The organism is Bifidobacterium tibiigranuli, from assembly GCF_009371885.1.
GTDB classification, from domain to species: Bacteria; Actinomycetota; Actinomycetes; order Actinomycetales; family Bifidobacteriaceae; genus Bifidobacterium; species Bifidobacterium tibiigranuli.
This window is the reverse complement of sequence record NZ_QLZA01000008.1, coordinates 57,672-115,342: the sequence shown is the minus strand read 5'-3', so window position 1 is coordinate 115,342 and position 57,671 is coordinate 57,672. Positions and strand designations below refer to the sequence as shown.

The following is a 57,671-nucleotide window of genomic DNA, read 5'->3' as shown; positions in this document are numbered from 1 at the left end:
CGGCCCCCGGTGATGCGGCGTACTCGTCAATCAGGCCGTCAAAGGCGCGGCGGATCGCCTGCCATAGCGGCTCGTCGTCGCCCTGCGCCGCGAGCGCGTCGGCGATGCGTTGCCCGAAACGCTCGATGTGACCGAGCATGAGCTCGTCCTTGCTGTGAAAGTATCGGAAGAAAGTGCTGCGGGAGATCCCTGCCGCGGCACACACGTCATCGATCGTGGTCGCCTCGTAGCCGTCGGATATGAACAGGCCCAACGCCGCGTCCGCGATGTGCGCGCGCACCGCGTTGCGTGCGACGGTGCGTACGCCGGGAGAGATTTGGTGTTCCATACATCTGAGAGTACACTGGCGGACATGGAACTGAGTGCCACTTTTGAAACATCGGTATCGAATCGCTCGGCGCGCCGCACGGGCGCCCCGGCCGTCAGAATGCTGCGGCGATGACGGGCGGGGCGGCGGACAGCCGGACGATCGTCATCACCGGCGCGAGCGACGGGATCGGCGCCTGCGCGGCGAGGACGTTGGCCGCCCGCGGTCACCACGTGGTGGTGGTCGGCCGATCGGCAGCCAAAACCGAGGACGTCGCTCGCGAGTTCGGCGCGCCGTGGTACTTGGTCGACTTCGCGCACTTGGATTCCGTGCGGGAGCTGGCCGAACGGCTGCGCACTGATGTTGGACGCATCGACGTGCTGGTGAACAACGCAGGTGGCGTGTTCGGGCCGGATCGCATTGAGACACAAGACGGCCACGAGATCACGTTCCAAGTGGACTACCTCGCCCCCTTCCTTCTGACCAATCTGCTGCTGGACCGACTGGTCGAAGCGCGCGGCGGCGTCATCAGCACCTCCAGCGTCGCCAACCGGCTGCTCGGCCACGTCGATATCGATGACCTCGACGCGCGTGCGGGCACCTTCAACGCGCGCCGGGCGTACGGGACAGCGAAGCTCGAGCAGATCCTGTTCACCAAGGAACTCGACCGACGCTACCGCGCTCAGCACCTGTCGTCGGCAGCCTTCCACCCGGGAGTGATCGCCAGCAGCTTCGCGTCATCGCGCGGCTCCGCACTCGGATGGATCTACCAGAACCCTCTCAGCCGTCGGTTCCTCGGCTCGCCAGACTCCGGGGCCGACACGCTCGTATGGCTCGTCGAGAACCTGCCTGGCCGCGGATGCCCATCTGGGGGCTACTTCGCCCGGCGAAAGCCCGTCCGCCCCGCCCGGCAGGCTGAGGACCGCGAGCTGGCGATCCGCCTGTGGGACCGCTCCGCAGAGGTGCTCCAGCTGTCGCCAATACCCATTGAAGAGAACGATTAAGAGAGGATCCCCGAATGAAACTCGTCGTCATCGGCGCCAACGGCGCCACGGGCATGCGCATCGTCAACCGTGCCCTCGCGCAAGGGCATGAGGTCACCGCGGTGGTACGGCGCGAGGATGCCGAAAGTCCGGCCGGTGCGGCGCGCGTAGTCGCCGACCCGCTCGACTTCGCCGCGCTCGCCGCCTGCGCAGCGGGGCACGACGCGATCCTCGGAGCCCTCGGGGTGCGCAGCCTCGGCAGGACATCGCTCATGCAGCGCAGCGTGGCCGCGCTGATTGACGCAGCGGGGCACGGCGCCCCTTCGCGTGTGCTGGTCGTCTCCGCATTCGGCGTCGGCGACACCGCCCAGGCGGCGTCGCCGTTCGCGCGGCTGCTGTATCGTACGGTGATGCGCAACATCTTCGACGACAAGGCGAAGGCCGAACGGATGCTGGAGGACAGCCCGCTGGAGTGGACTGTGGCGTCGCCAGGAACGCTCAGCAACAAGCCGCTTCGCCCCTATGAGGCGACCGAGTCGGCGAAGCTCGGCACGCTTCCGGGGCTACCGAGCTCCACTCGCGAGAGCGTCGCAGACTTCATGGTTCGGACCGTGGCGGATCCCACCTGGACCCGGAAGGTCGCCGTCCTTCGCGACCTCTGACGCCGGTCGTCGAGGTAGTCGTCCACAGCCATGCCGCAACGGCAGGGGCGGCGATACGCGCGACGGAGAACGTAACGACTGTGAAGGCCGCAATACCGGTGAACTGCGGGGTGGTGGTGGATAGCGGCCCGGCATAACCGCCTCGATGGGTCCGCATGCATGACGACGTTGGCTAGGGGTGCCGCGGACGGCGGCGTTGGCCCGCAGAATGGCTATCGTCACGGGGGGGCACGAGCCATGATAAAAGTCGCAGACGCGACGACGATCAGGCTGCTCGTGAAGACGGCATCGCTGGATCCGGCGATGCCGAGTTGCAAAGGGCAAAAACCCTCAACTGGGCGGCCGAAGCCGGGGAAAAGGGCCAAGCTCAAACCGGACCAAGGATGGTTCCTTTGGTCGAAAGTTTGAACTTGGCCCAAGCGGGGTGGACGACGGGTTTCGAACCCGCGACCTCCTGAACCACAATCAGGTGCTCTACCGACTGAGCTACGTCCACCATGTGTGACGACTTCGCACGCAAAATCGCACAACAGATGGATACTATACCTGATTCCCGCGACTCTCGCATATGGCGAGTCGTAGAGCTCTACATGCCCGTTGGCGGCAATTGGCTGCACGAAGGCATTGCCATTGTCATCAGCGGCCGCATTCTCGACGTCGTCGTCCATGGCTCCACTCGACTCAAGTTTCACTTCTTCGATATCACCTCCTGCCTGTGTCCGTCTCGACACGCCGAAAAGCTGTGCAGTCATGTTCGTTTCTTCTCCAATCGCACATTCAAACCGTTTCGATGCGCGATGTTGGACGTTTCGCATACCCCTTCAAGAACACTACTGAACATTATGGTTTTGCCATGGTGAATATACGATGAACGCTGGCTTTCTGAGGCGTCACGCACTATACTAAGGGGTGAAGGCCGGAGTTGTGACCGATCGATTAGCCGATGGGTCGCAATGAAGCGCACAGCCCGAGGAATGCCGAAGGCATCTACGCAACGCCTTCAACAGATAACTGAAGAACATGACGACGACGGCGATGAGGCTGTACGGTTTGAGGATCGGGCCGCGTATGTGTTTGCTGGTGATTGAATGATGATGTTCGATTACATGCGGCATTGGGATGATGCCGCAGGCTGATGCAGGTGAATGGGTGAAGTAATGAATACACAGGTCGCGCAACGTGGCTCGGCGACAGGCACAGGGATGCTGAGTTGTTCCCTTAGGGTGGCCCCGGATGACATAGGTCTCCGGGGCCACTCCTTATGCCCTGTGAGGTCGTCGTCGCTGACGATGCCGAGGACCTCGTAGTTGAGTGTCATATCGGCGATGCCGTCGCCTATACCATTGCTGGTCACCGAGGCGGCGTCATCAACGGAATCGTCATCCGACCAATCGAACAATTCTGAAACTCTGCAACCGTTTAACGTTTGGAATCGGCCAGCCGCAACGGGTGCGGACTGCTGAGCCAAGTTCTCGATCCTGTCTGCACGCGGTAATGCCATGATCTGCTCGCCTACAAGCATCAGCGGCAAGCCTCGAAGCATCACGCGCCGGATGAGATGGCACGCATGGCTGTGGAAGATCATCTCTACGAGGATACTGCAGGCGAGTACGCGAGTGCTTTAGCTCAAATGCGCAAGGGGCGATAGGCGTGTTCAGCGCATTGCAAAGCTCGCAGTTTCACAATTCAGTTGGCGTGAAGATGTCTTCGATGCGCAGCCCGAAGGTGGCGGCGATCTGGAAGGCGAGGGGGAGCGAGGGGTCGAACCGCCCCTTTTCGATGGAGATGATCGTCTGACGGCTCACCCCCAGCATATCTGCGAGCTTTTCCTGTGACAAGCCTTGCTTATGTCGAAGCTCGGGCAGCCGGTTTCTCATTGGTTGCCCTGATGTTTGCGGATTAGATAGCTGACAGCGAAGGTTGCGGCTGCCACGACGAAGACCGCGATCAGCGTCCATGAGACCAGGGGCGGCAGCCAAAGTGCAGTGATGGCCGTTCCCAGGCCGCTCCCCATGATAATTGCGTGAAAGGCGTCGTTTGCCGACTGCGAATACCAAGTGCTTTCGATGCTGTTCTCCGTGTTCGGCGTTGCGCCCGGTATGGTCGTCCGGTCCACGCACAGCGCCCATGCGAGCAGAATGGCGGACGGGGCCAGACATAATCCAATGGCGATGCCTACGAGCCAATCATTGACAGGCCCTTGCGCAGGGCCGGAAATCATCCGGATGGCAGTGCCGATGGCAATCGCGACTGGCAGGCCGATCGGGATCGCCATGCGTATGGCGGGTATGCCGCCAGGTTTCGTGCGGCCGTATTTGTATTGCTTCTCGGCAGGTTTCTCACTCATCGTTGCTCCTCCTCGTGCGGGGTGACCTTAGCGGGGTACCTTAATGACAAGTTCATTTTACGTCAAGTGAGCTTTACTGTCAAATTGGTATCGCTCGAAGACCGCTTCGATATCGTGTGGGGCATGAGCCGGCAGCAACCTTCGTGAATTCATGTGCGGCATGGCTTTCGGGCGATATAACGATTCCGTGGAACTGCTAGGTTCGCGGTTGTGATACCCTACGCGAATCACCGGTTTTGACAGTGCCTTTACGCTCAGGGTTTAGCTTGGCTGAAGATGCAGCTGTTGGGCCTGTTGTTGACCGTGCTTCCGGAGGAGGAAAAGATGTCAGCGTCAATGTTTACAGGTGTCAGCGCGTTCCCGCTTACGCCGTTCAGGAACGACCAAGTGGATGAGAAGGCGTTTGCCGGTTTGGTCAGGCGACTGGCTGTCTCCGGGGTGGATTCCATCACCGCGCTTGGTTCGACTGGCTCGTACCCGTATATGACGACTCAGGAGCGCGCTCGTGTCGCGCGGCTGGCGGTGCAGAACGCCGGCTCGGTTGCGGTGTTCGTCGGCATAGGCGCGCTGCGCACCTCGCAGGTTCTCGCCCTTGCGCGTGGCGCCGAGGAGGCGGGGGCGTCGGGGCTGCTGCTCTCCGCCATGACGTACCAGTCGCTCACACCCGATGAAGTGTTCGAGCTGTTCCGAACAGTCACTGAGAGCACCGAGCTGCCGGTGATTGTCTATGACAATCCGGGAACCACGCATTTCCATTTCACCACAGAGCTGTATGCCCGCATCGCCGAGCTTCCGGGCATCGCGTCGATCAAGATTCCGGGCGTGCCTGCTGATCCGGACGAGGCGCGGCGGCATGTCGCTAGCATCCGGGCCGTGATTCCCGAGCGTGTGACGATCGGGGTGTCCGGCGACGCCTTCGGTGCCGCGGGGCTGATTGCGGGCTGCGATGCGTGGTATACGGTCATCGGGGGAACGATTCCGGGCCCGGCGCTCGGCATCGCTCGCGCGGTGCGGGAGGGTCGTGTCGAGGATGCGCGGGCGGAGTCCGAGCAGCTCACTCCGCTCTGGAAGCTGTTCGCCGATCTTGGCGGCAGCGCGCGCGTCACGGCTGCTATCGCCGAATATCTTGGGCTTGTTGGGCCTAGCTGCCTGCCGCTGCCGCTTCGCGGGATGTCCGCCGAAAATCGCGCGCGGGTGGCAGCTATGGTGGAGGCGCTGGGTTTGCAGCCGGGGCCGGAAGCGTGAGCTCCGAAGACTGTGCGCCAATGCCTGTTATTGCAGGAAAACTACAGTTACCGGGCATCGTCGCTACAGTTTTTTAGTTGGCGGCTGGCATGGCGTCATAGGTGACCCATTCGGTACGCTCGGCGACCTTGTTGTAGAGCGACTGAGCTTGGTGATTGTCTTCGGAGGTGATCCAGCGCACTGCGGAGCAGCCGTCCGCGGCGGCCATCTCCTGCAGTCGCCCAATCAGTGTGCGGCCCACTCCTTTGCCGCGTACTGCGGGGTCGGTGAACAGGTCATCGAGCCAGATGCCCACAGTTCCACTCGAGGGGCGCAGGAACTTGCGGTGGTTGGCGATGCCGACGATGGTGTCATCAAGTTCGGCAACGAGGCTTCCGCATTCCTGCTCGGGGTCAAATATCCAACCCCACACGCGAGAGATGACCTCCTCCGACGCGGGGTGCTTATAGAACGCGCGATAGGCGCGGAACAGCTCCCGCCAGCGCTCCTCGTCCTCGATGGCTACAGGGCGGACTGTGATATCAGCGTTGGTTCCCATATTTTTCTCCTCGGTTGATGGGCTGCGATGAGTTTAGCGTTTCTCATGGCGATGGTGAGGTGTCGGCGATTGCGTAGCTTGATGCCGAGCTTACGTCTTTTTATGTGCTGTCGTGTAAAGACGGTGATGGTAAATCCATGAACCGACGGCACTGTGCGCCTCTGTGTACCTTTATGTATCTCTGCGCGTCATGCGATGCCCGTCCGTTTGCTCGCGGACAACGGTCGGCGAGGCGACGAATGGAGGACGGCGGATGCATATGCAGTCTTGGGATGCATATGGTTCTGCATTTGGTCGTTGCACGATCGGCTATGGCATAAGTGCTAGTTATTTCATTATACGAAACCGATATGTCCATCATGCGGCCGCCGTCATGCCTACGCAATATGCGCTGAATAGCATGACCGCCTATGACTGTTTCCTCTTCCGGCGCCACTGATTATCGTGCACCAACGAGTCCGTCGCCAGATAACCAGTGGCTTCGGAACCTGATAGTATGCTCAGTCGGCTCGTTCACCACCATCGTCGGTATGACGCTGATTCTGCCGATTCTGCCGCTCTATGTCCATCATCTTGGCGTGCGCAGCCAGTCGCAGGTCACGCTGTGGTCGGGCATCGCGTATGCCGCCACGTTTCTTACGGCCGCGCTCACCGCGCCGTTGTGGGGGTATCTGGGCGATCGGTACGGGCGCAAGTCGATGCTCGTGCGTGCCAGTCTTGGCATGGCTGTCGCCATGTCGCTGATAGGGTTCGCCCAGAATGTCACCCAGCTCGTGCTGCTCAGGCTTCTCGTCGGGTTGCTTGGCGGGTATTCTTCCGGCTCCACGATCCTGGTTGCCGACCAAACGCCGAAGCGCCACTCGGCCGGGGCGCTCGGCGTTTTATCATCGGCCATCATGGCAGGCAACATCGCAGGTCCGCTTATCGGCGGCGGCATCGCTGAGGTATTCGGCGTCAAGACGGCGTTCCTAGGCGCTGGCGCATTGATTTCCCTGGCGTTTCTCGGCACTGTTCTGTTCCTCAGGGAGGAGCCGAGGAAACATAACGAACTCACTGCCGTCAGTGTTGCGTCGAAGCATAGTAGCGGGTGGAACAATGTGCCGAACAAGCCGATCATCGCCTGCCTGCTGGGACTATCGATGCTGCTTATGTTCGCCACCACCTCGGTCGAACCAATCATCACCGTGCATATTCAGGAACTCACGGGTGGCGTGTCGCGAATCGCCCTGCTTTCGTCCGTCACCTTCTCGTTGACGGCGTTGGGTACCGTGCTATCTAGTGCGCCGCTGGGCCGGCTTGCCGACCGAGTAGGGCATCTGCGCATCCTGTGCGCCAGTCTCGCCGCGGCGACCGCGCTGTTGGCTTTGCAGGCTGTGGCACCGCAGCTATGGATGTTTGCGGCGTTGCGCTTCCTGATGGGCATGGCGCTCGGAGGCATTACCCCGACGGTGGTTGCCACTATTCGCCAGTTGGTGCCCAAAACTTCAGTCGGCCTCGTGCTCGGCTCCAACGTGTCGGCGCAGTATGTCGGTCAGGTCACCGGCCCGGTTCTCGCCGGTATGATCGCTGGATTGCTCGGCACGCAGTCGGTGTTTGTACTGAGCGCTGCCGTCACGGCGGCGGGACTGTGCTCGGCCCTGCTGATTAGCCATCGTTTGGGGGCGTGAAATGTCTTCGACGCGCGGCCCCCGGTGGCAGCGATTTGGAAGGAAACCGGTTCCTCATCGGCGCTCCCGATGCCAGCGGATGAGCTAGCTGCTGGTAAAAGGAATGTCCGTAGACACGAATGCCGCGTCACGTCTCCACAGCCTTATTTGTGGAGTAGTGTCTCAACTATGAGTGCAGCAAATGGAGCGCCTGCCATGCCGCAGAGCGTGCTCGCCGTGCGTAGACTGGTTGTGGCCTACGGGGATCGACTGGCTGTGGACGGCGTGAGCTTCGATGTGCAACCGAGCGAGATTTTCGGATTGCTCGGCCCGAACGGAGCTGGCAAGACCAGCACGTTGAGCGCGGTCGAGGGTCTGCTGCGGCCGCGAAGTGGAAGCGTGACAGTGGGCGGTGTGGACGTCCAGCGAGATTCTGGCCGCGCGAAAGCCCTGATTGGTGCCCAGTTGCAGGCATCCAGCTTCCAGCCCGAACTTACGATTGAGGAGATTGTCCGCCTCTACGCGGGATTGTATGGCGTGCCTCTGAGCAGGCGGGATGTTCTCGGTCGTATTCGCTACATCGGTCTCGGCGATCAGGCGGGAAAGCGTTTCAAATCGCTTTCCGGAGGCCAGCAGCAGCGGCTATCACTGCTCATCGCCGTGATTCATCGTCCCATCCTGTTGCTGCTGGACGAGCCGACGGCCGGACTCGATCCGCAGTCGCGCCGCCAGCTCTGGGATCGCATCGAGCAGCTCCGGGCGGATGGTAGCAGCATCGTGCTCACCACCCACTCGATGGAAGAGGCGCAGTCCGTGTGCAGTCGCGTCGCAATCATCGACCGGGGGAGGCTTCTTGCACTCGATACCCCGGCCGGGCTGATCCGGCAGCATCGCGACGACCCACGCGTGCGCCAGGCCGCCTATGGCGAGATTACTCTGGAAGATGTGTTCATCGGACTGACGGGGAGCGCGATTCGTGACTAGAACGACAGGCGCTCACCGCGAGCGCACAGCGCGGCAGTTCCGCGGTCTCATGTTCAGCTCGTTGCTGCGCGCCGATTTCACCGTGCTGCTGCGCAGTGGGCAGACGCTTATCCTCAACGTTGCGGTACCGATTCTGTACCTCGTCATCACCAATCTCCACTCGGCCAGCCGAAGAGGCGGATCGATCTACGGCAGTCCCGAGTTCGCCATCGGTCTTGCCCTGACTGTCGGGCTCATGTTCTCCGCCTTGATGGGCTACAGCGTCGCCATCGCGCGCGACCGCGACATGGGAGTGTTCCAGCGTCTTCGCGTCACCCCGGCACCGACGTGGGCAATCATGGCAAGCCGTTTCGTCGTGCAGCTTGCAGTCGGTTTCGCCATGGCCGTCATCGTTGTGGTGGTCGGCGGCATTCTTCACAGCGTGGTGTACGACCCGGTGGAGTATCTGCTCTTCGCGCTGGTTTCGGTGCTTGGCGGTGCTATGTTCTTGGCCATTGGCCAAGCCATCGTCGGCTTGGTCAGCTCCTTTGCGGTGGTGAATGCGATCAGCCGAGGCATTTGCATCGCGCTGCTGCTGCTCGGGCTTCTCGGCTCCAGCGGCATCCTTGGCGACGCCGTCCGAAGCGTTGCCGACTGGACGCCCGTCGGTGCGCTCATCAATCTTTCCGTCGGTGCGCTCAACCCCTCGGCGTGGGATTGGACTGCCACCAGCGGACTCATCGCTACTCTCGGCTACGCCATCGTCGGTGTGTCCATCGGCATCCGCTGGTTCCGCTGGGAATCGCACTGACGGCGAGCGGGTTGACGGCAGATAGAGGGGACACTGAAGCAGAGCGACAGCGGACAGAATAAAGCTGGCGGCATCACGCCTCGGCAGTTCGGGCAGATCGTTGACGCCAGCCTTATGAAACGTGCCGTCTGACGAGAATCACTCGTCAGACGATACGATCTAGGAGATGATGACCTAGGGGACGATGACGATGCGTTCGGTGCTGCTGGTATCGGCCCATGCCTGCTCGACATCGCGCAGCGGGACGCGGCGCGTGGCGGTTGTGAAGGCACCCGCATGAATTTCCTGCGCGAGGGCTTCGATTTCCTGACGATAGGCGCGAAGCGGTACGGAACCCTGGCCTGAGCCGATGATGCGGAGATTTGCCGCGCGTAGGGCGGCGGCGGGAATGGGGGATTCCAGTCCGGCTGCCGAGCCGATCTGAATCCAGGTCAGCGCTTGCTCGTCGCGTGCGCGATTGGGGATGATGGCGTAGAGCGCCTTGCTCGTCGGCTCGCCCCAGAGAAAGTCGATGACGATGTCGATTTCGCTGCCCGCCTGAGCAAGATTCCTAGCAACAGTGTCAGAGGTCTCGTTGAGATCGATGATTCGCGATGCGCCGTGCTTGCGAAGATCCTGCATGCGGTCGCCGCCTCGTCCAACCGCGACGATTTCACTGGCGCCGAGCCGATTTGCCACCTCGACGGCTGCATGTCCGGCGCTTCCGGTGGCTCCGAGCACCAGAACGGACTGCCCGTGTTCGAATGTGACACGCTGCTTCAGCGCGACCCATGACGCCATCGCCGGGTTCATCGCCGCCGCGAGCTGTATCGGGTCAGCGCCTTCGGGCAGCGGAACGGCGCGGCGCAGGTCGATTGCAGTGCGTTCGGCCATGGCACCGTGGTTAGTGTCCGGCATCAGAAAATATGCAAGCGTTCCGTCGGGAAGGCGTCCGACGCCGTCGATGCCGGGGACGAGCGGCAGATCGTTGGTGCTGGTGTAGTGCGAGCCTGCCGCCTGGGAGCGCACGCGCGGCGAAAGCGCTGAAGCGAGTACGTCGACAACCACCTCGTCAGCCCCTGATGCGACTGGCTCGGGAGCGTCGGCGTAGCGAGGACTCTCTCCGAATCCGCTGACCACGGCTGCTTTCATGACTGCCTCCCGACGGTTGTTTCGTAGTGACTGATTGCTTATTTAGTTGGTATCATAAACTATATTACGTTGTCTCACCAACTAAATCAAGTAGAATGGCCCGTATGACGAGAAGAACGATAGACGGGGCGAATACCGCCAATGACGAGCGGCTGCAAGATGCGCTGGTGCAGACCTCTTACGCCGTCGTGAATATCGTGTCCAAAGTCGCGGCGCAGCATGAGCTGTCGTTGACGTTGCTGCGAGTTCTCGGCATTCTTCGCGATCGCACGCCCGCCATGTCTGAGCTGGCCGAGTATCTTGGGATTGACCGCTCGAGTGCCACTGGCCTCGTGGATCGTGCGGTTGCCCGCGGCTTCGTGCGCAAAATCAGCGATGAACAGGATCGGCGTTCCATTCGGGTTGCGCCTACCGATCAAGGACAGATCCTTGCCAAGTCCTGCAGCGAAGAGGTCAGGCTGGAATTGGAGCCTCGTATCGCGAGGCTTTCGCCGGCTCGGCAGGATCAGCTGGCAAGGCTTTTGGAGGCTTTGGACGGTGTTCCCGCCAGCGAATAGGCGCACTGAATGCGTCGTTTTCCGGTGGATACATCCTGAATTGACGGATATGCGGAGATAAGTTCGGCGATGTCGAGCCTCACAGGCCGAGCTATTGATCAATCAATGATGAGGCGTCACTGAATGGCAAGGTTGAGGGCCTTGTCGATGCGCTCGTTGACGGAGTCGAAGCGCTGATTGACAACGTCGAAACGATGATTGATGGCGATGAACTCGTTGCTGAATTTGGCGTCCATAGCCCGAATCTCGCTGCTGTTCTCGTCGATGCGTTTGCTGAGGTTGGCCTCTACGCTGTCGATACGCTTATTGAGGCTGTCTTCGACCCCGTCGATGCGTTGCCCCAGGCTGCTTTCGACGTTGTCGATGCGCCTGCCGAGACTTCGGCTGGTAGTCAGGACTAGTCTGGCCAAGGCTGCGCCGATGGCGAGGATTGCCGCAAGGGTGGGGATGCTGTTGATGAGCGTGTTCATGGCCGGGTTCCTTTCGTATGCCTTCCAGCATAGGTGATTGCTGCTACCTACGCTATCGGCCGGGTTCGCGACCATGCAAGCGAAACAGGGCTATGTGGTCGAACGCTCGGACTTATCCACATCGTCGGCGTGTCGTGGATAGCGCAGTGTGAATAACGCAGTGCGGATAGCACAGTGTGAATAACTCGAATGACTGAAGCCGCTCTTGTACGAGATGCCAGACGTGGCCCATAAATTACATATATAGGTGTAGGTGGTGGGTGCGATGCTCCGGATGGAATGCGCACTACGCCAGCCTCGAATTGCGTAGTGCGCATGAACTGAACATTGCCGTCGGCTGCTGATTTCGATCAAGCCCGCCAGCGGCAACGAAAAGGCGGTATCTTGATAGTGCAGCCGATGTTTGAATCGTGCGCATAACACAAATCGCATAACGAGTAGTGCGTTGTCCTCCCATGTGATATGATATCCCCTTGTGTGTGCCAATGGCACGTCTTATGTGATAGGCGTGGGCATTGGGATATCCTTCACACCTGACTGATCGCGCGCAGCAATGCGTCTGGCGAGAAGGTGGAGGGCCATCGGGCCGGTGGACTGTGGCTATCTTTCGCGACTATTCGTTCGTCGCCCAGGATGAGGCTGCAGTGCGGCGGTTTCACAGGGTAGAAGATATCAACGAATCGGAGAACTGAAGTTGCCTACTATTGAACAACTTGTCCGTAAAGGACGCCAGGCAAAGCCGAAGAAGTCAAAGACTTTGGCAATGAAGGGGAGCCCGCTGCGCCGCGGCGTGTGCACCCGTGTCTATACGACCACGCCGAAGAAGCCGAACTCGGCTCTGCGTAAGGTCGCCCGTGTGCGTCTGAGCACCGGCATCGAAGTCACCGCCTACATCCCGGGCGAGGGCCACAACCTGCAGGAGCACTCCATCGTGCTCGTGCGCGGCGGCCGTGTCAAGGATCTGCCTGGTGTGCGTTACCACATCGTGCGCGGCGCCCTTGATACCCAGGGTGTGAAAGATCGCAAGCAGGGACGTTCCCTGTACGGTGCAAAGAAGGCGAAGTAAGAGATATGTCACGTAAAGGACCCGCTAAGAAGCATCAGCTGCTGCCAGATCCAATCTACGGCTCGACCGTGGTGGCTCAGCTCATCAATAAGATTCTGCTCGATGGCAAGAAGGCCATCGCCGAGGACATCGTCTACACCGCCCTCGAGCAGGTCAAGGACAAGACCGACCAGGAGCCGGTTGCCGTCTTGAAGCGCGCGCTGGACAACATCCGCCCGAGCCTTGAGGTGCGCTCCCGCCGAGTCGGCGGCGCGACCTACCAGGTCCCCGTCGAGGTCAAGCCCGTGCGCGCGAACGCCCTGTCGCTGCGCTGGCTGACCGAGTTCTCGCGCAAGCGTCGCGAGAAGACCATGGCCGAGCGTCTCGCCAACGAGATCCTCGACGCCTCCAACGGCCTGGGCGCTTCGGTGAAGCGTCGCGAGGACACCCACAAGATGGCGGAAGCCAACAAGGCCTTCGCCCACTACCGCTGGTAATCCGTCCAAGAGCGAAAGCGTAAGGAAACACACATGGCACTAGATGTGCTCAACGACCTCAACGAGGTCCGCAACATCGGCATCATGGCTCATATCGATGCCGGTAAGACCACGACGACCGAGCGTATTCTGTTCTACACGGGCAAGAACTACAAGATCGGCGAGACCCACGACGGCGCTTCGACCATGGACTTCATGGCGCAGGAGCAGGAGCGCGGTATCACCATCCAGTCCGCCGCGACCACCTGCTTCTGGAATCGCCAGTCGCACGATCCCGAGCAGAAGTTCCAGATCAACATCATCGACACCCCCGGCCACGTCGACTTCACCGCCGAGGTGGAGCGTTCGCTTCGCGTGCTCGATGGTGCCGTCGCCGTCTTCGATGGCAAGGAAGGCGTGGAGCCGCAGTCCGAGACTGTGTGGCGCCAGGCCGATAAGTATGGCGTGCCGCGCATCTGCTTCATCAACAAGATGGACAAGCTCGGCGCCGACTTCTACTACTCCGTCGACACCATCAAGACCAAGCTCGGTGCCACCCCGCTTGTCGTCCAGCTGCCGATTGGCGCTGAGAACGACTTCATGGGCGTCGTCGATCTGATTCGCATGAAGGCCTACGTCTGGAACGACGTCTCCGGCGATCTGGGCGCGCACTACGACACCACCGACATCCCCGCCGATCTGCAGGCCAAGGCCGAGCAGTACCGCTCGGAGCTGCTCGACGCTGTCGCGGAGTCCGACGAGGAACTGCTTGAGAAGTACCTTGAGGAAGGCGATCTGTCCGAGGCTGAAATCCGTTCCGGCATCCGCAAGCTCACCGTCTCCCGCGAGGCATACCCGGTGCTGTGCGGCTCCGCGTTCAAGGACAAGGGCGTGCAGCCGATGCTGGACGCCGTCGTCGACTACCTGCCCAGCCCCGAGGACGTGCCGTCCATCGTCGGCTTCGACCCGAACGACGAGTCCATCGAGATCGACCGCAAGCCTGTTATCGAGGATCCCTTCTCGGCGCTGGTCTTCAAGATCTCGACGCACCCGTTCTACGGCAAGCTCGTGTTCGTGCGCGTCTACTCCGGCAAGGTCACGCCCGGCGACTCCATCTACGACTCCACCAAGGGCAAGAAGGAGCGCGTCGGCAAGATCTTCCAGATGCACGCCGACAAGGAGAACCCGGTCGATTCGGCCGAGGCTGGCAACATCTACACCTTCGTGGGACTCAAGAACGTCACCACCGGCGACACGCTGTGCGATGAGAAGAACCAGATCTCCCTCGAATCGATGACCTTCCCCGATCCTGTGATCGAGGTGGCCGTCGAGCCCAAGACGAAGGCCGATCAGGAGAAGATGGGCCTGGCGCTGGCCAAGCTCGCCGAAGAGGATCCGACCTTCCAGGTCAAGACCGACGAGGAGTCGAGCCAGACCCTCATCTCCGGCATGGGCGAGCTGCAGCTCGACATCATCGTCGACCGTATGCGCCGCGAGTTCAAGGTCGACTGCAACGTCGGCAAGCCGCAGGTCGCCTACCGCGAGACGATCCGCAAGGCCGTCATGAATCAGGAATACACCCACAAGAAGCAGACCGGTGGTTCCGGCCAGTTCGCAAAGGTCCTGATGAACTTCGAGCCGCTGGACACCGAGTCCGGCGAGACCTACGAGTTCGAGAACAAGGTCACCGGCGGCCACATCACCAAGGAATTCATTCCTTCCATCGATGCGGGCGTGCGCGAGGCCATGGAATCCGGCATTCTCGCCGGCTTCCCGGTGGTGGGCGTCAAGGCGAGCGTCACCGACGGCCAGATCCACGACGTCGACTCCTCGGAGATGGCGTTCAAGATCGCCGGATCCATGGCGTTCAAGACCGCGGCCCCCAAGGCCAAGCCCGTCATCCTCGAGCCGATCATGGCCGTCGAGGTCCGTACTCCCGAGGAGTACATGGGCGAGGTCATGGGCGACCTGAACTCCCGCCGTGGCTCCATCCAGTCGATGAACGATGCCACCGGCGTCAAGGTCATCGACGCGAAGGTGCCGCTGAGCGAGATGTTCGGCTACATTGGCGACCTGCGTTCCAAGACGCAGGGCCGCGCGATGTTCACCATGCAGATGGACTCGTATGCGGAGGTCCCCAAGGCGGTCTCCGAGGAGATCATCAAGGCCCAGCGCGGCGAGTGACACGCGAGGCTGCAAACAGTGCATCTGTCCCCAGTCGGCACTATGATTTTGTAGCGCTGACTGGGTTCGGGCACCGTTTGTGGCAAACGACCCAGAAACCCAGTAAACTGTAGCGGGTGCCTGGTGCCCAGGGCACAGGCAAACTACGAGACGTCCAGGAGGACAAAACATAATGGCAAAGCAAAAGTTCGAGCGCACCAAGCCGCATGTCAACATTGGCACCATCGGCCACGTGGACCACGGCAAGACGACCCTGACTGCGGCTATCTCCAAGGTGCTGCACGAAGAGTACCCCGATGTCAACCCGGAGTATGATTTCGCTCAGATCGACGCCGCTCCTGAAGAGCAGCAGCGCGGCATCACCATCAACATCGCCCACATCGAGTACCAGACCGAGAAGCGCCACTATGCGCATGTCGACTGCCCCGGCCACGCCGACTTCGTGAAGAACATGATCACCGGCGCCGCTCAGATGGATGGCGCGATCCTCGTGGTCGCCGCCACCGACGGCCCGATGGCCCAGACTCGCGAGCACGTTCTGCTCGCCCGCCAGGTTGGCGTTCCGAAGATCCTCGTCGCCCTGAACAAGTGCGATATGGTCGACGATGAAGAGCTCGTCGAGCTCGTCGAAGAAGAAGTCCGCGATCTGCTCGAGGAGAACGGCTTCGACCGCGACTGCCCGGTCATCAAGACCTCGGCCTACGGCGCGCTGCACGACGACGCTCCGGACCACGAGAAGTGGGTCCAGAGCGTCAAGGACCTCATGGACGCTGTCGATGACTACATCCCGACCCCGGTCCACGACCTCGACAAGCCCTTCCTGATGCCGATCGAAGATGTCTTCACCATCTCCGGCCGCGGCACCGTGGTGACCGGCCGTGTCGAGCGTGGCAAGCTGCCGATCAACACCAACGTCGAGATCGTCGGCATCCGCGACACCCAGACCACCACCGTCACCTCCATCGAGACCTTCCACAAGCAGATGGATGAGGCTCAGGCTGGCGACAACACCGGTCTGCTGCTGCGCGGCATCAACCGCGAGCAGGTCGAGCGCGGCCAGGTCGTGGCTGCCCCGAAGTCCGTGACTCCGCACACCAATTTCGAGGGCGAAGTCTACGTGCTGACCAAGGATGAGGGCGGCCGTCATTCGCCGTTCTTCTCCAACTACCGTCCGCAGTTCTACTTCCGCACCACCGACGTCACCGGCGTCATCACGCTGCCGGAAGGCGTCGAGATGGTCCAGCCCGGCGACCACGCCACCTTCACCGTTGAGCTCATCCAGCCCATCGCTATGGAGGAAGGCCTGACCTTCGCTGTGCGCGAAGGCGGCCGCACCGTCGGCTCGGGCCGTGTCACCAAGATCCTCAAGTGAGTGATCCGCTGACGCAGCTGCGCTGATTGCGCTGAAGTAAACGCAAAGAATCCCCAAGGGCTTAAGGCTCTTGGGGATTCTTGCATTGGGGAACCAGACATATTAGGCATTGCTCAACCAATAGGCGCGGGCGACGGTGCCTGCGTCACAACTCCCGCATGATTACGAGGGCTATGCGGGCGGAGGCGTTAGCGGACAACGCTGTGCGCTGTCCGCAGCCGACGCCGAGGGCCTACTAAGGGCCCGAGGAAGCAACGGGGTTCACCCTTAGCCAATCGTTAAGTCACGAACTGTCACAACTCCCGCACTAGGGTCAGATTAGTGCGGGGGTTGTGACATGTATATGTATATGCACATTCACCGTTCTTGGCGTCTCATACATAAGAGCCCGTAGTACGCACTGATCGTCATTACAACGAGCCCGGCGGTAAGGCTCGCGAGGATAATCAGCGTGACCTGCACATTCCATAGCTTGAGTGACGTGCCGATTATTGCATACATGGCCGTGCCAGCGAGTGAGCGCATCATAGAGACGATGGACAATACTCGTGCTCTCGTGGCACTGACCAGATAATCCTGAGTGATGCTTTCCACGAGGATGAATAGCATCTCCGGAACAAAAGGGCGAGCGGACTCGCAGCGAGCAGCGCAGTCGGCTTTGCTGCAGCTATTGGCAACATGATGAACGACAATGCCTGCGCCGCGCATAGCCAGATCAGCACGGTTGTCCGATTGAATCGCTTGGTGAGCAGGCTGGTCAGCAGATACGCCGCAGCGTTGGCAAGCTTGGATAATGCGGCAAACAGCCCTATCGCAGGCAACGAGATGCCGGTTGTGGCGAAAATGATCTGCGAGGAATTCTGATAACTCATTGCAGTCATATCAAGGGCGGCACTCGCGGCAAGGAAACCGACGAATGCCCAGATCGGTGCATATGTCGTCCAGTGAGTGCTGCGTATTCGCCAATAGTTGTAGCTTGTATGGTGAACAGTATCGGTATCGGTGTCGGGATGCAACGCAGGGGCCGGTACTCGGCAGTCACTATCCGGTTTGACTTTCGGCTCGTGCACGGCAACAAGCATGACCAGCTCAACGACGTAGACGCCGCTCATCAGCAAGTACAGCATCGTCCACGAGTGCGCTGCCAAGAGTCCTCCCAGTAACGCTGAGACGCCCATCATGATTTGCTGCCCGGCCATCGTCTTGGAGCTGTACGACAGATAGCGTTTGCTGCCATGCCCGGTTTCCACCAGCTCGTACAGCAGCGAGGTATCGGATCCGGACAGGAAGGTGTAAGCGAATGCGCACAGCAGCATCATCGATATATAACCGATGAAACCGTGCGCCAGCAGCATGCCAACGTTGTATGCGGCAAGCAGCGCGGTACCGGTGAGCATTGACGCTTTGCGCCCGAAACGATCAGACACCCATCCTGTGGGGATTTCGAACAATACCGTTCCCAGCTGGAATATGGCTTCGCATAATGCGACCTGCTGCACGTTCAAACCGTGCTGCCCCATATACACCAGGAACACGGCCCGGTCGAGCACAAAGCCGGTCGAGGCCAGGTAGAGGCAATACAGCCGCAGATTGTGATCGGGTGCGGCAGCCCGTTGCAAGAATTGCATAGTGTTTCCTTAACGATTGCAAATATTGGGATTGAATCGAAAGGGAGCAGTTGATTGCGTTTGCCATCTGTTGCCGGACGCCGTGCAACATCGCACATCACCGTGAAATAGGCACACTGCTCCCTAGAAACGCTGGGTGTTGCCTACAAAAAGTGTGGGGACGGTCAGGCGGACCACGCGCGTGGCCAATACTTCCTGAACCTGATTCCCTGTGAAAACGGGTACAGGCTATCATGCTGCGCGGCCGCACGCCACAATCGCCATGAGAAGGCGCAGAAGATGTGCCAGCCCACCTGTATAGGCGCTGTGGCATAATAGCGGAGGCAAATTTTGACTCTGCCCATGAGATTGAAAATAGGTGACTTTACGTGGCACAAACAACCAATGACATTAAGAACGGTTCGGTTCTGAATCTGGACGGCCAGCTGTGGGCCGTCACCAAGTTCCAGCACGTCAAGCCCGGCAAGGGTCCGGCCTTCGTGCGCACCACCATCAAGAACGTGCTTTCGGGCAAGATCGTCGACAAGACCTTCAACGCCGGCATGAAGATGGAATTCGAGACGGTCGACAACCGCACGCTGCAGTATTCCTATGAAGACGGCGACAGCTTCGTGTTCATGGATATGACGACCTACGATCAGGTCAACATCCCTCAGACGCTCGTTGGCGATCAGGCCAAGTACATGCTCGAGGGCACGGACTGCATCGTGAGCTTCCATGACGGCACGCCGCTGAGCGTCGAGCTGCCGGCATCGGTCATTCTCACCATCACGCACACCGAGCCTGGCGTGCAGGGCAACCGCTCGAGCGCAGGCACGAAGCCGGCGACTGTGGAGACTGGCGCCGAGATTCAGGTGCCGCTGTTCGTGGGCGAGGGCGAGAGGGTGAAAGTCGATACGCGCGACGGTTCCTATCTGGGCCGCGAGAACTAAGGCGGCACCGGTTTATGGCACGTTCCACTGCTCGCAAGAGAGCGCTGAACACGCTGTACGAGGCTGACGAGAAGGGACAGGATTTCCTGTCCCTTCTTGCTGAGCGCATTGCACAGCCCGGGGCACAGACTCCGCTGCCTGATTACGCCATCGAGATCGTGCGCGGCGTGGCCGATAACCGCGTCACCATCGATCGGGCGCTTGACGAACATTCCACCGGCTGGAAGATTCGCCGCATGGCCGTGGTCGATCGCAACATTCTGCGCATCGCCGCCTGGGAGATCCTGCGCAACGACGAGGTTCCCGACAAGGTGGCCATCGACGAGGCGCTGAGTCTGGCCCGCACATTGAGCGATGACGACTCCCTGTCCTTCATCCATGGACTGCTCAGCGCGCTGCGCGCCGACAAGGAGCAGTATCCCGTCCGCAATGAGGACGATGAGGCAGAAGCAGCCGATGCATCCGAAGGCGACGAATCGTCCGAGACGGCCGTTTCGGCTGAGGCAACTGGCTCGGACGCTGCAACTGGCTCGTCTGACGCAGCCGAGTCTACTGAGCCGGCACCGTCCAATCCAGCGGACAGCCAGCCCGATCAGCAAGCCAGTGATCATCAGAACACAGATCGGCAAGCTAGCGAGCAGGAAACCGCGGCACAGGAAACCTCAACGCAATCGCAGGATGCTATATCTTCCTCTCAGATGGATTCCGGTGTGAGCAACACGACAGAATAAGGCAACCGACAGCGGCGAACGGCCGGGCCGCGAGTCCCAACCGGCCACTAATCTTGAGTTCCGATACGAATTCGAGGGAAAAGGGGTTTTGGTGAACCAGAACGATTCCGTGGCCAGCAGCTTTACGCCATCCGATGCCGTGCTCGTGCTTGAGGATGGGCAAGTGTATGTCGGCGATCCGTATGGCGCGGTCGGCTCGACCTGCGCCGAGATCGTCTTCTCGACCAGCATGACCGGATACCAGGAGACGCTCACCGATCCCAGCTACGACCGGCAGATCGTCGTGCAGACCTTCCCACACATCGGCGACACTGGTGTGAACAATGAGGACCCCGAATCCTCGCGCATCTGGGTCGCCGGCTACGTCGTACGTGAGCCGAGCCCCAATGTGAGCAATTGGAGGGCATCGAGCAGTCTTGACGACGATCTTGCCGCCCAGGGCATCGTCGGCATCTGCCGCATCGACACCAGGAAGCTGGTGCGTCATCTTCGCTCCGCAGGCGTGATGCGGGCCGGCATCTTCTCCGGTGACACGCTCAAGGATCCAGCGACCGGCGCACTGCGCAGCATCGACTCGCTGCTCGCGCAGGTCAGGCAGGCCCCGCGGATGAAAGGCCTGAGCCTGTACGACGAGGTCAGCACCGAAGAGCGCTATACCATCGAGCCTGCTGGGGAATTCGAAGGCAAGGAGCCGCTTTTCACCGTCGCTGCGGTGGATCTGGGCATCAAGGGCATGACTCCGCACCGCTTGGCCGAGCGCGGCTGTCGCGTGCAGGTCGTGCCTTCGACCGTCACCTTCGAACAGATCGAGGCGCTGCATCCCGACGGCGTATTCTTCTCCAATGGCCCGGGAGACCCTGAGCAGTCCGACCCGGTGGTCGAGCTGCTGCGCAAAGTCCTGAAAGCCGGATACCCCTTCTTCGGCATCTGCTTCGGCAACCAGCTGTTTGGCCGTGCACTCGGCTTCGGCACCTACAAGCTCAAATTCGGGCATCGCGGCTCGAACCGGCCGGTCAAGGATATGACCACCGGCAAGGTCGAAATCACCACGCAGAACCACGGCTTCGCCGTCGACGCGCCAATCGGCGAAACAGTGCCCTCACCGTACGGAAACGGCGAGTTCGGCCGGGTGTTCGTCTCGCATATCGATCTCAACGATGACGTGGTCGAAGGCCTGCAATGCCTCGACATCCCAGCATTCTCCGTGCAATACCATCCGGAGGCGGCGGCGGGTCCGCATGACGCCGCCTACCTCTTCGACCGTTTCGTGGACCTCATGGCCTCCGCCAAGAAAGGTGAACTCCTCAATGCCTAAGCGCACCGACATCTCATCCGTTATGGTCATCGGCTCCGGCCCGATTGTCATCGGGCAGGCCGCCGAATTCGACTACTCAGGAACTCAGGCATGCCGCGTCCTGCGTGAGGAGGGCATCAGGGTCATTCTGGTCAACTCCAACCCAGCGACCATCATGACCGACCCCGAAATGGCGGACGCCACCTACATCGAGCCGATCGCCACGCCGATTCTCGAGCGTATCATCGCCAAGGAGCGCCCGGACGCGCTGCTGCCGACCCTCGGCGGCCAGACCGCGCTGAATGCGGCCATAGCCTTAGGCGAGGCTGGCGTCCTCAAGAAGTACAACGTCGAACTGATCGGCGCCTCGCTTGAGGCGATCAACCGCGGCGAGGATCGCGAGCAGTTCAAGAAGGTCGTGGACAAGGCTGGTGGCGAATCCGCCCGCTCGGATGTCGCTCACACCCTCGAAGAGGTGGATCGCATCGTCGATGAGCTCGGCTATCCGGTGGTCGTGCGCCCCAGCTTCACCATGGGCGGACTCGGCTCCGGCATCGCGCACAATATCGAGGAGCTGCACCGCATCGCGGGAGCCGGCATCCACTATTCGCCGACCAACGAAGTGCTCGTTGAAGAGGGCATCGAAGGCTGGAAGGAATACGAACTCGAGCTCATGCGCGACAAGAACGACAACGTCGTGGTCGTGTGCCCGATCGAGAACGTCGATCCGGTCGGCGTGCACACCGGCGACTCCATCACCGTCGCGCCCGTGTTCACCCTGACCGACCGCGAGTACCAGCGCATGCGCGATATCGGCATCGCCATCATCCGCGGCGTCGGCGTGGAGACCGGCGGCTGCAACATCCAGTTCGCTGTGAACCCGGAGAACGGCCGCATCATCGTCATCGAGATGAACCCGCGCGTCTCACGCTCGTCGGCGCTGGCTTCGAAGGCCACTGGCTTCCCGATCGCCAAGATCGCAGCCAAGCTGGCGCTGGGCTACACGCTCGACGAGATCCGCAACGACATCACCCAGTCGACCCCGGCCAGCTTCGAGCCGACCATCGACTATGTAGTCACCAAGGTGCCGCGCTTCGCCTTCGAGAAGTTCCCGGGCGCCGATCCGCTGCTCACCACGTCGATGAAATCCGTCGGCGAGGCCATGGCGCTCGGCGGCAATTTCCAGGAGTCTCTGGGCAAGGCGCTGCGCTCCATCGACAAGCGTCACCTCGGCTTCAGCTGGGACGGCGAACGTCCGAGCGCCGAGGAAGTCGCGGATCTGCTTGAGCAGATGTCCACGCCGACCGAGAACCGCTACTTGCAGGTGCAGCGCGCCCTGTGGGGCGGGGCCAGCGAACAGCAGATCTTCGACGCGACTAAGATAGACCCGTGGTTCGTGAAGCAGCTGGCGCTCATCAAACAGACCGCCATGCAGGTGCGCGAGGCCGAGACGCTTGACGCCAGGCTGCTCAAGAAGGCCAAGCTGGCGGGTCTGTCCGACCTGCAGATCGCGCACTTGAGGAACCTTGGCGACGAGGGCGAAAACACGATTCGCGAGCTGCGTTGGAACTACGGTCTGCGACCGGTCTACAAGACCGTCGACACCTGCGCCGCCGAATTCGACGCGCTCACGCCGTACTACTACTCCTGCTACGCCGACGAAAGCGAGCTGCGCGAGCGCAAGCGCGAAGCCGTGATCATCCTGGGCTCCGGCCCGAACCGCATCGGCCAGGGCATCGAGTTCGACTACACCTGCGTGCACGCGGTGCAGGAGCTCGGCAAGAACTACGACACCATCATGGTCAACTGCAATCCGGAGACCGTCTCGACCGATTACGACATGTCGGACCGGCTGTACTTCGAGCCGCTGACCTTCGAAGACGTGATGGAGATCTACGCGGCCGAGAAGAAGATGGGCCCGGTCAAGGGCGTCATCGTTCAGCTCGGCGGGCAGACTCCGCTTTCGCTGGCCGCGCGTCTCAAGGCCGCAGACGTGCCGATTCTGGGCACCTCGCCCGAAAGCATCGACTTGGCGGAGAACCGCGAGCTCTTTGGCGAGGTCCTGCGCCGTGAGCACTTGAACGCGCCGCGCTACGGCACTGCGCTGAGCGTGGACGAGGCGCGTGACGCCGCCCATGAGATTGGCTACCCGGTGCTCGTGCGGCCCAGCTATGTGCTTGGCGGGCGCGGCATGGAAATCGTGTATGACGACACGCAGCTCGAAAAATACGTCAACCGTGCACTTGACGAGGCTCGGGCCGACACGGTGGTGTCCGGCCGGCTGCCATCGCCGCTGCTCATCGACAAGTTCCTGCAGGACGCCATCGAAATCGACGTCGACGCGCTCTTTGACGGCGATGAGCTGTACATCGGCGGCATCATGGAGCATGTCGAGGAGGCCGGCGTGCATTCCGGCGACGCGGCCTGCACGCTGCCGCCGAGCACGCTGTCCGACGACCAGATGCGCCGTCTGCGCGAGGCCACGCTCTCGATCGCGCAAGGCTGCGGCGTGCGCGGGCTGATCAACGTGCAGTACGCCTTCATGGCGAACACGCTGTACGTGATCGAGGCCAATCCTCGCGCCTCGCGCACCGTGCCCTTCGCATCCAAGGCGACCGGCGTGGCGCTTGCCAAGGCCGCTGCGCGCATCGTCGTGGGGGAGAGCATCGCCCAGCAGCGCGCCAACGGGCTGCTGCTGCCCAAGGACGACGGCGGCATCATCCGCCCCGGCCAGCAGGTGGCGGTCAAGGAATCCGTGCTGCCCTTCAAGCGCTTCCGCACTCCGGTGGGCAAAACCGTCGATGTGCTGCTCGGACCGGAGATGCGCTCGACCGGCGAGGTCATGGGCTTCGACCGCGACTTCCCGCATGCCTTCGCCAAAAGCCAGCTTGCAGCCTATGCGGGCGGCCTGCCGACCTCGGGCAACGTATTCCTGTCGGTCAACGACACCGACAAGCGCCAGCTGCCGCTGATGGCCGTGCGCCTGATCGAGTTCGGCTTCACCATCTGGGCCACCGAAGGCACCGCTTCGGTGCTGCGCCGCTATGGCATCGAGTCGAAGATCGTCGACAAGATCTCGACCCGCGTGGACACGGCCGCTGATGCTCCTGCTCCCATCGAGCACGCCGAAGGCAGCGTGGGCAAGAATGTCGTGGACCTCATCGAGGATGGCACCATCGATATGATTCTCAACACCCCGAACTCGCGCGGCTCGCGCTCCGACGGCTATTCGATTCGTGCGGCCGCCATCGCCGCCGACCTGCCGCAGTTCACGACCATGACCGAGTTCTCGGCCGTGCTCATGGCGATTGAGGCAGTGAAAAAGGACGATTACCAGATCATGAGCATCCAGGAGCATGCACGCCAGCTCTTCGCCATGGAAAGGCAGTGATATCCAATGACCGAACGCCCCAGCCAGCCGGAGATGCTTGCGAAACGCTCTGATTTCGGAGTGCGACTGAGCAATTCGATGGCGAAGTACGGACCATTGTGCATCGGCATCGACCCGCACCGCAAGATTCTTACCAACTGGGGCTACAACGTGGACGCCGATGGTGCCGAGATGTTCTCGATGCGCATGCTGCAGGCGTCGCGTGGTCGGGCCGCGGCGGTCAAATTCCAGACCTCGATGTTCGAGCGCTACGGTTCCAAGGGCTTCGCAGCGCTCGAACGCGTGCTGTACGCGGCACGTCAGATGGGTATCATCACCATCGTCGACTGCCTGCGGGGCGGGCTGCCGACGACGATCTCGGCGCTGTCGGACGTGTATTTCAAGAAGGATTCGCCCATGTTGGCGGATGCTATCACCTTGCTGCCCTATTACGGGGCGCGTTCGATCAGCCCGCTGGTCGAAGAGGCGCTCAGCAACGGCCGCGGCGTGTTCGTGGCATCGCTCACTTCGAATCAGGAGGGAGCGAGCCTGCAGACCGCCATCCGGCAGCGTGGCGAATACGAAGGCAAAACGGTAGCTTACGGCATTGCGAGCTGCGCCCAGAAGTTCAATGAGGGCTGCACCGGCATGGGGTCTGTCGGTCTGATTGTCGGCGCGACCATCGGACAGTGGATGAAGGAAAGCGGCGTGGACCCGGCCAGCTTCTCCGGCCCTATTCTCTCGCCTGGGTACGGATGGCAGGGTGCCGAGGCCAAGGACCTTAAAACCGTATTCAAAGGGACCAAAGGCAATGTGCTGGTGACCGTGTCGCGGTTCATCGCCTCACACGGCCCCGACATCTCCCAGCTATCGATGGCCACCGAATCCATCTCCTTGGATATACGACAGGCGCTGTTGGAGGCGACTGAGGAGGGGCAGGACGATGACGACCAGGACTGACGGCACCGACAACACTGACGGCACTGATACGAAGGATTACACTCAGTCCCGAACTCATCATGCTGACCACACAGGCCGGCTCATCGTCCTGACCGGTCCCACCGCCGTGGGCAAGGGCACGGTGGAGACTGAGCTGCGGGCCCATCATCCCGAAGTGTGGGTGTCCGTTTCCGCCACCACGCGCGCGCCGAGACCTGGCGAAGTCGACGGACGCACCTACTGGTTCATGAACGAAGCGGAATTCCTCGCCAAGGAAGCGCAAGGCTGGTTCCTGGAAACGGCGGTTGTGCACAATATGGCGCATTACGGCACGCCGCTTCAGCCCGTGCTTGACCACATAGCATCCAATACGCCCACGATTCTGGAAATCGATCTGCAAGGTGCCCGGCGCGTCAAAGACAGGGCCGCCGACATGGGGCTTGACGTCGTGTACGTGTTCATAGCGCCGCCGAGCTATGACGAATTGGTGCGGCGTCTGGTCGGCCGGGGCACTGAAAACGAAGAGCAGCGGCGCAAGCGTCTTGAGACCGCGAAACTCGAATTGGCTTCGGAAAGCGAATTCGACGTGACCATCGTCAACAACACCGTCGAACAGTGCGCCGAAGACCTCTGGGCCATCATCGCCAAGGAATACGGGCTGGAACAGTAGCTGGCTACAGTCGGCTTCGTCGGCTGGTTTGGCTGGCTGATGCCGGCTGGGTACGCGCAATGCCCCTTTCGTGACGGTTAACCCGAGTCAGCGTCACGAAAGGGGCAGAGCTTCGATGCGGAGTGCTGTACACGAAGAAGGCGGGTTGCTTCACGAATGCATTCGTGAAGCAACCCGCCTTCTTCGTTGCGCCCCAGTCGCATGGGGGGCAGAGCCAGACTGCTATCAGGCGAGACCGGAGAGCTTGTTGATCAGCTCGGGATCTCTGGTCGCGCCCTTGTCAGCGGAGCGGGCGAAGGCCGCGTAGGCCTTGAGCGCGAGGGAAACCTTGCGGTCGCGATGCGCCACATAGCCCTCGCCGGCCTCAAGCTCGGCACGGCGCTGGGCAAGCTGCTCGTCGCCCAGCTCGACGTCGATGCGTCGATTGGGGATATCGATCTTGATGATGTCGTCGTTCTTGACCAGGGCGATAGGGCCCTTGCTTGCGGCTTCCGGAGCCACATGGCCGATAGCCAGGCCTGAGGAGCCGCCGGAGTAGCGGCCATCAGTGATCAGCGCGACGTCCTTGCCGATGCCCTTGCCCTTGACGAAGGACGTCGGGTAGAGCATCTCCTGCATACCCGGGCCGCCTTTGGGGCCTTCGTAACGAATGATAAGCGCCTGACCGGGCTTGAGCGTGTCGTTGAGGATGACCTCCACGGCCTCCTCCTGCGATTCGACGACGAGCGCCGGTCCGCGGAAGTTCCAGATCTCCTTGGGCACGCCGGCGGTTTTGACCACGCAGCCGTCGGGCGCGAGGTTGCCGCGTAGCACGGCGAGGCCGCCTTCGGTCACGGCCGGGTGCTCGATGTCGTGGATGGCACCATTGACGCGGTCGGTATCCAGCTCGTCGAACAGCGTCTCATGCGTCCACGGTTCAGGGGAGACGATATGTCCGGGCGCGGCGCGGAAGAGCTTCTTGGCTTCGTCGGTGCAGGTCGGGCGCATGATGTCCCAGGCGTTGAGCTTGTCTTCCAGCGAGGGGAAATCAATCGAATGCACATCGCGGTGCAGCTTGCCGCCGCGATCCAGCTCGCCCAAGATGCCGCTGATGCCGCCGGCGCGGTGCACGTCGGAGATCTCCCAGGGGCCGGAAGGGCTGGCCTTGCAGATGCACTGCACGGTATGGCTGATGCGTTCGATGTCTTCCAGCGTGAAATCGACGTCGGCGCTCTGGGCTGCGGCGAGGATGTGCAGCACGGTGTTGGTGGAGCCGCCCATGGCCACATCCATCGTCATCGCGTTCTCGAAGGCGTGCTTGGTGGCGATGTTGCGCGGCAGCACCGAGGTGTCGTCCTCGTGGTAGTAGCGGTCGCTCAGTTGCACGATCATCTTGCCGGCCTGCTCGAAGAGCTGCTTGCGGTAGACGTGCGAGGCCAGCACGGTGCCGTTGCCGGGCAGTCCGAGGCCAAGCGCCTCGACCAGGCAGTTCATCGAATTGGCCGTGAACATGCCAGCGCACGAGCCGCAGGTCGGGCACACGCTCGTCTCATAGGAGAGCAGATCGGCGTCGGAGACGTTGTCATCGGCCGAGGCGTACATGACGTCGATCAGGTCGGTGCTTTTCTTCGTGCCGTCGGCGAGCGTCGTAGTGCCGGCCTCCATCGGGCCGCCGGAGACGAAGATCGTGGGGATGTTGAGCCGCATTGCGGCCAGCAGCATGCCGGGAGTGATCTTGTCGCAGTTGGAGATGCACACCAGAGCGTCGGCGCAGTGGGCGTTGACCGAGTATTCGACCGCATCGGCGATCAGGTCGCGGCTCGGCAGCGAGTAGAGCATGCCGGTGTGGCCCATCGCGATGCCGTCATCCACGGCAATCGTGTTGAATTCGCGCGGGATGCCGCCGGCGGCCTTGACCGCCTCGGACACCAGCCGGCCGACTTTGTTGAGGTGGACGTGCCCCGGCACGAATTCGGAGAACGAGTTGGCGATGGCCACGACGGGCTTGCCGAAATCCTTGCCGTCCACGCCGGCCGCCCGATAGAGTGCCCGGGCCCCGGCGAACATCCGGCCCTTCATGAGTTTTTCAGATCGCATTTGCATACGTCCCATTCAAATGTCAACGCACGACACCTGCGTGTTCGTGGCCGCATTGTGAAACGGTTGCGCGCTCAAAGCCTGGTAGCGCTCACAATCCTACGGCTTGCCTGCCATATCGATAACATCAACAAGTCAACAGGCAAGCCGACTAACCGAGGATTGTCTGCTATCGCCGATCGACATGCAGCGCGTGCGCGATGAGCTGATCGACGACATCGGCGAAGGTCAGCCCTGCGGCCTTCATCATCCGCGGGTAGCGGCTGTAGGAGGTCAGCCCCGGCAGCGTGTTGACCTCGTTGAGCACGGCCTTGTCGTCCTCGGTCAGGAACATGTCCACGCGGGCGATGCCGGTGCAGCCGAGCGCGCGGTACACCTTGACCGCGGCATCCTTGATGATCTGCTGCTGATATTGCGGGATGTCGGCGGGGGAGATGAACTGCGAGTTCTGCGAGCCGGTTTCGGGCGAGTTCTCCAAGTGAATCCTCAGGAATCCGGTGGATAGCGCGACATGGTCGACCTCGCCAAGCGTCAGCCCTGACTCGTTTTCCAGAACCGAGCAGCCGATCTCCTTGCCGATGATGGCCTGCTCGATGAGCACCTTGCTGTCGTACTGCCGTGCGAGCGCCAGCGCGTCCTGCAGCTCATCAGGGCCGCTCACCTTGCTGACGCCGAAGGAGGAGCCGGAGCGGGCGGGCTTGACGAAGACCGGATAGTCCAACGCCTGCGGGTCCGGGCTGTCGCCGTCCCTGACGATATGGAAGCCGGGCGTCGCGATTCCCGCATCGGTGGCGACCAGATATGCCAGGGACTTGTCCATGCAGATGACCGAGCTTTCGACGTCGCAGCCGACATAGGGGATGCCGGACAGCTCCAGCAGACCCTGTATCGTGCCGTCCTCGCCCATGGTTCCATGGAGCGCGGGAAGTACTACGTCAAGCCGGATGACACTGGCCTCGTTGCCGTGCCACGCCACCAGTCCGTGCACATCTCTGTCGGGCGAAAGCGAAGCCGGCACGAAGTCATGCTCCCAATCCGTATCCGGCCCCTTGCACAGCTTCCACGCTCCCTCGCGGCTGATGCCGATCCAGTACGGCTCGTAGCGCTGCGGGTCGAGGCTCTTGGCCACCTCGCATGCCGACTTGACCGAAACATCGTGCTCTTCGCCGATGCCGCCGAACAGGATGCCCACTTTGGTTGCACTCATTCGCGCTCTCTCCTTCACTTGGTGGCTTGCGTCCACCATTATGCGCCTATTCCTCAACGTCTCGTCGCGTCGAAGCATGCCATCTGGATGTCGATAAAAGAGTGTAGTCGAAACTATCCAGAATTCCCTACGATTATCCGACGAGGTATCGGCAAGTGGCGGTTTGTGCGCGGCGAAGAGTTACCTATCGGTTCGGAAGTGAGCCGATTGCGCGATGCAACGCTGCTTGCAAAGCGCGATTTTTAGTATTATAGTTTATATAGAACAGATAGAATGGAATTGCTTGAAAGACACGCGGAACGGAGAGCTGGATGATTGTCGAAATCGATCAAAGCGACGAAACGCCGATCTACGAGCAGCTGCGCCGCCAGCTCATCGCCGCGATAGCCGATGGCGAGCTGCTGCCCGGCGATCAGCTTCCCAGCGTGCGCTCGCTGGCCTCGGATCTCGGCATCAATCTGCACACCGTCAACAAGGCGTACGCGATTCTGCGCGATGAGGGCTATCTGCTCATGCGGCGAGGAGCCGGGGCCATCGTCTCGGACCGCAGCGTTTCCACGGCCAGGCAACGCGCCGATGCCCAGAATCAGCGGATGCGCGAGGAGCTGTACCGCATCGCGCTGGCGTACAAGGCACGCGGGGGCAGCCGCAAGCGGTTCGCGGCGCTCGCGGATGAGCAGGCCGCCAAAGTCTTCGATCAGCCCACAAGCCGATCGGACTTCTCAGATACATCGAATACATCGAAGTGAAAGGTGTTGCCATGAATAACGCTGCTGTTGTTTCTGCCGCATTCACGAGTCTGCTCGTTGTGCTGCCGCTGCTTGAACTGGTGAGCTTGGCAATTGTGCCGTGGATAACCGACCAGCGTGAATGCTTCGGCGTCAGTGTGCCGCCTGCCGCACATGGCGACCAGCGTGTGCGGCGCTACAAGACGCTGTTCTCGCTGATGGTAACGGCTTTCGGCATGGTTTGCGTGGCCGTCTCGCTGTTGCTGGCGCTGGCATATGGGCGTGCGGCCGGGTTCTGGGCGCTTATCGCATCCGTTGCCGCGCTGCCGATAGTCGGCTTTGCCCTTCAACAGGCATTCCGGCGCAAAATCATGGCGATCAAAGCGTCTAGTCGTTGGATTGTCGTCGACGAGCGCCGCGCCGCGCTGCTGGCCGAGCAGGATACTCCCAAGCCGATCTCGTTGGCGTGGAATCTGCTCCATCTTGTGCCGGTCGGGATTACGATTGCCGTAGGCTATGCCAGCTATGCCGCCATGCCAGCGCGGATTGCCATACATGAAAACGCAGCCGGAGCGATCGATGGCTGGGCTGGCAAAAGCCACGGCCTGTTGTGGCTGGCCCCGGGCGTGCAAATCTTGTTGGCAGTAGTGTTCGTCGTGGTGCATGCGGTGATTGTGGCTTCGAAGCGGCCCATAGACCCTGATAAGCCTGCGGAAACGGCTTATGCCTACGGCCTGTTCACACGGGTGTGGAGCATGTACCTCGTGTCGTGCGGCATGATATTGATTTCGGTTCTGGGACTGACGCTGCAGGCGGCGGTCATTGGCGCTGTAAGACTTGATGCCGTGGGTGCCGTCGCGTTGGTAGCTGCCGTTGCAGCAGTGGCGGGCGCAGTCGTGCTTGCCGTGTTCTACGGGCAGAACGGCTCCAAGGTGTTCGGCCGGGACACGTCCTCGCAGTCAGGCTCGTCGGACGACGACCGCTTCTGGAAGCTCGGCGTGTTCTATGTCAATCGCAATGATCACGCAGCCATCGTGCCCAAGCGCTTCGGCGTGGGCTGGACGCTCAATTTCGGACGCCCGGTCATATGGCTTGCCATCCTTGTGTTCGTATTGGTCGTCATTATGGTGCCAGTGCTGGCAATGCGGCAATAAGAGGCTGCCGCAGTCCTGATGGTGCTAGGAAGTTGTAGTGAAATCGGCATGGTGCGATATACTGAATGCTTTGATAGCCGCGCGCATGAATGCGGTGCGGCATCGTGTGACGACGATTGGAAGAGAACAACATGGCATTTGGCACTGAGCCCACCCCGGATGGACTGGCGAACCCGACAATCGACAATCTGATGGAGCACGCTGATTCCAAGTATGCGCTGTCGATTTTCGCTGCCAAGCGGGCACGGCAGATCAACTCCTACTTCACGCAGCTTAACGAAGGCCTGCTGCAGAATGTCGGGCCGCTCGTGGAATACAAGAACCAGGAGAAGCCGCTGTCTATCGCCTTCCGCGAAATCAACGAGGGCCTGCTTGAGGAGACCCTTGGCGAGGACGATCTGAGCGAAGGCAACTGATTTACTGACGCTTTTCCTGCAGTTTCGCGCGGTATAGCCAGCCCCCGCCACACGGTGATTCGGTGTGATTCGGCCTCAGCGAACACGGCAGCATAACGTATCCGCCCCGATTCGCGATGTGCACGCAAGACGTGACACGTCGTGGGTCGGGGCGTACTATATGCGGCATAACAAGGAGCCGGGGCACAGTATGCGGCCGTCCATGCGACCCGGCGACGACAAGGCGGAGCTCCGGTCACAAGGAGCAGGGGGAGTATATGGAACAGCGTCTGATTTCGGCGGAATCCGTCACCGAGGGCCATCCGGACAAGATATGCGATCAGATTTCCGATGCCATCCTTGACGACATGCTGCGTCAGGACCCGCATTCGCATGTGGCCGTGGAAACCTCGGCCACGACGGGCCAGTTCTTCGTCTTTGGCGAGGTGACCAGCGACGGGTACAGCGATATTCAGAGCATCGTGCGTTCCGTCGTGAAGAACATCGGCTATACGAGCTCCGACATCGGGCTAGATGCGGATTCCTGCGGCGTGCTGGTCTCGCTGACCGGGCAGAGTGCCGAAATCAACCAGGGCGTGGCCCGCTTGGGGCGCGACGAGGAGTCGGCCGCCTCGCGTGAGGAGCGCTACGCCGCGCAGGGCGCCGGCGACCAGGGCGTGATGTTCGGCTACGCCAGCGACGAGACGCCAGTGCTGATGCCGCTGCCGATCTATCTGGCGCATCGCCTGGCGTATCGCCTGACCGAGGTGCGCAAGCAGAGCATCATCAGCCATCTGCGTCCGGATGGCAAGACGCAGGTGACCATCGAATACGACGAGCAGGACCATCCTGTTCGCCTCGACACCGTGCTCATCTCCACGCAGCATGACCCTGAGGTCGACCATGACTGGCTGCTGGGCCAGCTCGCTAAGCATGTCATCGAGCCGGTGCTCGATGAGGTCCTTGGCAGCAACCTCAAGCATGACGACTACCGCGTGCTGGTCAACCCCACCGGCTCGTTCGTGCTGGGCGGTCCGGCTGCGGACGCAGGCCTGACCGGGCGCAAGATCATCGTGGACACTTACGGCGGCGCGGCCCACCACGGCGGCGGCGCGTTCTCGGGCAAGGACCCGAGCAAGGTCGATCGTTCGGCAGCCTATGCCGCCCGCTGGGTGGCCAAGAACATCGTCGCGGCCGGACTGGCGCACAAGGTCGAAGTGCAGGTCGCGTATGCCATCGGCGTGGCCGACCCGGTCAGCGTCAACGTAGAGACCTACGGCACCGAAACGGCGGGCATGAGCCGCGAGCAGATTCAGGCTGCAGTGCGCAAAGTTTTTGATCTGCGTCCGGCGGCCATCATCGACGAGCTCGACCTGCTGCGGCCCGTGTACCTTAAAACCGCCGCCTACGGCCACTTCGGCCGCACCGATCCCGACTTCACGTGGGAGCGTACGGACAAGGTAGAGGCGCTCAAGGCCGCGCTGCGGTGACCGAACGATTCGGCCCGCGCTTTTCGCATTCGAGGAAAGGCGCGGGCCGAATCGTTGCGCCTTGGGTATAAGTGAAATCTTTACCGTGTGCGAAATCGTCACACAGTGCGCGAATAGGAGAACTAGGCTAGAGCAGGAATATTCCTGTGGATGGAGGCGTGTATATGGCGGGTATGACCGTTGCGGACATGATCGGGCTGTTTGCGGACGATACGGGGCAGGTGAATGTCACGGCGTTCGATGGCTCGTCGTTCGGGCCGGAGGATGCACCGCTGCATCTGGTCGTCAAGAATTCGAGAGCCGTCTACTATATGGTCGAGCACCCCAATGATCTGGGGCTTGCCCGTGCCTACTTGCAGGGCGACATCGATTCTCCGGAGATTCTTCCCGGCGACCCTTACACGGTTTTCAGGCAGCTGACCGAGCTGGAAGACAGCTTCCACCGCCCCGATCCGATCGGCTTGGCCAAGATGCTCTCCACCGTCGCCAAGCACGGCATCAGGCATCCGGAACGCCCGGCCATCGAGGGGCCAAGCAAATTCAAGCGCATCACCGAAGGTCTGGTACCGCATACCAAGGCCGGCGACGCCGCCACGGTGAGCTACCACTACGACCAGTCGAATGAGTTCTACCGGCTCTTCCTCGGCCTCTCGATGACGTACACCTGCGCGGTGTTCAACACGCCAGAGGATTCTCTGGAAGAGGCCGAGGAGCGCAAGCTCAATCTGGTGCTCGACAAGCTTGGCGTCAAGTCCGGCGAGCGGCTGCTCGACATCGGCTGCGGCTGGGGCTCCATGGAGGTGCTGGCGGCCAAGCGTGGCATCCATGTGCTCGGCGTCACCTTGTCGCAGGAGCAGGTCGATTGGGCGCAGGACTGGATCAAGCGCGAGGGGCTTGAGGATCTGGCCGAAGTGCGGCTGATGGACTACCGCGATGTGCCGGAGGGTGACTTCGACGCGATCTGTTCGCTGGGCATGATGGAGCACGTCGGCTTCAAGCACTATCCCTCCTATTTCAAGGAGATTTTGGACAAGCTCAAGCCCAACGGCACGCTGCTCAACCATCAGATCACGCGCACGCGGTCCAGCGATGGCAAGACCGCCGGGCAGTTCATCGACCGCTACATCTTCCCCGACGGCGAGCTGGCCTCGCCCGGCGAGATCGAAATGGTGATTCAGGATACGGGCTTCGAGGTGGTGAACCAGGAGAATCTGCGTCAGCATTATGCGCTGACCCTGCACCAGTGGAACAAGAATCTGCAGGACCACTGGGACGAGGCCGTGGCGATGGTCGGCGAGCCGAAGGCACGGCTGTGGGGCCTGTATATCGCAGGCAGCGCGCTGAACTTCGAGCTGAACAACATTCAGATTCATCAGTTCCTGTGCGTCAAGCCGAACATGGAGGGCACGGATTCCTACCCGCTGCGCCCGTGGTGGTATGACGGGTCCAGCCGCCGATAGACCGGGGACTCCTACCTCTGCAATAGCATGGGCCGCTGCAGGTTGAACTGCGGCGGCCCAGTCATATGTAGTCATATACTTGGGCTGATAGCGCGGCGTGCACTGCCGAGAGCCGTGCTGGCCGAGATATGGACCCAGAAATTTGAGACTGCGCCGGGAGCGTACGCTATAACCATGACCGAAACGCATGCCGAACAGCTCGCGCTTGACGGGCTGGCGCCCCGCAAGCGGCGCAAGCGAGCTGCGGTACACGAGCAGGCGCACGAACTGCCGGTGGCGCAGGTGGTGCTCGACGTTCAGGCCACGCATCTGGGGCAAACCTTCGACTATCTCATCGATGAACGATTTTCGGCGCAGGCGCTGCCGGGTGTGATGGTCCGTGTGCGCTTCGGTGGCCAGCGGGTCAACGGCGTCATCTGGAACCGGGTCGCAGCCTCGCATGCCCCGGCCTCCGCCCTGCGCTACATCGAACGCGTGCTCAGCGCCGAGCCGCTGGTGGGACCGTCGATGCGCGAGGATATCACCATGATCGCCGATGCCTATGGCGGGACGCGGGCCAACATTCTGCGCTTGGCGGTTCCCGCGCGCGTCGCCCGGGTCGACAAGGAGCGGGAGGGCATCGTATCCGTGCAATCAGCGGGCGGCGGCCAAAGCATGCTTCGCGCGGCCACTCGGTCGGCGCTTGATCGCGAATTCGACCAGGTGCTGCGCGACTACGATTCGGCGACCCGCCTGCGCGATGCTATCGAAGGCGGCGGATTCGCCTCGTTCGTGCTCGATATGCTTCCCGGTGCGCAACGGTGGGCTGGCGACTTGGCGCTTTTGGCCGTGGATGCGCTGGCATCCGGCAAATCAGCGGTGCTGGTGCTGCCGGGCATGCGCGAGACCCGGGACGTCGCCGGGCAGCTGAGCCGCTTGGGCCTGCGGGCCTTCGACGCCGGCCAGCCGGTGCATGGCTCATATCATGGCGACTTCATCGTGCTGAGCGCCGCCCTGCCGCCGGTCGAGCGGTATCGCGCATACTGTGCTGCGGCAAGTGGCGCGATTCGCTGCGTGATTGGCACGCGCGCGGCCATGTACGCGCCGGTGGAGGGGCCGGGGCTGTTCGCCATCGTCGAGGACGCCGCCTATCAGAACGCCGACGGCATGATGCCCTATGCGAACGCGCGCGGCGTGCTGCGGCTGCGTGCGAAGGCGCATCGCGGGGTATTCGTGGCGATGGCGAACGCTCGCAGCCCGATCAGCCAGTGGGAGGTCTTGTCAGACGGCAAAACAGGTCACAGCACGCCGGTCAGCGGCGCAAGCCGGGAGATCAAGCCGCTGCGTTCCGTCGTCAAAGAGCAGGCTCCTTGGATTCGCTGGCTCAATCGCGAGGAATTGACGCGTTTGGCTGATGCGACGGTGGGGGCGCGCGTCCCGCATTTCGCCGTGCGCACGCTTGGCGAGGCTTTGGAGCGTGGGCCGGTGCTGCTTTCGATACCCCACGATGGCGTCGCCGAGGCACTTAGCTGTGCGCAATGCCATCGCCAGGCTCGCTGCCCGCGTTGCACAGGGCCGTTGATGCGCGGCAAGGACGGTACGGCGCGCTGCCGATGGTGCGGGGCCGCCGCAGCGAACTGGCATTGCCCCCGTTGCTCGGGTGAGCGCATGCGTGCGGTGCGCGTGGGTGCCGCAGGAACGGCCGCGCAGCTGCAGGGCCTGTTTCGCGGCGTGTCGATGGTGCTGTCCAGCCCCAGCCAGGGCATCTTCGAATCGGTGCCGTGCCGCCCGATGCTGGTGATCGCCACGCCCGGCGCAGAGCCGCGTGTGCGGCCTGATGATGACTTGGCACCGCAATCAGCCATATCTCCGCAGCCGGCTGCTGCTGCGCAATCGGCAACGCGGTCTCCTGTCGTTGCGAGGTCTCCGGCGAGTCGTAACGGCGATAATGACGAGAACGAACATGCCAGTGTGCTCGGCAATGACAGTGTTCCCGACAATGACAGTGCTCCTGGCAATGACTATGCCGCGGTTGCGATTCTTGACGCCTGGACGAGTCTGTACGCGCCGGGCGTCGACGCGCGTGTGGATGCGTTGAATGCGTGGATGCGGGCGGTGTCCCTGTGTGCGCCGCGTTCTCGAGGCGGTCAGGCGCTGCTGATCGGGGAGAGCGACCCGGTGCTGGCCCGTTCGCTGGTGCTGTGGGATTCCTCGCTGCTGGCCGCGCGTGAGCTCGAAGAGCGCGAGGAGACCGGCCTGCCGCCTGTTGTGGCCTGCGCCTGCGTATGGGGCAGGCGTGACGCAGTGATGGGTCTGCTGCGCCATGTGGGCGCGCTGGATGGCGACCTTGCCACGCTTGAGATGGCTGGCGAGATGATGCCTGCGGTCTTGGGTCCAGTGCCGATCGCCGTGCCACGCACGATGGATGCGCGCGAGCTTGAGGCGACACGCGACCGGGTCAAGGCGGTGATTCGGGCAGCTCCCGAGCGCCGGGCGATGCTTGCGCTGCGACTGCGCGACGAAGTCGCCCGGCATGTGGCCGCGCGCGAGCCGGGGGAGCTGCGCTTCCAGGTCGACCCCAAGGACCTGCTGTAGCAACTTAGGAGACTAACTGGCACGGAAAAGACGCTGACCAGTCGTCAGCGTCGCTTTCGGTCCAGTAGTCCAGTAGTCGAGGCGGGCCAGCCCACGAGGTCTGCACGGCATGGAAGCATGGAACCGCGACGGTTGGCAGGGGCACGATAAGGCTTTGGTCCCGACGCGAGCTGGACCACGGAGGAGCGTCAGAAGCGTTCGAGAAGTCATAAGGAGGATGCTGGTGCAAGGCTATCCAGGAGAACCTGATATGCGCTACGACCTGCTGCAGGCCGAAGGCAATGCGGCGCAGGCGCAAGGGCGGCCGGTGACGGATGTGATCTTCGACTTCGGCAATGTGCTGCTGAACTGGGATCCGGGCGCGGCGCTGGTTCCGCGCTATGATCGGGACACCATCGCGCGTTTTCTCGACAACGAGATTTCCGGCTTCTATGACGTCGACGACATGGTCGACGAAGGCGGCTCAGTGGACGATGCTCTGGCGATGGTGCGCGAGCAGCACGGCGAGCAATGGGCTGAAGTCATTCGATACTATTACGACCACACGCAGGATTCGCTGGCGGGGCCGATTCCCGGCGCGCGCATGCTGATTCGCGATCTCAAGGACGCGGGCATAGGCGTGTGGGGACTGTCCAACTGGCAGAAGGAGAGCTTCCCGCAGGCCGAGCAGCAGTTCGCCGCGCTGCGCGAGCTCGATGGCAAGGTCATATCCGGACTCGTTTCGATGCGCAAGCCGCAGCGCCGCATCTACGAACTTGCGCTGAGCACTTTCGGCATCGATGCCTGCACCAGCGTATTCGTGGATGACAAGGCCATGAACATCGTCGGCGCGAACGAAGCCGGCATCCGCGGCATCCGCTTCTCCGACCCCTACCGGCTGCGGGCTGTGCTGATCGATCTGGGACTTGATATTCCGGCGATTGCCTCGGTGCAGTAGGCCCGCCACCGTAGTCTGTCGAGACTGACCGATGTGGCGGATGGTCGCCTGTGGCGCCACAGGCGATTCGGCCCAATTCAACGCATATTACGTTATTTTAGTTTTTAATGGAATGGAAGAAACACATGATACGAGTGTTGTTTGCCGGTACTCCTGACGTCGCTGTGCCCTCGCTGCGCATGCTGGCGGGAGACACCGAGCATTTTGAAGTGGTCGCCGTGCTCACCAGGCCGGATGCACCGCGCGGCCGCGGACGCCGGCTTGAACCCAGTCCGGTCAAGCAGGCGGCGCTGGAACTGGGGCTTCCCGTGCTCGAATGCGACCCCAATGAGCCGGCCTTCGTCGACGAGCTGCTGGCGACCGGTGCCGAAGCGGCGGCTGTCGTCGCCTATGGCCGTATTCTCAAGGAAACCGTGCTCGAAGCGCTGCCGATGGGTTGGTACAACCTGCATTTCTCCCTGCTGCCGCAATGGCGCGGGGCGGCTCCGGTCCAGCGCGCGATCTGGGCTGGCGACACGCTGACCGGGGCCACCGTGTTCCGCATCACGCGCGGCATGGATTCCGGCCCGATTCTGGCGCAGTCCACCACCGAGATTGGCCCGCATGAGACCGCAGGGGATTTGCTATCCCGTTTGGCCGACGATGGTTCGCATCTGCTGGCTGCAGCGCTGCAAGCCATTGCGGACGGTCAGATTCAGCCGGTGGAGCAGCCGGTGGGGGCCTATGAGATCGCCGAGAAGATTCGGGTTGAGGACGCGCATATCCGCTTCGATGTGCCGGCTTTCGCCGTGGACCGTCAGATACGCGCCTGCACGCCTAACCCCGGAGCCTGGTGCTTTGTGGATGTGGAAGGGGCGCACAGTGTTGTAGATGACGGTGTTGCAGGTGACGGTGTTGACGATAACAGCGCCATCACCATGCATGTCTTGCAGGCCCGTGTCGCCGACACGTCCAACACCGCAGATGACGCCAATGCAGCCAATGCGCAGGCACATGATGCAGCACCAGCAGATCTGGCCCCGGGCGCTCTCGTCGCGACGAAAAAGCACGTCTGGGTTGGCACGGCAAGCGGTCCCATCGAATTACTGCAGGTCAAGGCGCAGGGCAAGAAAGCCATGACTGCCGCCGATTGGGCGCGCGGCGCGCGTCTGACGCCCCAGGCCCGCTGCCGCTAAAAGATAAACATACGCATAAACGTACGGCATTTCAGGCAGACGGCATGCAAGGCATGCGCCGTGCCGTGCATGCCGCGCCTCGCTAGTCGCGCAGCAGACCGAGCACCAGGCGCAGATCGCGTGTGTCGATGGCGGCGTCGGCGGCTTCGCGCACGGCCGGCTTGGCGCAGAAGGCCACGCCCAAGGCTGCGCGCTGAATCATGGGGATGTCGTTCGCGCCGTCGCCCACAGCCACGGTCTGGGCCGCAGCTATGCCGTCTTCCTGCGCCCAGGTGCGCAACGCCTGCTCCTTGGTCGTGCGGCACACGATATCGCCCACGACCTCGCCGGTGAGCCGGCCTTCGCTTGCAGCAAGCCGGTTGGCGATCCAATGATCGAGCTGCGCCTCCTGCGCCAGCCGGTCCACGGTTTCGTGGAATCCGCCGGATACCACGCCCACCTTCCAGCCGTGCTGGTGCAGGGTCTCGATGAGCGCAAGCGCACCGGTGGTGAAATGCAGCGTCGCATACACCGTGTCGAACACCGCGACATCCATGCCCTTGAGCAGCGCGACTCTGGCGCGCAGGGCTTGGCAGAAGTCAAGCTCGCCCGCCATCGTCCGGGCGGTGATGTCGGCGATGCGCTCGCCGACGCCGGCCTCCCGGCCCAACTGGTCGATGACCTCCTCGTCGATCAGCGTGGAATCCACATCCATCACCAGCAGTCCCGGCCGGGACAGGGTCGGAGTATCGAGCGTTGCATTAAGGGCCTTCGAATTTTGTTCGTGCATGCCCTCGATTCTCTAGAGTCGCTGGGACAATGGCGGACATACTGGCAATGGCTTGGCATGTACACGCGCAGACGCGCACTCATCGAGACTGACTGCCATGCATATTGAGTCTGACTGCGCTACGTTGTTCATTGTGGCCATAATCGTGCTTCTGACACGATGCATGCGTAATCTATTGTATTGGCGAGCAACCGAAATGGGGAGAGCACGAAGTGATGGAGAACGACACAGCCAGCGCGGCCGAGGACATGGTCGCGCAAGCCAACGGCATGGCCTCGGCTCAGGACAGCGCAGACGCGGCGCAGAGTCCCGAGGAGCTCGCGGCATACAACGACCGGCTCATGGCCAAGAACCATGCGCTCGCGGTGGCGCTGCAGCGCGCGGGCAGGGAGCTGAACAAGGCGAAATCGCAGCTGGCCCAGCTTGTCCAGCCGCCTATGACCTTCGCCGTCATGGTGCGCCTGGACTCCTCGCACACCGACGAGCAGGGCGTGCGCCACGCCACCGCCGAGGTCATCTCGGGCGCGCGGCGCATGATCGTCCCGGTGGCGGCGAACGTCAATGCCACGCGGCTCGCTGCAGGTTGCATGGTGCTGCTCAACGAGAATATGGTGCTGGTCGATCAGCGCGACGTCGACGGCCTGGGCATGGTCCGGCGCATCGCGCAGATACTTGACGGCGGACGTCTGGTCGTGGCGGACACGTCCGGCAACGTGTCCGTCGTACGGCGCGGCTCGGCGTTGAGCCAGATTGCACTGTCCGTCGGCGACCGGGTGAGCGTCGACCCCTCCGGGCGGCTCGCCCTCGACGCGCTGCCCAGCGAGGATGCCACCGAATTAGTGCTCGAAGAGACGCCGAACGTGACTTTCGACGACATCGGCGGCCTCGACACGCAGATCGAACGCATCCGCGACGCCGTGCAGCTGCCCTTCCTGCACCGCGCCCTGTTCGAGCGCTACGATCTCAACCCGCCCAAGGGCGTGCTGCTCTACGGCCCGCCCGGCAACGGCAAGACGCTTATCGCCAAGGCCGTGGCGCACGCGCTGGCCGAAGGCAGCGGCACCGGCTCGGGCGTGTTCCTCTCGGTCAAAGGGCCGGAGCTGCTGAACAAATTCGTCGGCGAGTCCGAGCGGCTTATCCGCATGATCTTCAAGCGGGCCAGGGAACGGGCCGAGTCGGGCAGACCAGTCATCGTGTTCATCGACGAGATGGATTCGCTGCTGCGTACTCGGGGCAGCGGAGTTTCGAGCGATGTGGAGACGACGATCGTGCCGCAGTTCCTGGCCGAGCTTGACGGCGTGGAGCAGCTGGACAACGTCATCGTCATCGGTGCCTCGAACCGCGTCGACATGATCGACCCCGCAGTGCTGCGCCCCGGGCGGCTCGATGTGAAAATCCGTGTGGATCGGCCCGACGCGGCGCAGGCGAAGCAGATCGTCCGACACTATCTGACCGACGATTTGCCGCTCGACCCCGATATGGATGCGGACGCCTTGGCGGGCATTCTGGTCAGCGACATCTACGCCCGCGAGGAGCGGCGGCATATCGCCGACTTGCGCGACGAGCAGGGGCGATGGAGTCCGTTGTACATGGCGGATATCGTCTCGGGTGCCATGCTGCGCAACATCATCGATCGGGCCAAAACCCATGCTGTCAAGCAGTCCATCGAGTCAGGCAGCGACATCAGGCTCGACGCACAGCTGCTCGGCGCTGCGGTCGAGGAGGAATACGGCGAGAGCGCTGACTCGGTGCTGGACGCCGACGCGCAGCAGTGGTCGCGCATCAACGGTGTGGCCGGTGGCCGGGTCGTCGCGCTGCGCCCTGCGGGGGTGGTGCGCTCATGAGCGTCAAGCGTGTGATGGGCACGGAAACCGAATACGCGGTGTCGCTGGCACATGCGGGAACATATGATCCCGTCCGGCTGTCCTTTGCCGTCGTGGCTGCTGCGGCAGACCCGCGCACCGCGCATATCCGATGGGATTATCAGCGTGAAGACCCAGTCAACGACGCGCGCGGCGGGCGTCTGGCTCGCTCTCAGGCCCGCCCCGACATGCTTACCGACGAGCCGCAGCGCCATATCACGAATGTCGTGGCTCCCAATGGCGGGCGCATCTACGTCGACCACGCCCACCCCGAGTACAGCGCACCGGAGACCACAGACCCCTTTGCGGCTGTCCGCTACGATCATGATGGCGATGGTCTGATGCTCGCGGCGGCCCGGAAGGCCAGCGAGCAAACGGGCGCGGCGATTGCGCTGCACCGCAATAACGTGGATGGCAAAGGCGCGAGCTGGGGCACCCATGAGAACTATATGATGCTGCGGAGCGTGCCCTTCGAGCAGGTCGCAGCGCTGATGACCGTCCATTTCGTTTCGCGGCAGCTCTACGCCGGCTCCGGGCGCGTGGGGCTTGGCGAGCGCTGCGAGACGGCGGGCTTCCAGCTCAGCCAGCGCGCAGATTATCTGCACACGGCGATAGGCCTGCAGACCACCTTCGACCGGCCGATCGTGAACACGCGCGATGAGCCGCATGCGCCGGGGGAATACCGCCGGCTGCACGTCATCGTGGGCGACGCCAACCGCATGGATACCCCGCAGGCGCTGAAACTTGGCACCACGAGCATGCTGCTGTGGATGCTCGAAAACGCCCAGTCCTGCGGCATGGATATCGCGGGTCTGCTTGATGCGACCCGTTTGGCCGATCCGGTGGCTGCTGTGCATACGGTGTCGCACGACCTAGGGCTTGCGGCCGAGCTGCCGCTCGAAGGCGGCGGCACGATAACCGCATGGCAGCTGCAGGCCAGACTGCTTTCGGCGGTGTACGAGACCGGCGCTCGGATGTACGGCACTGATAGCCGCGGAGAGCCGCTGTGGCCCGACAAGCCGACTGTGCGCATCATGGCGATGTGGCGGCAGGCCATGGCCGATACCGCAGCAGTGCGCCACGCCGACGACGATGAGCGGCTGGGCATGGCCGCCGAGGCCTCGCGCTTGGAATGGCTGCTCAAATGGCAGCTGCTCGAACGTTTGCGCCGCCGGCTGAATTGCTCATGGTCGGACAGCCGCATGGCGGCGCTTGACCTGCGCTGGGCCGCGCTTGATCCTGCGGTTTCGCCGTGGGAGAAACTGCGGGCGCGCACGGTCTGCCTGGATGACGACAAGCAGCACAGTGACGGCGAACAGCTCAGTAGTAATGAACAACCCAGTGCCGCCGAGCAGCTGCAGACGGCTGAAATCCAGCCTCCGAACGACACCCGCGCCTGGCTGCGGGCGTGGATAGTGAAGCGTTGGCCAGATCAGGTCGTGGCCGTCTCTTGGTCGCGCATCACCGTGCGTGACCAGGACTCGAAGACAGGCCTGCTGAGCGTGGACATGTCCGATCCGCAACGCTGGACCGCCGCATCCTGCGCAGACGCGCTGGCAGACGATGATGTGACGCAGAACGATGACGCAGCGCAGAACGGCACTGTGCAGAACGGCACTGTGCAGAACGGCACAGTGCAATCCCCAAAAGACGCCACGCAAACGGCTGCAGCAGCGCTGAAACTCATCATGAACGCCAGTGCAGCATGAACGTCACGGTACGGTGAGCAACAAGGCACAATGAACATCATGGATGGCAAGTAGACTGCTGAGGGCAAGGTCGGCGTCCCAGCAGACCGGGCATCGGCAGCATAAGGCATGAGGTGAGAGAGAAACTATGGATTTACGGGTTTTGGCGCTGAAGGTGGCCGATGTGACTCAGGATGCGGGCAATCGTGCGCTGCGGGACCAGCTCGCCCCTCGCGACCTCGTGGCAGCGCCTGCGCCGAGCATGCCTCAGGGCGAGCAGGTCACCTTGAACGTCGATGAGCGGCTGATTCGTTTCATCGAGAATCGGCTGACCTATCTCGACCCCTTCGATGGCTTCTGGCGCACCCGCCCCGAGGTGTGCGAGCCGGGGAGCCGCTTTTGGTGCGTGAGCCGCATCGACGGAGCCATCAATTTCATGCGTAGCATGGCCGAATGGACGGTGACGGTTTCGCTGTTCGAATTCGACGAGGACGGTTCGGCGCAGCCCATCCTCGGCGTCGTGCACGCCCCGGCGCTTGGGCTTACCTACTTGGCCGCCAAGGAGAAGGGTGCCATCCGCATCCGGCATACCGCAGCCGGAGACCGACGCGAGAAGATCATGCCGTCGACCACCGGTGAGCTGAAAGGATCTGTCGTGTGCTACGGCATGTCGTATTTTCCCGAGGAATCCAAGCGCGCGCTGGATGTGGTCGCGGCCATCGCGGGCAAACCCGCCGACATCAAGCGCGTGGGACCGACGTCGCTCGATTTGTGCAAGGTCGCGGATGGCACCTATGACGCCTATTTCGAGCCGGATTTGCACCAGTGGGACGTGCCGGCGGTTTCGGCCGGAGCCGTCGTCCTATGCGAAGCCCAGGGCAAGCTGCGTCAGTGGAATGGCGATATGATTCATTGGCGTCAAGAGAACGACGTCGTGGCGTCCAACGGGCTGATTATCGACGAACTCGCCCCATATCTGTCATGACGGGCATACTGGCGCAACCGCGCCAGACTGTACGCCAAGCCAGCTCACACACTATGACAACAACCATATGACAGATACCATGTGACAGGAATCGAGGAGATATGCCACAGCAATTCCAACGCAATCAGTCCCAGCAGTCCGACGCGGCGCAATCAGACGAGGCCCAAGATGCCCCTATGGCGCAGCAGAGCAGCAAACAGGCCGATCAGAGCGATGCGCTGGACTCCATTCTGGACGATATCGAATCCACCTTGGAATCCAACGCGGAGGAGTACGTCGGCAGCTTCGTGCAAAAAGGCGGGCAGTGATGCCCCAGCTGCGCGAAAGCGGCAATGACGGCGCGTCCCAGGGGCCGCAGGAGGATTTGGAGCAGGACGGCTTCGCCAGGATCTTCGGCATCGAGACCGAATACGGCGTGAGCGTGACCGGCGCCGACAAGCCATGCGATGCCGCAACGGTGGCCATGGCGATGTTCCGGCCGGTCGTCACCCGCTCGCGCTCGACGAACACGTATCTGCCCAACGGCGCCCGGCTCTATCTTGACGTTGGCTCGCACCCCGAATACGCGACCGCCGAGGCCCGGGACCCGCATACGGCCTTGGCTCAGGACCTGGCAGGGGAGCAGGTGATGCGCCAACTGGCGCTCGACGCGCAGCAGCGGCTGCGCCCGGCGTACGGCGAAGGGGCGACCGTGCACCTGTTCAAGAACAACGTCGATTCGGCCGGGCATTCCTTCGGCTGCCATGAGAACTATCTGGTGCGCCGTTTCGTGTCGCTGCGAGATGTCGAACGGGAGCTGCTGCCGTTTCTGATTACCCGTCAGGTCTTCTCCGGGGCAGGCAGGCTTTCCGGGCGTGGCCTGGTGATTTCGCAGCGGGCGGACTATCTGGACGAGTCCATCTCGTCGGCCACGACGCGCGCACGGCCGATGGTCAACACACGCGACGAGCCGCATGCCGATCCCGAACGCTACCGGCGGCTCCATGTCATCATCGGCGACTCGAACCGTTCGCAATACGCCGGGCTGATGAAGCTCGCCACGACGCATCTGGTGCTGTGCGTCATCGAGCAGGCGGCGCGGCTCGGCGTGGAGAGCGGATTCGAATGCTGTGCGTTGCAGGACCCCAGCAGCGCCAACCGTGCAATCAGCCGCGATGTGCGCTGTGGCGGCACGCCGCTGAAACTCGCAGATCCGGGAGGTTTCACTAGGGCGCGTGCTGAATACGGCGCAACGGGCCCGGCTGCGGCCGGTGGTAGCAGCACTGATGGCGGCAGCGCAACCGTTGATGCGCTCGGCATGCAGCGCTACTATGCGGCTGTCGTGGCGCGTTTTCTTGAGCGCTATGGTGCTCAGGTGCACGAGGCGATGCCACGGCTGGACATTGACATGGTGATGCATGAGTGGGCTAGGCTGCTGGATTGCCTGGCTGCCGGTGATTTCGCGGCTTTGGACAATCAGGTGGATTGGATTGCGAAGCAGACGCTGTTCGAGGCGCTGCGCAGACGTCATCCCGCAGCGGCCGAGGCGCGATTCGCGCAGCTCGATCTGGATTACCACGATGTGGCCAACGGCACGGTCTACGATTCGCTGGTGCGTCATGGCGCAATGCGCACGATCATCAGCGCGGACGAAGCACGCGAAGCGATGACGCGCCCGCCGCAGGACACCCGCGCGGCGCTGCGCGGAGCCTTTGTAGCCAAAGCTCTGCAACGCGATGTGCGCTTCTCCTGCGATTGGACGCGGCTGACGCTGGGAAGCTCCGGCCAGGACGCCGAGCGGGCGGAAGCGGTGATGCTCGATCCCTTCGAGACGCAGGCCAGCGAGGACTACCGCCGTCTCATGCAGCAACTTGAGGCATGACATGACGTGACGTGATGTCATATGACGACTGGCATGACCAGATGCCCGATACTGCGAGGTACTTACGCGCCGAACCGGCATATGATATGGAAAAGCCCCGACTGCCAAGAGTCGGGGCTTTTCCATTACATCGCGTAATGGATGACGAAAGGCGAGTCTTACTCGGCTACGGCCTTCTTCAGCAGCGAGCCAGCAGAGATGCGCACGCCGTAGGAAGCGGGGATCTTGATGGTCTCGCCGGTACGCGGATTGCGTCCGGTGCGCTCGGCGCGGCGGACACGCTCAGCCGAGAAGAGACCCGTCAGCTTCAGACCTTCGCCAGACTGCATGGCCTCAACGAATACGTCCTGGAATGCGTTGACGGCTGCCTCGGCCTGAGCCTTGGTCAGATTCGACTTCTGGGCGATCTTCGAGACGAGATCAGACTTGTTGTATGCCATAAAGCATCCTTCTTGAGTCAGGGGCTTTCGTATTTCTTCAAAAGCCACGTTCATCAACCGATACTAGCGCACATCCGCCCCGAATGCCGCATTTTCAACGGCTTTTCGCCAATGATTCGCAAAATATGCCTCGTTCGGATGATGCATGCAGGCAGTATGCAGAGCGCATTCAGATGAGGTTGCGTCGGTCGAGCCACTTCATAGCCAGCGCGCCCAGAGGGATGCGCAGCCAGTAGAAGCATACGCGGTAGAGCAGAGTGGCGGACAGCGCCACCGCCGCAGGCACGCCGACCGAGGAGAAAGCGAAGAGCAATGCGGCCTCGACCGCGCCCAGGCCACCTGGGGTCGGCACTGCGGAGCCGAGCGTATTGGCGAGCAGGAAGATGAAAATCGTCTCCATCGGATTCGTCGGGTGACCAAAGGCCAGCAGCGCAGCCCAGAATCCCAGACCGGTGGTGATGTTGAGCATCAGGGAGCCGAGCACGCAGCCGGTCATCTTCGCAGGCTGCGAGATCACTTCGACGAGCTGACGCGCGTAGACCTTGATAATCGGCAGATACTTGACGACGAGCAGACGGCGCAGCGGCGGGATGATCATCGCGGCGGAAAAGGCGAGCGCCACGATGCCGATCACGACGATCAGCGTGGGCCCCGGTATCATGCCCGAAAGCGTGTCGCGCCCGGTGAAGATGCCGATGCCTAGGATCAGCACGATGGTGGCGAGTGCCTGCACCAGCCAGGTTGCGCTCATGATCGCCGTGGCGGCGGCACCGCGGTATCCGCTTTTGCGCAGGTACTGCAGATTCACGAAAGCCGGGCCGACGCCGGCAGGCATCGACACAGCAGTGAATCCGGATGCCGCCTGCGAGCAGAACAGCGCGAAAGGCCGCCGTTTGCCCTTGTCCATGAATGCGCCCAGCGAAACCGATGCGCCCACCCAAGCCAGTATGCTGAATGCGAAGCACAGGAATGCCATGCCGATTTTGGCGCTGCGCACGGCATGGATGACCTCGTCAGGCTGCAACTGGGTGAAGATGACCGCGACGGCCACGATGCCCATCGCGATAATCGCGAAGGAGCGCAGGCTGAAACGCGAGAGCGTCACTGGCTCGGTGTTTTCGGCGCGATCATCAGGCGCCAGCGCGTCTATGGTGGTGCGCAGCTGGCCCAGCAGCTGCTTGTTCCAGCCGGGCAGCGCGCGCGTGCCATAGGGCACGGCGACTTTCTGGAAGAACGGCGTCAGGCTGATCAGCGTATTATCTCCCCAGACCGAACGCGCTGCGGAAAGCGTGCGCTCGACGCCGATGAGCGAGGCAAGCAAGCTGAGCAGCTGCACCCGGTCGAGTGCGATATTCGCGCTGCTACTTGCGCAATCGCCGTTGTGCCAGCCAGCCAGCATCATCGCGCCATCACTGGTGCGGGCGAGCGATCCGGGCGTGATGCGCCTATGCGTGTAGCCGCGGGCATTGGCGGCATCGAGATAACGCATGACGCCTGTCGCATCCTCGTCGCTGAGCGTGTCGAGATCGCATGGCCGCGCCATGCCCTCGGCCTCGAAAACGAGCAGCGAGGATTCCCCGCTGTCGATGACGCCATAGGCTTGCATGGTAGGCAGCCCCAGATGGGCCAGCCCCAGAATCATCGCCAGATGGTGATGATTGGCCGTACTGGCCGAGCGGTCCCGACGCATCGAAACGCCGGTGAGTCGCAGCCATTGCCATATCTGGTTGAAATAGCCTGCGTTATGCAGCTGCGCGTCGAGAACGGAGATGATGTAGCGTCTGCCAGCCTCATCCACGGCATCGTAAATGCGCGAGTTCTCGATGAGATCGTCGTCCAGCGAGGTCTGCAGCACGCCGGCGTCGTTTTTGTCGTCCTGCCGGCGCGTCAGGCCGGCAAGACGCACATCGATGGCGCGTACGGCATCGACGATCTCCTGCCCCCATGCGCCCTTGTTCTGCGTGCCGGCTGCGAAGCGCAGCAGCATGCCGATCACGCGGCCGACGACGAAGGAGACGAGCACGCCGGACACGGAATGCCAGGAGAGGACGACAAGCGCGACGGCCACGACATACAGGACGTTCCAGCCCCAGCGCACCGTGGAGCGCAGTCGGCGCGGCCCCGCAACGGTCAGGAATGCGCCGATGCCCGCATAGAGGTCCGGCAGCAGTCCTGAGCCCGCTGTCGGGGTGCCAATGGCATAGAAGGGTGCGAGCAGCGATGCGTCGCCGAACTGCGAAAGCGCGAGAGCCAGCACGCGAATGAGCACATAGCCGCCGAACAGCGCGAGAACTGCGACGCAGGACTGCAGCCATTCACGGCCTATGAGCATATGGGCCAGCACGCCGACCACGATGACGAATGTCGTGAGCTGCTGGATGACCGAGATGGGCATGTTCAGCAGCCAGTCGAAGGCCCGGCTCGCGTTATGGGCGTCGGATTCGACGCCAGAGGTGAATCCGCGCAGATACACGCCCATCAGGACGACTGCCACGGCTATGAGCAGCGCCGTGGCGGCGTGCATGAGATCGGCGAAGTCATGCGTGCGCTCAGGCGCGACATCCTCGATGCGAATGCCCGGCTGCGGTGTCGTCGTGGATTGTGGCTGCATCGGTGATTGCGGCTGCGGCGACGAGGATGCAGCCGCCGATTCAGTCTGCGTTGACGTCGTCAGCATGGATGCTTCGCTTTGGCTCATTGCTGCGCGTAGTCCACCAAGGTGCTTGCCAGACCGGTGTACTGCGCAGGGCTCAATGCCTTGAGACGCTTCGCGGTGGCATCGTCGAAGGCCAGCGAATCGATGAACTTCTCGACGTCGTCGCGCGTTATCGCATGGCCGCGCATCAGTTCCTTGACCTTCTCGTAGGGCTTCTCCATGCCGGGCAGACCTGCCAGTTCGGCCGCGCGCATCGCGGTCTGGATGGGCTCGCCGAGTACTTCCCAGTTCTCTTCGAGCTCGCGGGCTATGACGGCCTCGTTGGGATGGATGGATTGCAGGCCGCCGCCCAGATTGTACAGGGCCAGCAGCCCGTGGCCGAGCGCGGCGCCGATGTTGCGCTGGGTGGTGGAGTCGGTCAGATCGCGCTGCCAGCGGCTTTCCACCAGCGTGGCGGACAGCGTGTCGAGCAGCGAGCAGGACAATTCGAGATTCGCCTCGGCGTTCTCGAAGCGGATGGGGTTGACCTTGTGCGGCATCGTGGACGAGCCGGTGGCTCCCTTGACCGGCTCCTGCGCGAAGACGCCGCGCGAGATGTACATCCAGATGTCCACGGCGAGATTGTGCAGGATGCGGTTCGTGTGGCTGATCGCGCCGTAGAGCTCGGCCTGCCAGTCATGGCTTTCGATCTGCGTGGTGAGCGGATTCCAGGTCAGCCCCATGCGGTTCGCGACGAATTCGCGCGAAATCGCAATCCAGTCGGCATCGGGGCAGGCGGCGACATGAGCGCCGAAGGTGCCGGTCGCGCCGTTGAGCTTGCCGAGGTATTCCTGGGCTTCGATATGGTCCAGCTGACGTTCGAGCCGGTGCACGTACACCGCAAGCTCCTTGCCCAGCGTCGTGGGCGTGGCGGGCTGGCCGTGCGTGAGCGAAAGCATCGGCAGCGCGCGGAAACGTTGCGCCATATCGTTGAGCTGATCGGTCACCTGCTGGGCTGCGGGCAGCCAGACCTGCTCGATGGCGTTCTTCACGCAGCGCGCGATGGCGAGGTTGTTGATGTCCTCCGACGTGCAGGCGAAATGCACGAGCGTTTTCAGTCCCGGCAGCGAACTATCTGAGCCGAGAACCTCGCCTGCCCGATCCAGCTCGTCGTCGATGTAGTATTCGACCGCCTTCACATCGTGGTGCGTCACCGCCTCGTAGGACGCGTGCCGGGCGATGCCGTCCGCGTCGAAGTCTTCGGGGATGGCGCGCAGGAATTCGCATTCGGTGTCGCTCAGCGGGGTCAGGCCCTCAAGCACCGGTGCTGAGGCATTGCCATCGAAGCCGTTGCTCAGCAGGATCATCCATTCCACTTCGACGCGCATGCGCTCGCGATTGAGCGCCGGTTCGCTTAAGTATTCGACCAGCGGAGCAGTCTGGCGATGGTAGCGGCCATCCAATGAGGTCAGGGCGATTGCGGGGGAGATATCAGTCAGCTGCATAGGCTACAGCGTACTTCGAGCCGTGAACCGCTCCGCGTGCTGGGCAGCACCGCCGCCCAGGATATTCTTGGCGCAGCACGGCCCCGTCCTGCGGTATGTTCTGCGGCATGTCCGGTGGCCTGTTCTGCGGCTTGCACTGCGTGTGGCTTGTACTGCGGTCTGTTCTGCGTCTGGCACACTGCGTAATAGCCCAGCGTGCCAGACGCGGCCTGCTGTAAATTCATCAGCGGCCATCATCAGGCGCGGCTCGCTGCCCCACCATGCGTGCAGCTATGCGCTCGTTCAGAGCGGTCGGCGGTCCCCAGGACATGCGGCCCTGCCAATAGGAGGTCTCTTCGAGTTTGCCGCCAACGATGGCCTGGAAATGCTGCTCGTGCTGCTGCACGGCTGGGGAGCCGAGGTCGCTCGCGTTGCGGTAGGCCGCCTGGTGGTAGCGCAGATGATGGGTGATCTCCTTGCGCTCGCTAGCTCCTTCGACTGGCGCGGAGGCAAACGGGTTGACGGGAGCGATGGGAGCAACAGGAGCAGGAGCCGCCCCGGGCACAGGAGTCGCTGCGGGCGGCCTCGGTTCGCCGGTGCCGGCTGGCGGCGGCGCGCCTTTGGCATCGCGAAGCGCTGTGCCGCGTATGGTCAGCCAATGCTCGTTCGCTGGGTTCGCCGCCCCGTCGAGTGCCGCCACAATCTCGTCCTCCATTTCGATGCTCGTCATCCATGTCCGGTTCGGCACGGGATGATTCGCCACCGGCGAGCCAGCGGTCACGACATGCTCGATGCGGTATCGATTCTTCATATCGGAGGCGATGGCTGCCGCGACGATGCCGCCTTGGGAATGCCCGATGAGCGCCACAGCGTCCTTGGGCCCGATGCCGGCCTTCTCCATCGCGATAGCCACCAGACGAGCGCTGTCGCCGCGCATCCGCTGGCTGGCGTCGCTGCTCATCGCCTCAAGATTCTGCGGCCAGCCGAACGCGGAATCCGATTCGCCATCGGTGCCCGGAATCGTCACCAGCCACGAGGCGGTACCGTCGGCATTGCGGTAGCGCTGAATCGCTATGGTTCCGTAGTCGAGGCCGCTGCCCCCAGCATTGCCGCGACGCTGCGCGCCAAGACGCTGCAGATTCGCCAGCGACTGGGCGACGCTGTGGGATTCGTCCACCACCGGCCGTGACGATTTCACTTGATCGACATGTAGCAGATTGCCCTGCACCAGGTTGACGAGGCGCGAGGAACCCAGAGACAATATGGCCGCAGAGCGGTTCACACCTGCTCCCACGGTGCTCAGGCCCATCGTTTTGGCATTGACATGGTTGCTTGCCGCGTTCAGCAGACCCTCCTGCGCCCACGCCGTGCTGGACAGCGCTCCTGCGGGGCTGAAACGGCGCTCACGGATTGAGCAGGACAGCACGCCGCCTGCGGCCAGCGAGAGGAATCCCGCCGCTGCTGTAACGGGGAATACTGTGCCGGCGGTTTCCAGCAGCTTGTTCATCGCGCTTCGGGTGGCGTGCTCCGCCTGCGAGTAGAGCGAATGGGCCCGAATGAGCAGATCCGCCATGGTGCTGAGGTCTCGGCTGAGTGATTGGCATTGGGCTGCATTGTCGTTGCAGCGCTCGATAAGCGCCTGATAGGGCAGGGATTCATGATCCGCGCCGAAATCAGCTGCACTCGCTGAACCCATGCCGCTGCCGGCCAACTGGCAGATGCCGCTGACGCGATAATGGCCTAGCTGCAGCGCCGCAGCGGACCAGGCCGTGGATTGTCCTGATAATTGCGAGGCGTCGTCGGCCAGAGTCCGCGCGATTTCCGCGTACGCTTCGCGTGCGGCCGCAGTGTACTGTTGGCCGCCATTGATGGATGAGGCAACGCGCCAGTTCATGATGCGCCGCCTTGCCAGAGCACTGACTGAGTGGCGTAGACGGCTTCGTCTATGTGGACGGATGTGACGGCATCGGCGTGCAGATGCTCTCGGAAGTATGCAGCGGCTTTGCCCTCCCATTCGATTGCTGCGGAGCGGGCGACCGCCGTCCGCATATGGTCCGTTGCTTCGATGGTGGAGCGCGCGAGTGCGGCGACGAGATCGCGGCTGGCTGCTGCGGTGTTATGGCATGGGCATGAATTCGTGCCGAGCGCGCGTACGCGCATACCCGGCAGGGCAGGGGATCCGCCCTGCCCTGCCGGGTATGCAGGGAGACTGGCGATGGTAGGCATATCGGTGAATGTTTGAGCGGTGAAAGTTTTAGTGGTGAAAGTCATAGCACCATTGAACGCGGTGCCGCATCAGGCAGGCAAGCACGACAGGGCCATGTGGTCGAAGGCTTGGAGTTATCCACATGTTCGGCGTGTCGGAAAACCATGTGTCGGAAACCGTGTGTCTAAAAAAACCATGTACGCGATTCCCCGCACGTCGAACATGTGCGGCGAATCACCAAGGCCGTACGGCGGAACTCCCGGGATTGGGGGTTGCGGGATTCCCGGACGGCTGCGTGTCGTCGGGGGAGGCCGATTGCTGATTCGCCTTGAGCATCGCCTCGACCTTGTCGCGCTGCTCCTGGCTCAGGCCGTCGCTCTGCTTGCCGTTGCCGAGAGTGCCCTTGCCGGTAGTGCCATTGACGTTGGCCTGCCCCTCCGCCTGCTGCCTGACGATTTCCTGGCTTGTGCGCGTGGTCAGGGTTTTGGAGATCTGGGAATTGGCGTGAATCGCCGATTTGACTTGCGGAAGCAACAGGAACCCGAAGGCCCCGGCGTCGTTGAACTGCGCGTCGGTCTGCTGCTGACGGGTTTTGAGCGCGTCCAGATCCGTGTTGGGCGCAGCTGCGGATTTGAGATTCGCATCGAGGGACTGGGTCGCCTGATTATAGGAGCGAACGGCGGTTATATTCAGTATGCACGCCGCTGCCACCGCTGCGAGCAACACCGCAAGAACAGCCAGTGCCACGCGTACGGCGAGCGGCGCACGCGCACGATGGCGTGTCGCATTGCTTCCTGTCACGTCCTTTTTCATCACAGTGACCTCCTTGACATGACGATCCATGCGCCCAGCTCCCAGATGAGCAGCGCCGCCGCAGCAATGGCGAAGGGCCATACGATCGGCGTGATGCGTTCTCGCCGCTTCGCGTCATCGGTCATCCGCCATCGACGAGAGGCTTTTGCGGAGACATGGCCGGCCACGGTCTTGCCCGGTCCCAGAATGATGCTCTGGCCGCCCAGCTCGTCGGCGATATCCTTGAGATTCTTCTCATCCATGACTGAAATGCCGGGCTGCCCGGTGTTCGGATCGATAACCCACTGTGGCGTGCCGTTCGAGGCATTGGGGTCTGTGCTGATCTGCGGTATCCTGCCGCCCTTCGTCGATCCAACTCCCAGCGTGAAGGCGTCGTCGAAGTACTGGCGCAACGAGGAATAGCTGCGTCGGGCCTTGGGCGAGGTCTGCTCGCCATCAGTGATGAGGTAGAGCACGAGGGCGTCCTGCGGGTGCTCGGCGCGGATGGATTTCGCGGTGAGCAGCAGCTGGTCGATCGGCGCGTCGAGGCGCGAGCCGGTGGATAGCGCCGTGGGCTCCACGGCCAGTGTGTCCGCCCAGTTGCGAATCGCCAAGGTGTCGGGCGTCAGCGGGACGTCCAGAGTGCCGCTGACGCCGAAGCGCAGAGCCGCGAAACTCGAATTCGGGTAGGAAGCCGTCAGATCGTTGGCCGCCTGCTTGGCCGCGTCGAGTCGTGATATGCCGCTCGCAGGCCCGTATGCGGCATCCTTCACACCCATCGACCCGGTGACATCGATGGCGAGCACGACATCGGTTGTGTTCACTGCGTGCGAAGTGATGGGCGTCGTCGTGCTGGGGGTCAGGGCCATCACGGCGACCAGCAGGCATAGCACCGCCCGGCGCACGCAGGCGGCAAGGGTCTCATCGCTGCGCGAGCGGCGGCGCATGTGCATGGCTACGGCCAGCACCGCGAAGGCGAGCATCACGACTGCTATCGCCGCGCCGAGCGGCCATCCCAGTGCGGGGGAGAGTGTCAGTGCGTTCATCGGCGCAACCTCCATGCCAAGCCAAGCCATGCGGCGAGCAGCACCGCCAGCGCCAGCGTCCACCAGCCGGGGGCATCGACCATCGCCGCGCGGGAGTTGGCACGGTTCGCGGTGTCCCTGCGTCGTTCGATGTCGCGCACCAGCTCATTGACCGACGAGCCGTCGCGCGTCGTGACGAAGGTACCGCCATGCGATTCGATCAGCGATTTCATCTGCACGGCCGGTTCGTCCCGCAGGCTTTCCTTGGGACCCGCATATAGGCCATCCACGCCTATATGCGCCTTCGCAGCCAAATCAAGCGCCTCGGCGAGCGTATAGGTGGGCTTGCTGGATACCACGTTATCGGTGGCCAGCACGATGGACGAGGCGCGGGCGCGTGCGGACCCGCCCGTTGGTGCGTTGCCATACGTGAAACCGGGGAGCATCGCGGCGCAGCTCACGACGCCGTCGCCGATCAGCGAGGTCTCGTCGGTGCGGTTCTGCGTGCCCTCGAGCCAATTCGCGATTTTCTGATAGTCGGCATCGCTCATATGATCGATATCGCTTTGCGTCTCGACTCCTTTGAGAATCGTGCTCGCCGTCTGAAGCTGCTTGGTGACCAAGGCATAGTCATCGGTCAGCGGGAAGACCGTGCGGGAGGTCGAATTGAAGATGCTCAGGCCGATGCGTTCGCCGCGGAAGCTGGAAACCAGCGACAGGTAGGTCTCGATCACCTCGCGGGCGTAGGGCAGCGTCGAGCCCGAGACATCGAGGCACAGCACGATGTCCCGGTTGCCGGCGCGTTCCTCGCCCTGATCGACTTGCGAAGGGCGCGCCACCAGTGCGACCGATACGGCCAGCGCCGCAACCAGCACCGCGCAGGCCAATCGCCCCAGCGTGCGCCATAGGCGCAGCTGCTGCGAGGCATGCTCTCCGCTCAGTGCGTCGTCAAGATCGAAGACCTGGGGTCCGTCGGCATCATGGCGCCGACGCGACGCGCCGAAGACGATGGCGATGATGATAACGGCCAGCGCCAGAAGCGCCGCGACCAGTGCGGCCAGTGGCCATTGCCAAGACAGCATCAGCGCCACCTTTCCACAAGCCGGGACACCCATTCGCAGGCCTGCTCCACCGACGTATCGCGCGCCTGCGCATTGATCGCGTCGTCGGCGAACTGGGGCGGGTAGAGCGCTGCTATGGTCTGCCGCAGCAGCTCCAATCCGCGGCGCTGCGTACCGGGCAAGGTGCGCCGATTGAGCTCAAGCAGGGTCTGCGTGCTCAGGTCTGAGCCGCTGGCCGTGGAAGCATAGTCCCGTGCGATTCGGGCCAGTTCGTCGAAGGATTCGTCGCGGGTGAGCTCGCCACGCTGATGGCGTGCAAGCACCTCGTTGATCTTGGCCCGCCATGCGGTCTTGCCGCTGGCTCCGCTATGCGCGCCAGCGGCCTTGAGCTGCTTGTCGGCGCGACGAGGACGCGAAAGCATCACCACCAGCGCGATTGCGGCAATTGCCAGCGCGAGGCTGGCGATCAATACGATCAGCAGAGGCTCGTAGGCCGACAGCTGCTGCGCGGGATGCAGGTCCTGAGGATTCAAGGCAGCAAGCGTCATTGTTTCCGCACCCCCTGAACCTGCAACGGCCTACGTGCGCCGGCTGCAAGATAGCTGCCCGCCGAGCGCGTCAGCGCGAACGAGATCATGGAGACGAAGCGCGCGAACATCGCCTCGCTGGAACCGGCGCGTATAAGCGTCGAGCCGCAGACCGCCAGCTCGTGCTCCAATGCGGCGGCCAGAAAATCGCGATGCGTTGTCACCTCCTGCGCACCCTGCACATCGCGCAGGAACGCCGGTACGCGACGGCGCGAAACCCCGTCGATGACGCGGTCACTTGCTTCTGCATCGAGTGGGTTGAGCGTCGCCACGTCGATGAGCACCACCGGATGCGTGCGCGCGATGGAGCGAATCGTGCGCAGATGACGTTCGCGCAGCGCATGCTCGTCAGTGGCCAGCACGATCAGCGCCTCACGGTCCCGGATGCGCCGGGCGTAGCTCAGCAGCGCGTCGATGTTGCGCGGCTGCCGCCAGTCGCGCTCGAGCGCGGCGTCAAGCGTGCGTTCGAACTGCGCGAAGCCTCCGTGGAAGGGCACTCGGGTGATCGACGCCGCGTCGGCGAATACCAGGGAGACGTCATCCGAGCGTTTCAGGCTCAGCCCGGCGAACATGCACAGGGCGTTGGCGGCGACCTGATAGGCCGTTTCCCCCGAGGGGCAGGCGCCGCACATCTCTCGCCCGACATCAAGCAGCAGCCACGCCCGCGAGGTGACCAGCCGCTCGCGCTGCACGACCATGGGCTGGCCCGCGCGAGCGCTCGTCTTCCAATCGATGAGCCGCGCCTCGTCCTCAATCGTGTAGGAGCGAATATCCATCAC

Annotated in this window: 50 protein-coding genes, 1 tRNA gene and 1 pseudogene (2 of these 52 cut by a window edge); 30 read left to right on the top strand and 22 right to left on the bottom strand. The window is 62.4% G+C overall.

Going from position 1 to position 57,671, the window contains the following annotated elements; genetic code table 11:
- Nucleotides 1-328 carry the 5' portion of a TetR family transcriptional regulator gene (locus DDF78_RS08105; protein WP_152581357.1) on the bottom strand. The gene continues 263 nt to the left of window position 1, outside the view, so the window shows 328 of its 591 coding nt (coding positions 1-328); the start codon lies at nucleotides 326-328; its stop codon lies beyond the left edge, outside the window.
- 110 nt (nucleotides 329-438) lie between these two features.
- Between DDF78_RS08105 and DDF78_RS08100 the strand changes: the two genes are divergently transcribed.
- The gene (locus tag DDF78_RS08100; protein WP_152581358.1) at nucleotides 439-1,311 is read left to right on the top strand and encodes an SDR family NAD(P)-dependent oxidoreductase; all 873 of its coding nucleotides are present in this window, start codon (nucleotides 439-441) and stop codon (nucleotides 1,309-1,311) included.
- Between the two features lie 14 nt (nucleotides 1,312-1,325).
- Nucleotides 1,326-1,952: an NAD(P)-dependent oxidoreductase gene (locus DDF78_RS08095; RefSeq protein ID WP_152581359.1), complete on the top strand. Its 627-nt coding sequence runs from the start codon at nucleotides 1,326-1,328 to the stop codon at nucleotides 1,950-1,952.
- A gap of 423 nt (nucleotides 1,953-2,375) precedes the next feature.
- On the opposite strand, the gene DDF78_RS08090 is transcribed toward DDF78_RS08095, so the two are convergent.
- The 4 genes from DDF78_RS08090 to DDF78_RS08075 form a co-directional block, all read right to left on the bottom strand.
- Nucleotides 2,376-2,448, bottom strand: a tRNA-His gene (locus DDF78_RS08090).
- 606 nt (nucleotides 2,449-3,054) lie between these two features.
- Nucleotides 3,055-3,537, bottom strand: coding sequence for a hypothetical protein (locus DDF78_RS08085; RefSeq protein WP_152581360.1), 483 nt, complete (start codon nucleotides 3,535-3,537; stop codon nucleotides 3,055-3,057).
- Between the two features lie 94 nt (nucleotides 3,538-3,631).
- On the bottom strand, nucleotides 3,632-3,829 hold the full coding sequence (locus tag DDF78_RS08080) for a helix-turn-helix transcriptional regulator (RefSeq protein ID WP_152581361.1): 198 nt from the start codon (nucleotides 3,827-3,829) through the stop codon (nucleotides 3,632-3,634).
- Nucleotides 3,826-4,299, bottom strand: a complete 474-nt coding sequence (locus tag DDF78_RS08075) for a hypothetical protein (protein ID WP_152581362.1) — start codon at nucleotides 4,297-4,299, stop codon at nucleotides 3,826-3,828. The genes DDF78_RS08080 and DDF78_RS08075 overlap by 4 nt, the downstream gene beginning before the upstream one ends.
- A 324-nt stretch (nucleotides 4,300-4,623) precedes the next feature.
- On the opposite strand from DDF78_RS08075, the gene DDF78_RS08070 reads away from it, so the two are divergent.
- Entirely contained in the window at nucleotides 4,624-5,544 is a 921-nt protein-coding gene (locus DDF78_RS08070; RefSeq protein WP_202613245.1) for a dihydrodipicolinate synthase family protein, read from the top strand.
- Between the two features lie 73 nt (nucleotides 5,545-5,617).
- On the opposite strand, the gene DDF78_RS08065 is transcribed toward DDF78_RS08070, so the two are convergent.
- A complete protein-coding gene (locus tag DDF78_RS08065; protein WP_152581363.1) occupies nucleotides 5,618-6,082 on the bottom strand; it encodes a GNAT family N-acetyltransferase in 465 nt (154 codons plus the stop codon).
- A 410-nt stretch (nucleotides 6,083-6,492) separates the two neighbouring features.
- Between DDF78_RS08065 and DDF78_RS08060 the strand changes: the two genes are divergently transcribed.
- The 3 genes from DDF78_RS08060 (at nucleotide 6,493) to DDF78_RS08050 (ending at nucleotide 9,502) form a co-directional block, all read left to right on the top strand.
- Entirely contained in the window at nucleotides 6,493-7,749 is a 1,257-nt protein-coding gene (locus DDF78_RS08060) for an MFS transporter (protein ID WP_152581364.1), read from the top strand.
- Nucleotides 7,750-7,917: 168 nt separating this feature from the next.
- A complete protein-coding gene (locus DDF78_RS08055; RefSeq protein ID WP_162000781.1) occupies nucleotides 7,918-8,712 on the top strand; it encodes an ABC transporter ATP-binding protein in 795 nt (264 codons plus the stop codon).
- Complete coding sequence (locus DDF78_RS08050) at nucleotides 8,705-9,502, top strand: ABC transporter permease (RefSeq protein WP_152581366.1); 798 nt, start codon at nucleotides 8,705-8,707, stop codon at nucleotides 9,500-9,502. Before DDF78_RS08055 ends, DDF78_RS08050 begins: the two co-directional genes overlap by 8 nt.
- A 174-nt stretch (nucleotides 9,503-9,676) precedes the next feature.
- Here the strand turns inward: DDF78_RS08050 and DDF78_RS08045 are convergent, their stop codons facing one another.
- Complete coding sequence (locus DDF78_RS08045; RefSeq protein ID WP_152581367.1) at nucleotides 9,677-10,633, bottom strand: quinone oxidoreductase family protein; 957 nt, start codon at nucleotides 10,631-10,633, stop codon at nucleotides 9,677-9,679.
- Between the two features lie 104 nt (nucleotides 10,634-10,737).
- Between DDF78_RS08045 and DDF78_RS08040 the strand changes: the two genes are divergently transcribed.
- Entirely contained in the window at nucleotides 10,738-11,190 is a 453-nt protein-coding gene (locus tag DDF78_RS08040; RefSeq protein ID WP_152581368.1) for a MarR family winged helix-turn-helix transcriptional regulator, read from the top strand.
- A 116-nt stretch (nucleotides 11,191-11,306) separates the two neighbouring features.
- Here DDF78_RS08040 and DDF78_RS08035 read toward each other — a convergent pair whose 3' ends face one another.
- On the bottom strand, nucleotides 11,307-11,660 hold the full coding sequence (locus tag DDF78_RS08035) for a hypothetical protein (protein WP_152581369.1): 354 nt from the start codon (nucleotides 11,658-11,660) through the stop codon (nucleotides 11,307-11,309).
- A 694-nt stretch (nucleotides 11,661-12,354) separates the two neighbouring features.
- On the opposite strand from DDF78_RS08035, the gene rpsL reads away from it, so the two are divergent.
- From rpsL to tuf, 4 genes are all read left to right on the top strand, one after another.
- The gene (gene rpsL, locus DDF78_RS08030; protein ID WP_024463695.1) at nucleotides 12,355-12,726 is read left to right on the top strand and encodes a 30S ribosomal protein S12; all 372 of its coding nucleotides are present in this window, start codon (nucleotides 12,355-12,357) and stop codon (nucleotides 12,724-12,726) included.
- Between the two features lie 5 nt (nucleotides 12,727-12,731).
- Complete coding sequence (gene rpsG / locus DDF78_RS08025; RefSeq protein ID WP_152581370.1) at nucleotides 12,732-13,202, top strand: 30S ribosomal protein S7; 471 nt, start codon at nucleotides 12,732-12,734, stop codon at nucleotides 13,200-13,202.
- A 33-nt stretch (nucleotides 13,203-13,235) separates the two neighbouring features.
- Nucleotides 13,236-15,365: an elongation factor G gene (gene fusA, locus DDF78_RS08020; protein ID WP_152581371.1), complete on the top strand. Its 2,130-nt coding sequence runs from the start codon at nucleotides 13,236-13,238 to the stop codon at nucleotides 15,363-15,365.
- 172 nt (nucleotides 15,366-15,537) lie between these two features.
- Complete coding sequence (gene tuf / locus DDF78_RS08015; RefSeq protein WP_152581372.1) at nucleotides 15,538-16,737, top strand: elongation factor Tu; 1,200 nt, start codon at nucleotides 15,538-15,540, stop codon at nucleotides 16,735-16,737.
- A gap of 524 nt (nucleotides 16,738-17,261) precedes the next feature.
- Here the strand turns inward: tuf and DDF78_RS08010 are convergent.
- Entirely contained in the window at nucleotides 17,262-18,365 is a 1,104-nt protein-coding gene (locus tag DDF78_RS08010; protein WP_152581373.1) for an MFS transporter, read from the bottom strand.
- A 368-nt stretch (nucleotides 18,366-18,733) separates the two neighbouring features.
- Between DDF78_RS08010 and efp the strand changes: the two genes are divergently transcribed.
- From efp to gmk, 6 genes and pseudogenes are all read left to right on the top strand, one after another.
- Nucleotides 18,734-19,297 (top strand): elongation factor P, encoded by a 564-nt coding sequence (efp, locus tag DDF78_RS08005; protein ID WP_152581374.1) that lies wholly within the window; start codon nucleotides 18,734-18,736, stop codon nucleotides 19,295-19,297.
- Between the two features lie 14 nt (nucleotides 19,298-19,311).
- A pseudogene (gene nusB / locus DDF78_RS08000) lies at nucleotides 19,312-19,887 on the top strand (transcription antitermination factor NusB); the annotation flags it as partial.
- Nucleotides 19,888-20,119: 232 nt separating this feature from the next.
- Complete coding sequence (carA, locus tag DDF78_RS07995) at nucleotides 20,120-21,343, top strand: glutamine-hydrolyzing carbamoyl-phosphate synthase small subunit (protein ID WP_152581376.1); 1,224 nt, start codon at nucleotides 20,120-20,122, stop codon at nucleotides 21,341-21,343.
- On the top strand, nucleotides 21,336-24,713 hold the full coding sequence (gene carB, locus DDF78_RS07990; RefSeq protein WP_152581377.1) for a carbamoyl-phosphate synthase large subunit: 3,378 nt from the start codon (nucleotides 21,336-21,338) through the stop codon (nucleotides 24,711-24,713). The genes carA and carB overlap by 8 nt, the downstream gene beginning before the upstream one ends.
- Nucleotides 24,714-24,719: 6 nt before the next feature.
- A complete protein-coding gene (pyrF, locus tag DDF78_RS07985; protein ID WP_152581378.1) occupies nucleotides 24,720-25,652 on the top strand; it encodes an orotidine-5'-phosphate decarboxylase in 933 nt (310 codons plus the stop codon).
- Nucleotides 25,636-26,301, top strand: a complete 666-nt coding sequence (gene gmk, locus DDF78_RS07980; RefSeq protein ID WP_152581379.1) for a guanylate kinase — start codon at nucleotides 25,636-25,638, stop codon at nucleotides 26,299-26,301. Before pyrF ends, gmk begins: the two co-directional genes overlap by 17 nt.
- Nucleotides 26,302-26,526: 225 nt before the next feature.
- On the opposite strand, the gene ilvD is transcribed toward gmk, so the two are convergent.
- Nucleotides 26,527-28,383 (bottom strand): dihydroxy-acid dehydratase, encoded by a 1,857-nt coding sequence (gene ilvD / locus DDF78_RS07975; RefSeq protein ID WP_152581380.1) that lies wholly within the window; start codon nucleotides 28,381-28,383, stop codon nucleotides 26,527-26,529.
- Between the two features lie 163 nt (nucleotides 28,384-28,546).
- On the bottom strand, nucleotides 28,547-29,584 hold the full coding sequence (locus tag DDF78_RS07970) for a D-alanine--D-alanine ligase family protein (protein ID WP_152581381.1): 1,038 nt from the start codon (nucleotides 29,582-29,584) through the stop codon (nucleotides 28,547-28,549).
- A 311-nt stretch (nucleotides 29,585-29,895) separates the two neighbouring features.
- Between DDF78_RS07970 and DDF78_RS07965 the strand changes: the two genes are divergently transcribed.
- From DDF78_RS07965 to fmt, 8 genes are all read left to right on the top strand, one after another.
- Entirely contained in the window at nucleotides 29,896-30,333 is a 438-nt protein-coding gene (locus DDF78_RS07965; RefSeq protein WP_152581382.1) for a GntR family transcriptional regulator, read from the top strand.
- Nucleotides 30,334-30,344: 11 nt separating this feature from the next.
- Nucleotides 30,345-31,466, top strand: a complete 1,122-nt coding sequence (locus DDF78_RS07960; protein ID WP_152581383.1) for a DUF1648 domain-containing protein — start codon at nucleotides 30,345-30,347, stop codon at nucleotides 31,464-31,466.
- A gap of 131 nt (nucleotides 31,467-31,597) precedes the next feature.
- The gene (gene rpoZ / locus DDF78_RS07955; protein ID WP_152581384.1) at nucleotides 31,598-31,882 is read left to right on the top strand and encodes a DNA-directed RNA polymerase subunit omega; all 285 of its coding nucleotides are present in this window, start codon (nucleotides 31,598-31,600) and stop codon (nucleotides 31,880-31,882) included.
- 257 nt (nucleotides 31,883-32,139) lie between these two features.
- Complete coding sequence (metK, locus tag DDF78_RS07950; RefSeq protein WP_152581385.1) at nucleotides 32,140-33,351, top strand: methionine adenosyltransferase; 1,212 nt, start codon at nucleotides 32,140-32,142, stop codon at nucleotides 33,349-33,351.
- Nucleotides 33,352-33,515: 164 nt separating this feature from the next.
- The gene (locus DDF78_RS07945) at nucleotides 33,516-34,811 is read left to right on the top strand and encodes an SAM-dependent methyltransferase (protein ID WP_152581386.1); all 1,296 of its coding nucleotides are present in this window, start codon (nucleotides 33,516-33,518) and stop codon (nucleotides 34,809-34,811) included.
- A gap of 174 nt (nucleotides 34,812-34,985) precedes the next feature.
- The gene (locus DDF78_RS11855) at nucleotides 34,986-37,385 is read left to right on the top strand and encodes a primosomal protein N' family DNA-binding protein (protein WP_162000782.1); all 2,400 of its coding nucleotides are present in this window, start codon (nucleotides 34,986-34,988) and stop codon (nucleotides 37,383-37,385) included.
- A 223-nt stretch (nucleotides 37,386-37,608) separates the two neighbouring features.
- Nucleotides 37,609-38,322, top strand: a complete 714-nt coding sequence (locus DDF78_RS07935; protein WP_152581387.1) for an HAD family hydrolase — start codon at nucleotides 37,609-37,611, stop codon at nucleotides 38,320-38,322.
- A gap of 125 nt (nucleotides 38,323-38,447) precedes the next feature.
- Entirely contained in the window at nucleotides 38,448-39,497 is a 1,050-nt protein-coding gene (fmt, locus tag DDF78_RS07930; protein WP_152581388.1) for a methionyl-tRNA formyltransferase, read from the top strand.
- A gap of 82 nt (nucleotides 39,498-39,579) precedes the next feature.
- On the opposite strand, the gene serB is transcribed toward fmt, so the two are convergent.
- The gene (gene serB / locus DDF78_RS07925) at nucleotides 39,580-40,266 is read right to left on the bottom strand and encodes a phosphoserine phosphatase SerB (RefSeq protein WP_152581389.1); all 687 of its coding nucleotides are present in this window, start codon (nucleotides 40,264-40,266) and stop codon (nucleotides 39,580-39,582) included.
- Between the two features lie 269 nt (nucleotides 40,267-40,535).
- On the opposite strand from serB, the gene arc reads away from it, so the two are divergent.
- From arc to DDF78_RS07900, 5 genes are all read left to right on the top strand, one after another.
- Nucleotides 40,536-42,110 carry a proteasome ATPase gene (gene arc, locus DDF78_RS07920; RefSeq protein ID WP_237564613.1) on the top strand — a complete coding sequence of 525 codons (1,575 nt, stop codon included), beginning with the start codon at nucleotides 40,536-40,538 and terminating at the stop codon, nucleotides 42,108-42,110.
- On the top strand, nucleotides 42,107-43,837 hold the full coding sequence (gene dop / locus DDF78_RS07915; protein ID WP_162000783.1) for a depupylase/deamidase Dop: 1,731 nt from the start codon (nucleotides 42,107-42,109) through the stop codon (nucleotides 43,835-43,837). The genes arc and dop overlap by 4 nt, the downstream gene beginning before the upstream one ends.
- 127 nt (nucleotides 43,838-43,964) lie before the next feature.
- Nucleotides 43,965-44,801 (top strand): inositol monophosphatase family protein, encoded by an 837-nt coding sequence (locus DDF78_RS07910; protein WP_152581390.1) that lies wholly within the window; start codon nucleotides 43,965-43,967, stop codon nucleotides 44,799-44,801.
- A gap of 101 nt (nucleotides 44,802-44,902) precedes the next feature.
- Complete coding sequence (locus tag DDF78_RS07905) at nucleotides 44,903-45,109, top strand: ubiquitin-like protein Pup (protein ID WP_152581391.1); 207 nt, start codon at nucleotides 44,903-44,905, stop codon at nucleotides 45,107-45,109.
- Entirely contained in the window at nucleotides 45,109-46,662 is a 1,554-nt protein-coding gene (locus DDF78_RS07900) for a proteasome accessory factor PafA2 family protein (RefSeq protein ID WP_152581392.1), read from the top strand. Before DDF78_RS07905 ends, DDF78_RS07900 begins: the two co-directional genes overlap by 1 nt.
- A 158-nt stretch (nucleotides 46,663-46,820) precedes the next feature.
- On the opposite strand, the gene DDF78_RS07895 is transcribed toward DDF78_RS07900, so the two are convergent.
- The 10 genes from DDF78_RS07895 to DDF78_RS07850 form a co-directional block, all read right to left on the bottom strand.
- Entirely contained in the window at nucleotides 46,821-47,102 is a 282-nt protein-coding gene (locus DDF78_RS07895; RefSeq protein WP_152581393.1) for an HU family DNA-binding protein, read from the bottom strand.
- Between the two features lie 169 nt (nucleotides 47,103-47,271).
- Nucleotides 47,272-49,800: a lysylphosphatidylglycerol synthase transmembrane domain-containing protein gene (locus DDF78_RS07890; protein ID WP_306452375.1), complete on the bottom strand. Its 2,529-nt coding sequence runs from the start codon at nucleotides 49,798-49,800 to the stop codon at nucleotides 47,272-47,274.
- On the bottom strand, nucleotides 49,797-51,242 hold the full coding sequence (purB, locus tag DDF78_RS07885; protein ID WP_152581394.1) for an adenylosuccinate lyase: 1,446 nt from the start codon (nucleotides 51,240-51,242) through the stop codon (nucleotides 49,797-49,799). The genes DDF78_RS07890 and purB overlap by 4 nt, the downstream gene beginning before the upstream one ends.
- Nucleotides 51,243-51,465: 223 nt before the next feature.
- Nucleotides 51,466-53,115 carry a PGAP1-like alpha/beta domain-containing protein gene (locus DDF78_RS07880; RefSeq protein WP_152581395.1) on the bottom strand — a complete coding sequence of 550 codons (1,650 nt, stop codon included), beginning with the start codon at nucleotides 53,113-53,115 and terminating at the stop codon, nucleotides 51,466-51,468.
- Entirely contained in the window at nucleotides 53,112-53,492 is a 381-nt protein-coding gene (locus DDF78_RS07875; protein WP_152581396.1) for a hypothetical protein, read from the bottom strand. Before DDF78_RS07875 ends, DDF78_RS07880 begins: the two co-directional genes overlap by 4 nt.
- 169 nt (nucleotides 53,493-53,661) lie before the next feature.
- On the bottom strand, nucleotides 53,662-54,240 hold the full coding sequence (locus tag DDF78_RS07870) for a DUF6466 family protein (protein ID WP_237564612.1): 579 nt from the start codon (nucleotides 54,238-54,240) through the stop codon (nucleotides 53,662-53,664).
- Complete coding sequence (locus tag DDF78_RS07865; RefSeq protein WP_152581398.1) at nucleotides 54,240-55,265, bottom strand: vWA domain-containing protein; 1,026 nt, start codon at nucleotides 55,263-55,265, stop codon at nucleotides 54,240-54,242. Before DDF78_RS07865 ends, DDF78_RS07870 begins: the two co-directional genes overlap by 1 nt.
- Nucleotides 55,262-56,329: a VWA domain-containing protein gene (locus DDF78_RS07860; protein ID WP_152581444.1), complete on the bottom strand. Its 1,068-nt coding sequence runs from the start codon at nucleotides 56,327-56,329 to the stop codon at nucleotides 55,262-55,264. The genes DDF78_RS07865 and DDF78_RS07860 overlap by 4 nt, the downstream gene beginning before the upstream one ends.
- Nucleotides 56,326-56,853: a hypothetical protein gene (locus DDF78_RS07855; protein WP_152581399.1), complete on the bottom strand. Its 528-nt coding sequence runs from the start codon at nucleotides 56,851-56,853 to the stop codon at nucleotides 56,326-56,328. The genes DDF78_RS07860 and DDF78_RS07855 overlap by 4 nt, the downstream gene beginning before the upstream one ends.
- Nucleotides 56,850-57,671 carry the 3' portion of a DUF58 domain-containing protein gene (locus DDF78_RS07850; protein WP_152581400.1) on the bottom strand. Its footprint extends 213 nt past the window's final position, so 822 of the gene's 1,035 nt are visible here — the last part of the coding sequence; its start codon lies off the right edge, out of view; the stop codon is at nucleotides 56,850-56,852. The genes DDF78_RS07855 and DDF78_RS07850 overlap by 4 nt, the downstream gene beginning before the upstream one ends.

Bases quoted from the DNA above. Each gene is read 5' to 3' on its own strand.
- DDF78_RS07905 (WP_152581391.1), top strand. From the start codon at position 44,903: ATGCCACAGCAATTCCAACGCAATCAGTCCCAGCAGTCCGACGCGGCG.
- DDF78_RS07965 (WP_152581382.1), top strand. From the start codon at position 29,896: ATGATTGTCGAAATCGATCAAAGCGACGAAACGCCGATCTACGAGCAG.
- rpsG (WP_152581370.1), top strand. From the start codon at position 12,732: ATGTCACGTAAAGGACCCGCTAAGAAGCATCAGCTGCTGCCAGATCCA.
- DDF78_RS07900 (WP_152581392.1), top strand. From the start codon at position 45,109: ATGCCCCAGCTGCGCGAAAGCGGCAATGACGGCGCGTCCCAGGGGCCG.
- serB (WP_152581389.1), bottom strand. From the start codon at position 40,266: ATGCACGAACAAAATTCGAAGGCCCTTAATGCAACGCTCGATACTCCG.
- pyrF (WP_152581378.1), top strand. From the start codon at position 24,720: ATGACCGAACGCCCCAGCCAGCCGGAGATGCTTGCGAAACGCTCTGAT.
- DDF78_RS07880 (WP_152581395.1), bottom strand. From the start codon at position 53,115: ATGAACTGGCGCGTTGCCTCATCCATCAATGGCGGCCAACAGTACACT.
- fusA (WP_152581371.1), top strand. From the start codon at position 13,236: ATGGCACTAGATGTGCTCAACGACCTCAACGAGGTCCGCAACATCGGC.
- DDF78_RS07945 (WP_152581386.1), top strand. From the start codon at position 33,516: ATGGCGGGTATGACCGTTGCGGACATGATCGGGCTGTTTGCGGACGAT.
- carB (WP_152581377.1), top strand. From the start codon at position 21,336: ATGCCTAAGCGCACCGACATCTCATCCGTTATGGTCATCGGCTCCGGC.
- DDF78_RS08075 (WP_152581362.1), bottom strand. From the start codon at position 4,299: ATGAGTGAGAAACCTGCCGAGAAGCAATACAAATACGGCCGCACGAAA.
- DDF78_RS08070 (WP_202613245.1), top strand. From the start codon at position 4,624: ATGTCAGCGTCAATGTTTACAGGTGTCAGCGCGTTCCCGCTTACGCCG.
- DDF78_RS07890 (WP_306452375.1), bottom strand. From the start codon at position 49,800: ATGAGCCAAAGCGAAGCATCCATGCTGACGACGTCAACGCAGACTGAA.
- DDF78_RS07960 (WP_152581383.1), top strand. From the start codon at position 30,345: ATGAATAACGCTGCTGTTGTTTCTGCCGCATTCACGAGTCTGCTCGTT.
- purB (WP_152581394.1), bottom strand. From the start codon at position 51,242: ATGCAGCTGACTGATATCTCCCCCGCAATCGCCCTGACCTCATTGGAT.
- DDF78_RS07865 (WP_152581398.1), bottom strand. From the start codon at position 55,265: ATGAACGCACTGACACTCTCCCCCGCACTGGGATGGCCGCTCGGCGCG.
- DDF78_RS08095 (WP_152581359.1), top strand. From the start codon at position 1,326: ATGAAACTCGTCGTCATCGGCGCCAACGGCGCCACGGGCATGCGCATC.
- DDF78_RS08080 (WP_152581361.1), bottom strand. From the start codon at position 3,829: ATGAGAAACCGGCTGCCCGAGCTTCGACATAAGCAAGGCTTGTCACAG.
- DDF78_RS08045 (WP_152581367.1), bottom strand. From the start codon at position 10,633: ATGAAAGCAGCCGTGGTCAGCGGATTCGGAGAGAGTCCTCGCTACGCC.
- DDF78_RS08065 (WP_152581363.1), bottom strand. From the start codon at position 6,082: ATGGGAACCAACGCTGATATCACAGTCCGCCCTGTAGCCATCGAGGAC.
- ilvD (WP_152581380.1), bottom strand. From the start codon at position 28,383: ATGCAAATGCGATCTGAAAAACTCATGAAGGGCCGGATGTTCGCCGGG.
- DDF78_RS08040 (WP_152581368.1), top strand. From the start codon at position 10,738: ATGACGAGAAGAACGATAGACGGGGCGAATACCGCCAATGACGAGCGG.
- tuf (WP_152581372.1), top strand. From the start codon at position 15,538: ATGGCAAAGCAAAAGTTCGAGCGCACCAAGCCGCATGTCAACATTGGC.
- DDF78_RS11855 (WP_162000782.1), top strand. From the start codon at position 34,986: ATGACCGAAACGCATGCCGAACAGCTCGCGCTTGACGGGCTGGCGCCC.
- arc (WP_237564613.1), top strand. From the start codon at position 40,536: ATGGCCTCGGCTCAGGACAGCGCAGACGCGGCGCAGAGTCCCGAGGAG.
- DDF78_RS07855 (WP_152581399.1), bottom strand. From the start codon at position 56,853: ATGACGCTTGCTGCCTTGAATCCTCAGGACCTGCATCCCGCGCAGCAG.
- DDF78_RS08035 (WP_152581369.1), bottom strand. From the start codon at position 11,660: ATGAACACGCTCATCAACAGCATCCCCACCCTTGCGGCAATCCTCGCC.
- dop (WP_162000783.1), top strand. From the start codon at position 42,107: ATGAGCGTCAAGCGTGTGATGGGCACGGAAACCGAATACGCGGTGTCG.
- DDF78_RS07910 (WP_152581390.1), top strand. From the start codon at position 43,965: ATGGATTTACGGGTTTTGGCGCTGAAGGTGGCCGATGTGACTCAGGAT.
- DDF78_RS07895 (WP_152581393.1), bottom strand. From the start codon at position 47,102: ATGGCATACAACAAGTCTGATCTCGTCTCGAAGATCGCCCAGAAGTCG.
- fmt (WP_152581388.1), top strand. From the start codon at position 38,448: ATGATACGAGTGTTGTTTGCCGGTACTCCTGACGTCGCTGTGCCCTCG.
- DDF78_RS08055 (WP_162000781.1), top strand. From the start codon at position 7,918: ATGAGTGCAGCAAATGGAGCGCCTGCCATGCCGCAGAGCGTGCTCGCC.
- DDF78_RS08060 (WP_152581364.1), top strand. From the start codon at position 6,493: ATGACTGTTTCCTCTTCCGGCGCCACTGATTATCGTGCACCAACGAGT.
- gmk (WP_152581379.1), top strand. From the start codon at position 25,636: ATGACGACCAGGACTGACGGCACCGACAACACTGACGGCACTGATACG.
- DDF78_RS07870 (WP_237564612.1), bottom strand. From the start codon at position 54,240: ATGAAAAAGGACGTGACAGGAAGCAATGCGACACGCCATCGTGCGCGT.
- DDF78_RS07875 (WP_152581396.1), bottom strand. From the start codon at position 53,492: ATGACTTTCACCACTAAAACTTTCACCGCTCAAACATTCACCGATATG.
- DDF78_RS08100 (WP_152581358.1), top strand. From the start codon at position 439: ATGACGGGCGGGGCGGCGGACAGCCGGACGATCGTCATCACCGGCGCG.
- rpoZ (WP_152581384.1), top strand. From the start codon at position 31,598: ATGGCATTTGGCACTGAGCCCACCCCGGATGGACTGGCGAACCCGACA.
- metK (WP_152581385.1), top strand. From the start codon at position 32,140: ATGGAACAGCGTCTGATTTCGGCGGAATCCGTCACCGAGGGCCATCCG.
- DDF78_RS08010 (WP_152581373.1), bottom strand. From the start codon at position 18,365: ATGCAATTCTTGCAACGGGCTGCCGCACCCGATCACAATCTGCGGCTG.
- DDF78_RS07970 (WP_152581381.1), bottom strand. From the start codon at position 29,584: ATGAGTGCAACCAAAGTGGGCATCCTGTTCGGCGGCATCGGCGAAGAG.
- DDF78_RS08085 (WP_152581360.1), bottom strand. From the start codon at position 3,537: ATGATCTTCCACAGCCATGCGTGCCATCTCATCCGGCGCGTGATGCTT.